The organism is Parasedimentitalea denitrificans (assembly GCF_011813015.1).
In the GTDB taxonomy this organism is placed as follows: Bacteria; Pseudomonadota; Alphaproteobacteria; order Rhodobacterales; family Rhodobacteraceae; genus Parasedimentitalea; species Parasedimentitalea denitrificans.
Window position 1 is genome coordinate 1 of record NZ_QHLQ01000015.1, and the last position, 57671, is coordinate 57671.

A 57671-nucleotide genomic window follows, 5' to 3' on the forward strand; every position below is an offset into this window, starting at 1 on the left:
TCCCGTCGCCAAAGCCGTTCGATGCGTTTGTCATTCACTTGCCAGCCTGCGTCTCTTAACAGGGCAGCAACTCGACGGTAGCCATATCGACCAAACTGGCGCGTCAGCTCGATCATATCCTCGACCAAGCGTTCTTCGTCAGCGCGTCCACGTGGTAATCGGCGTTGTGTGGATCGGTGCTGGCCCAGAACGCGACAAACCCGTCGTTCAGAAACCTTGAACTGACTACGAACATGGTTGATGCAGGCCCGCCTACGCGAGGGGCTCAGAAGTTTCCCGATGCGGCTTCCTTCAGGATCAACTTATCTAATGTCAGGTCAGAAACCGCACGACGCAGACGCTCGTTCTCTTTTTGTAGTCGCTTCAGTTCCTTGAGTTGTTCTGTGCCCATTCCGCCATACTTTTTCTTCCAACGGTAATAGGTTTGTTCAGTCACGCTGATCTGTCGGATCGCATCAATCCGGGGCAAGCCTTGACCCACCAGAGCTTCAACCTGCCGTAACCTCACGACAATCTCGTCTGGCTTGGATCTCTTGATCGCCATACTTGGTCCTCCGCTTTCCTAACTATAGGGGCGGACCACTTCAAAGGGAGAGGCTCACCTTGGCAAAGTGAACCGACTGCTCCGCGAAGAGAGGGAAGTGTTAAAGAAGGCAGTTGCAGTAAAGTAGAAAACCAGAAACTAGCAACCGCATTTGTCACCGGCTCCAACGGTAGCCAACGTCGATAAATGCCAGCGTACTTCACCTCTATAGCTGCAAAGGTTAGTGGAATTCCACAACAAAAATTGTCTGACGCGCGATACACCAGCATATCAATAGCTTAAGTTTGAGAATGAAGTCGCCTGTTATTCAATTGATCCTCGGTTCGCCTCCTACCGCCGGAGCCATGAAAAGCAACTATTTCTTCCTCTCGGCTACTATAGTCACATTACAATTTCATTCCTGAATTGCCCCCACGACAGCAACTATCACAGACGAATCCATAGGCTAAAAAGCATTACCTTAGGCGGCGTGGCTTCTCAGGTCTCTCACATCAACCGTGAGGTGATACGCTTGGCAGGTCTCCCCCCCGACTTCGAAACGAGGTCCGGCCGGGGTGCTTTTCAACCCCGCCCTGCGCATGAGCAGTGCAGCTGACACTGTAGTAAGGCAAAGGAATGCATTGATCTTCCAGTCTTTCGCCAATCGCGCAAAAGTTAGCCCCATCTCTACCCTAACACGCATACGTTCACGGCTGCTCAGGGTGTCATCGATAAAGACCCTGCTCACCTCCCAGATCCTTGGATCCTGAGGCGCTGGCACGTTTAGGATATCTGCTGGCAGATCAGGGAGTAGGCCAAGCTGCGCATCGCGTAACATATAGCTTGCATTTACGCAGCTCGCTGTCGTGGGCGTAACCCGGAAGCCGCCAAAGACCTTCATGTCCTCGTGGATCACGCAATAGATGCTTTCTGGCGTGTCATATTGATCGAATTCCAATCCGCGAACGTTTGGGAGATTCCAACCGAGCGATTCGATGAAATGGTGAAACCGGGCTCTCAACAGGGCTGTGTAGAGAGTGCCCGTTTCTCCAAGGTTATCGAAGGTGATTTCTGTCGACTGCATACAGGTGCCTGACCGTTATTTCATTCCTAGAGAGAAGAGCCTCAAGAACTCTCCTAAAAATTGAAATAAATTGAGCAGGACATCGTAAACTTTGAGTTAATTTCTCAACATTCTGACGTCAGGTTTTTACGTTTCAGCGGGTTCGATGAACGGACAAATAAGAGGCCTAAGCCGTTGAACCTACATCACGTAGGTTTAGGTCCATATGGAGACATTTTCACCTAAGTCAGGCTGGTCCAAAAGATTAGCATCCTGGAGGCCTGCAACCCTGCGAATTTCGGACAGCAGCACCGACTTTTTAACCGGCTTTGCCATATAGCCCGCAACACCCAATGCAAGATAGCGCTCCCGATCTTCCGGAGCCGCGTTTGCGGTGAGCATAATTACAGGGGTGGCGCCAACCCGGCCGCCAAGTCGCGCCATTTCCGCTAAGGTTTCACGCCCGTCCATTACGGGCATTTTCATATCCAACAGAATGACATCCACTGGTTTGCGCTCTAGGCAGGCAATGGCTTCGGCTCCATTGGTAGCCTCAGTGATTTCGACATCACTTTTTTTCAGAAAGGCGCGCACGACCATACGATTTGACGAGGTATCATCTACCAGCAGGATAGATTTTATACCTAGATCCCCAGCGCTATTGTCGGCTTCCTTAACCGCCGACTGTGTCACAGTGGAGTGAACTTTTGGCTCCTCCAGAACTCTGATCTGACTGGTGAACGTGAAACAGCTTCCTCGCCCGGGACTGGATGACACCGTGATATCGCCATCCATCATACATGCAAATCGACGCGCTATCGCGAGACCTAAACCTGTACCCGGAACCGCTGGAGCATCCTTGCTCTCGACACGGTAGAATTCAGTGAACAATTGGGAAACCTGACTATCGGTCATACCGCGGCCGCTATCAGAAACAGCGACGGTAAGCGTCGAATGACTGCCATTCGGCTCGCAATGGACCTCGACTGATACACGCCCGGCTTCGGTATACTTTACCGCATTCGAAACCAGGTTTCCAATCACCTGGCGCAACCGTAATGCATCGAATTCGGCATAGTTCGGAACGCCTTCGCCAAGGCTCATGTCAAGACGAAGCCCTTTTTCTTCTGCTGACGGCCTAAACACCTCTACTGCGCTTGCGATTTCCGCCTTGGGCGTGGCGGCCGCTAGGCTGAGCTCAATATGCCCAGCCTCAACCTTGGCGTGATCGAGAATACCGTCCAAGATACCGGTGAGCGCCTGCGCGGACTGTCGAAGCAACAAAGTTCGCTCTCGCAATGTCTCGGGGTCGGCACCTTCCTCATCAATCAATTCCGACATGCCGCAAATAGCATTTAGAGGCGTTCGGATTTCGTGGCTCATCGCGGCGAGGAAACGGCTCTTGGCGCGGCTTCCAGCCTCGGCTTCACTTAGGGCCTCACGCAACCGGTTGGTTAGCCGATTGAGCGTCCACATACCATAAGCCACATAGGCTGCTCCGATGACCATAATCGCAACGGCTATGAAAATCTCGATAGAGCTAGCGAATGTGAAAAGAAAACTGACCATCATGTACCCGACGGCACAAATGATCGGTACCACTGTAATGATTCCAAAGATCATCCAGTCAGAACGCCCCACTACGCTCTGATTAAGCGCGATTAGTAGCAGCATCGCCCCCGCAAGTTTTGGAAATGGTTCTGACTGCATAAAAAGCAGCAATGGAATGGAATTAAAGACCCAAACCCCAATGAAGGCAGAGCCAGTAAAGAGAATAAGTCCAGTCCACGTGACGCTTTGCTTGAGATTCCTGTATACAAATATCCCTAAGATCTCGACCAACGCATAGGCTAGGTAGACGATCCCCAACGTCTGTATCGGCAGATAGTAAAGCGATAGGATCGCTACGAGCGTAATCGATGCGAAACGATAAGGAAGATCCGCACGGACCAGCACATTCTGTGCAGCCACAGAGTTTGTGAGGTTTGGCGGTAAATCAGACATGCACATCTTCCTTGCAGCAACTATCACGTCGTTCCCTTTTTAAGCGAACGCGCGCAGAAGGTAACCACTCATCACCTTTCAATACAGGCGACTTACCTTCTCCATTGAAATTGCGGCCTAAAAATGACCAGTGGGCATGTCCGACTGCGTTGGATAGCGGGGAGTACATCTAATTTTTCACATATTTTAGTTTAGTATTGGTTGTTAGTTTTTGACAAACATTGCTGCCACTTGAAGATCGCAATCAAGATCTGTTGGTCGTAGCAAGTAACTAAAGGGAATTGACGACCCATACTTTTGCCTGCGGGCAAACACCTAAATCTTTCTCTGTACAAACCGTAGCATGATTGCTATGAGGCAAATTCCTGCAAATCCTTGCAACATCAGACTAGAAAGGTGGTGAAAACCACATGCAGGTTAGTGTTCGCGACAACAATGTTGATCAGGCCCTTCGGGTTCTTAAGAAGAAGCTCCAGAAGGAAGGCGTTTTTCGTGAAATGAAGCTTAAGCAACATTTCGAAAAACCGTCTGAGAAAAATGCGCGTCAAAAAGCCGAAGCGATCCGTCGTGCCCGTAAATTGGCACGTAAGAAGCTGGAACGCGAAGGGTAAATTTATTTACTCGTCGGTAGAAAAACAGAGCCCCCGTTGCCTAATGGTAGCGGGGGTTTCATTTTGTGGGCCCCTGCCCTGATCTTAACGAGAAACACATTTCAACTATCAGCTAGACAACTGCACAAATCGAAGGATCTTACGGAACTCTTGAAAATCTGGAACATACGTAAGAGTTCCGAAATGAACTACGTCACGCACCCATAGATGCAACGAGAACTCTGTTCAACTTCAATTGGTTGGATGGTGGGTCGTGAGAGGCTCGAACTCCCGACATCTTCGGTGTAAACGAAGCGCTCTACCAACTGAGCTAACGACCCGTTGAGGCCGGATTTAGACAATGCGCGCGGCCGACGCAAGAGCTCAAAACATTTTTTTTCAGTTATTTCATTTCCAGCCAATGGCCCCCTGTAACACTTGGGCGAAACCAACGTCATGACGGTCGGTTTTAGCTTCGAATTCAGTCCGGGGCTATATTTTCTCAATACTAGAGGAATGGGGTGTCCAGCCGAACTTCATCTCAACTTTGCACTGGGGCACTAGCTGTACCCCGGCACGGCAAGAGCAAAACGTCTGCACGATCCGTTAAGCACTCCTATGGCATCCTGCTTCACTAAATCTTCAGATTTTGGGCAACTTTGGATCGTAAATGGGTTCATAAATGCCGCCCTATGATACGCCGAGATCACCACCCGCATTCAGGTCACGTTAGACACCACGCCCCGCAAGCGGTTGAAATTATTGGAAACCTCTTCTTCGACATACCATTAGCGTGTGAACTTTGAGCATGCCGGATCAAAAAAATCTATTAAAATTCCGGATCTTTCGACAGGTTTTTGCCACATTTAGACCGCCCCAGCGCTGCATTCATTGACCAAAACTTAACGCAATCCCGGGCTTGAGTATTCGCTTGGGAACGTAAGGTATGTGCTCAATGCTTTGCCAGAATGGCTATCGGTTCATCACCGCAATCGTGATGAATTTGCATGTTGCACTGATTTCTCAAGATAAGGGCAACCCAATATGACAAGTATAAATACCAACTCAGGTGCAATGGTCGCGCTGCAGATGCTTGGGGGTACCGTCGAGCAAAGAGAGACCGTCCAGGAAGACGTCGCTACCGGTAAAGAGGTAAACACCGCCAAAGATAACGCGGCATTGTGGGCAATTTCTCAGGTCATGGACGTCGATGTCGCTGGACTGTCTGCCGTGTCCGGTTCTCTTTCACTGGGCGAGGCGACCGCATCTGTGGCCGCTGTTGGCGCAGAACGGATGACTGAAGTACTGCAAGATATGAAGCAGCTCACAGTCTTGGCCAGCAGTGGATCCGTTGATTACAGCAAAGTAGAAGCGCAAATGGCGCACAAGACAGAACAGCTGAATTCAATCATCTCTTCGACTCAATTCAACGGTGTGAACCTGCTAAAGACAGACATTGACGGAACCGGTACCAGTTCACTGACAGTTGCCGCATCACTTGATCGTCAGGGCTCAGGAACACCTAATCTGGAAACCATTTCGGTCGACAGTGTGGATTTTGAAGGAAGCGCCAGTTTCGACATCAACAATCGCACTGCAATCACTGACCAGGCCAGCGCCCAAACGGCGCTAGGTGAAATTGAAGGGTTCCTGCGATTTGCGATTGAGGGTGCAGCCGCGCTTGGCGCCAGTGCCACTCAGATTGCGGATCAGAATGATTTTGTCGGCAGAATGGCTGACAGCATGAAGATGGGCATCAGCGCGATGACCGACACCAACATGGAGCAAGCCTCGGCCAAACTAGCTGCGCTTAACGTTCAACAACAACTCGGTAGTCTATCGCTCACGATTGCGAATGCCTCGCCGAATAGTTTGCTGACACTTACTTAATATAAGCGTTGGGCCGGGTTTTCATCCGGCCCAATATCACCACAGGATTATGCGTGACTTTGGCTACGCAACTGGCGTGGTGTTTGACCATATTCCGCTTTAAAGGCTCGGGTCATTGCGCTTGCATTTTCATAGCCACATCGGGCCGCAATTTCCGTCACTTTCAGGTCTGTATCACTCACCAGTTTTCGAACCAAAATCAACCGAAGCCGCCGATAGACGGCTTGTGGCGTCGCATTCATTTCCACCCGCATTCGCTGTTCCAGAGTTCTTTGGGTGCATCCAACCTGCTGGGCGATGTCTCTGACTGTCAGTGGGTGTTCAAGGTGTTCCTGCATAACTGAAATGGCTCGGTCGACTGTTCTACCGGTGGTCCGCGAGAACGACGAATGGGACCGCGCAGAGTCTCGTGTCATAAACAATTGCGCAACCGCTACTGACAACAACGGGTCGTGCGTTTCACTAATCAAGTGCATGATCAAATCAAACGCGGCCATCGCGCCCGAGCAGGTTATCCGGTCCCGATCAATCACAAACCGCTCACGCTGTGCATCTACATTGGGAAAAGCCTCGGCAAAACCGACGAGCTCTTCCCAGTGGATTGTGGCGCGGTAGCCATCTAATAATCCGGCACTAGCCAACAACCAACTGCCTGTGTCGAGACCGGCCAGATAAGTATACCGGCTGGCAGCAGCTCTAAGGCCTCGGGTGATGTCCCAACCTCCAAGTCCCCGAAATCCGTAGGATGGCATGATCATGAGGGCTGTCCCCTGCCCTTCGCTTAATGGTCCATGCGGGGCCACTTGCATGCCACTGGAACTGGCAACGGCTGCGCCGTCCATGGTTAGGAACCGCCAACGATACAAAGGCGCGCGCGACAATGTATTTGCAGCTCGCAGGGGCTCGACGGTGTTTGCAAGGCAGTGATTTGAGAAGTTGTCAAAAAGCAGAATATCAAAATTCTGTGTTTCAGCATCAATTTTGGGGGAACTCTGCATGGTATGCATCTAACTCTGCACGTCAGCCTCGAGCAAGCCGTTATTTCATCTTGGGAAACACGACTGCAGAGGAACCTGAGAAATGAATTTTGGCCTGTCCGAAGAGCAAGAGATGATTGTCTCGACTGTTCGTAGTTTCGTGGAGAAGGAAATCTATCCGCATGAGGCCGAGGTCGAGCGCACTGGTCAGGTGCCTCATGAGCTAGGAGAGGCGATCAAACAAAAATGCATCGATCTGGGATTTTACGCCTGCAACTTCCCCGAAGAAGTTGGCGGCGCGGGGCTGAGCCACGTTGACTTCACCCTGGTCGAACGCGAGCTGGGCCGCGGTTCTATGGCACTGACCCATTTCTTTGGCCGCCCGCAGAATATCCTGATGGCCTGTAACGAAGAACAGCGAGAGCGCTATTTGCTGCCTGCGGTGCGCGGTGAACGGATGGATGCGCTGGCAATGACCGAGCCAGATGCAGGTTCGGATGTGCGCGGCATGAAGTGTCAGGCGGTACGTGACGGTGGCGATTGGGTCATCAACGGCTCCAAACACTTCATTTCCGGCGCAGAACACGCCGATTTCTTTATCGTGTTCATTGCCACGGGTGTTGATGAAACACCTAAGGGCCCGAAGAAGCGGATCACCACTTTCCTTGTGGATCGCGGCACACCGGGGTTCGAGGTGCGCGATGGCTACAACTCGGTCAGCCACAAGGGATACAAGAATTGTATCCTGACATTTGACGACTGCCGCCTGCCGGATGCGCAGGTGCTGGGCGAGGTTGACGGCGGCTTTGCTGTGATGAACGAATGGCTTTATGCCACCCGTATAACTGTCGCGGCCTTTTCGGTCGGTCGGGCGCGTCGCTGTTTTGACTATGCACTGAATTACGCCGCCGAGCGCAAACAGTTCGGCCAACCGATTGGCAAATTTCAGGGCATTGGCTTTCAAATCGCGGATATGATCACTGAAATCGACGCCGCCGATTGGCTAACACTAGCCGCCGCCTGGCGTCTGGATCAGGGGCTGCCCTCCAACCGCGAGATTGCCTCAGCCAAGCTCTATGCATCAGAAACACTGGCCCGGGTCACCGACACTACATTGCAAATTTTTGGCGGTATGGGCCTGATGGATGACTTCCCAATCGAACGGTTTTGGCGCGATGCCCGCGTTGAGCGGATCTGGGACGGCACTTCGGAAATTCAGCGCCACATCATTTCCCGCGATCTGTTGCGCCCACTTGGCGCGTAGGGTTCCTGACCATGACCAAAACGCTTAGCCGCTTGTTCCAGCCAAAGACCATTGCCGTCATTGGTGGTGGGGCCTGGTGCGAACAGGTGGTCAAACAATCTCAGGCCATGGGCTATGTCGGTGACATCTGGCCGGTTCATCCCAAGGCTGATGAAATTGCAGGGTGTCAGACTTACCCAAGCCTGGCAGATCTGCCCAGTGCACCCGACGCAGTCTTCATTGGCGTCAATCGCCACGCCACAATCGAGCTTGTTGGCGGGCTAGCCAAAATGGGGTCTGGTGGTGCGGTCTGCTTTGCCTCCGGTTTTTCCGAGTCTGTGGCCGAGGATGCAGCCGGTGATGACCTACAGGCGCAACTGGTCGCGGCCGCAGGTAATATGCCGATCCTAGGTCCCAATTGCTATGGCTTCATCAATGTCTTGGATGGGGCCCTGTTGTGGCCGGATCAGCATGGCTGCGAAAGGGTGGACCGAGGTGTCGCGATCCTGACGCAAAGCTCGAACATTGCAATCAATCTGACGATGCAGAAGCGCGCTCTGCCGGTCGCCTATGTGGTGACCTGCGGGAACATGGCGCAGACCTCACAGGCACAGATTGCCTCGGCCCTGCTGGATGATCCTCGTGTCACAGCCATTGGTCTGCATATTGAAGGGTTTGGAAATCTGCGTGATTGGGAAGCGCTGGCCGCCAAGGCGCATGACAAAGGCGTACCGCTAGTCGCTCTCAAAGTCGGCACATCCGAGCAGGCGCAACAGGCCACGGTTTCGCATACCGCTTCGCTGGCCGGCAGTGATGCTGGGGCGCAGGCTTTTCTTGATCGGTTGGGTATTCCCCGGCTAGGTGCCCTGCCCGACCTGCTGGAAACACTAAAACTGCTGCACTGCAATGGCCCGTTGCCCAACGGCAATATCGCCTCCATTAGCTGTTCTGGAGGCGAAGCCAGCCTGATCGCGGATATGGCGGTTGAGACCACGTTGAACTTCCCCCCACTGACAGAACGGCAACATTCAAAATTGCGCAGTGCGCTTGGTCCCATGGTGGCTCTGAGCAACCCACTGGACTACCACACCTATATCTGGCGCGATCAACACGCGATGGCGCAAGCCTGGTCCGGTATGACAGGCGATGACATCGCAATGACGTTCTCGATCGTGGATTACCCTACAACCAACGCGGCGGACTGGGTCTGTGCCACCCAAGCAGCACTCGCCGTGCGTGCCGAGACCCAATCACGGTTTTCCGTTGTGTCGTCGCTGCCTGAACTTATGCCAACTGATGTTGCTTCTGAATTGATGGCAGGCGGCGTCGTGCCATTTCTGGGCCTGCGTGAGGCGCTGGCAGCAACCGAAGCGGCAGCTAACCTGGGTGCTCCTTACCCAGACCCGGTGTGTCTGCCGGGAACCGCCCCGCCAACCCAGACGTTGACCGAGGCACAGTCAAAACAGGCACTGGCGGATCACGGGGTTCAAGTCCCACAGAACCGCTCAGTCAAAGGGCTCGCAGCAATAACCACTGCCGTCACCGAACTGCGCCCTCCCTTTGCCATCAAGGGCGTCGGCTTGGCGCACAAATCAGAGCATGCAGCGGTTCATCTGGGTGTAACGCCCAAGGACGTCAACGACGTCGCCACAAGAATTGGCACCGACGAAATACTGATCGAAGAGATGATCACAAGCTCCGTCGCCGAACTGTTGGTGGGCGTTACCCGCGATGCGGCACACGGGTATGTTCTGACACTGGGCGCTGGGGGGGTGTTGACCGAAATGCTACGCGACACCATATCAATGTTGCTGCCAGTTCAGGCCCAGGACATCAAAGCCGCCTTGAACACACTGAAATGCGCGCCGCTGCTATCCGGCTATCGGGGAAAACCCGCCGCCAATACTGCTGCGATTGTTGAGGCTGTTCTGAGTGTTCAATCCTACGTTCTTGCTAATGCCGAAACAGTTAGCGAAGTTGAAATTAACCCCTTACTCTGCGCGCCTGAACGGGCCGTGGCAGTTGACGCCCTTATTCGAAAGGCCTGACGACATGTCTCCGATAAAAACCAAACGCGACGGCGCCATTCTAGAGGTCACGCTGGACCGGCCCAAAGCCAACGCGATTGATCTGGCAACCAGCCAAGTCATGGGCGAGGTGTTTCGCGATTTTCGTGATGATCCTGAACTGCGGGTGGCTATCATTACCGGCGGTGGGGAAAAGTTCTTTTGCCCCGGTTGGGATCTAAAAGCCGCAGCTGATGGTGATGCAGTTGATGGCGACTATGGTGTCGGCGGTTTTGGCGGTTTGCAGGAACTGCGCGACATGAACAAGCCGGTGATTGCCGCTGTGAATGGCATTGCCTGTGGGGGCGGGTTGGAACTGGCTCTGTCCGCAGACATTATCCTGGCTGCTGATCACGCATCATTTGCCCTGCCGGAAATACGTTCAGGCACCGTCGCAGATGCTGCCAGTATCAAATTGCCCAAACGCATTCCCTATCACATCGCGATGGAACTGCTGCTGACCGGGCGTTGGTTTGATGTGGACGACGCCCATCGTTGGGGCCTGGTGAACGAGATTGTTGCTGCCGATCAATTGATGACCCGAGCGTGGGATCTTGCCCACCTATTGGCCAGTGGTCCGCCGTTGGTCTACGCCGCAATCAAGGAAATTGTCCGTGATGCCGAAGACAGCAAATTTCAGGATGCCATGAACCGTATCACCAAAAGCCAATTGGCCACGGTTGATACACTTTATCGTTCGGATGATCAGTTAGAGGGCGCTCGCGCCTTTGCGGAAAAGCGTGATCCGGTTTGGACTGGGAAATAATCACAACCACACAAAGTGGCCTCGCGCAGATCGAGGCCACTTTTATGTTTGCAGGTTACCGTGGAACCATATTTTCAAACCGGCGGAATGCCAGTGTGATAAGACCGGCGATGACCATGTAAACCACCGCCAGCAACAAAAGCGGCTCATAGACAATAAATGTGTCCGATCGGACCCGCGACGACACAGCATAAATGTCGATCACAGTTATAGTCGCTACCAATGGTGTTGCCTTCAACTGCAGAATGGTTTCGCCGCCCAAGGTCGGCAGCACGTTGCGAATGGCCTGCGGCAGCCAGATCCGTCGAAACATTGTGAATCGGCGCATTCCAAATGATTTAGCGGCCTCTAGCTGGCCCTTTACCACACCGGAAAAAGCTCCGCGCATTACCTCGCCTTCGTATCCTGCATAAGACAGGGTCAATGCCAGCACCGCGTAGGGCCAAGCCTGACGCAGATAGGGCCACAATTCACTGCCTCGTATCCATGGGAATTGCGGGAATAGCGACCCGAGACCATAGTAAAGCAGCCATATTTGCAGCAACAGCGGCGTACCGCGAATGATTGTACAGAATACGCGTGCAGGCATTGCCAGGTACCAAGGTCCAATCGCTTGAGCCAATCCAATCGGCACAGCAAGTACAAACCCCAGAACTGTTGTCACCACCATAATCCAAATCGTGGTCCATAAGCCTTCCAACGCCAATGGCGCGTATTTCGGAAGCCAGTCCCAACGCAGAGACAGCGCACACCACAGGACCACCGCCCCAAACAGCGCCATCATCACAATACGATGGGGCTGTAGAAAAGATTTGAACGTGATCATCCCCTGCCCCCCCTTAGCGAAGGCTGGCCCCGGCGAGCCCACTTTTCTATCCAGCCAAACACCACGCCAGAACAAAGAGTTACCATCAAGTACAATCCGCCAGCGGCCAAGAAGAAGGTGAAATAAGCCCGGGTGCTGCTGGCCGCCTGACGGGTTTCAAGTGTTAGTTCCGAAAATCCGACGATAGCCAATAGCGCTGTGTCCTTGGTGGCGATCAGCCACAGGTTCGCCAGCCCCGGCGTGGCAAAGGACATCATTGCGGGAATAGTGACGCGCCACATGATCATTATCGGTGGCATACCAAAGGCACGTGCGGCCTCGATCTGACCCGGGGGCACAGCTTTGATCGCGCCGCGCAGTACTTCGGTTGAATAAGCGCCCTGCACAATGCCCAGCACCCAAATACCGGCCACAACACCACTAATCTCAATCCGGCCGTAGCCCATCGCGCCAGCCGCCTTATTGATAAGATCTGTGCCGACATAGTACAGGATCAGGATTAGAACCAGTTCAGGCACTGCCCTGATCACCGTAGTGTATATGGCCAGCAGGTCGCGAATGACCGGCCCGCCATATAGTTTTCCATAGGCCCCGAAAAGCCCGATCAAAACTCCAAAGCCAAAAGCTCCGAATGCTATCTTTAATGAGTTTGCCAAGCCGCGTAGCAGATTGGCCCCCCACCCCGGAGCAGAGAGCGACAACAACTGTGCGCTCTCAGCGAGGCCGAGCGTTTCGAGGGTCAGCTCCAAGGTCTGACCTTATTCGCTGTAGATGCTGGCGTTAAAGTAGCGCGCTGTGATCTTTTCGTGCGTGCCATCAGCCAGAATGGCTGCAATACCAGCGTTCAATGCAGCTTGCAGTGCCTCATCCCCTTGACGGGTGCCTGCGCCTACACCTTTGCCGAGGATAGCCTCGTCATTTGCCACTGCGCCTTTTATTTCACAGCAAGAACCTGTGTCGGAACCGACAAAATCGGCCATGGCGATGCTATCAGCCTGCGTAGCGTCAATACGTCCAGCATACAGGTCCTGGTTGGCTTCGTCCTGCGTCTGGTACACTCGAATTTCAGAGTCCTTGAAGTACGCCTGCGCATAGGCCTGGTGGATGGTCGATGCCTGAATGCCGATAATTTTGCCCGCCAGCGATTCTGGTGTTGGCTCGATGTTCATGGACTTATCAGCAACGATCACAGCTGGTGTGTTGTAATACGCATTCGAGAAGTCGATGGTTTTTGAACGTTCCTCGGTAATCGACATCGAGGCCATGATGGCGTCGATTTGCTGCCCTGTTAGCGACGGGATGATGCCATCCCAAGCTACCGGGGTAATCACACAATCCAGTTTGGCCGCCGCGCAAACGGCATCGATGACTTCAATTTCCCAGCCAACCCAAGTGCCAGAAGAATCAACCGACGCAAACGGCGGATAGGCTTCGGCAGCAATGCCGATCTTGACCTGTTCGGCAGTCGCAGCACCGGCGACAAGTGTGGCCGCAGCAACTGTGGCAGCAAGTATGGTCTTCAGTTTCATGACGTTCTCCCTGAAATGTCATCTATTGAGTCTTTTGGATTGGTTAGGCGACCGAGCTGAGGAACTGTTTCAGCCGTGCCGACTGTGGGTTGCCGAAAACCTCGGCAGGTGGGCCCTGCTCTTCGATGCGGCCTTCGAACAGATAAACGACGTGGTTTGCCACCTCGCGTGCAAATTTCATCTCGTGGGTAACCAACAGCATGGTTCGGCCTTCCGCGGCTAGGTCGCGGATCACCGTCAACACTTCTCCCACAAGCTCTGGATCCAGCGCCGATGTAGGCTCGTCGAACAACATGACGTTGGGATCAACAGCCAGGGCCCGGGCAATGGCAGCGCGCTGTTGCTGTCCACCCGACATAAATGCCGGAAACGCATCGGCTTTATCACTTAGCCCTACGCGCTCCAGCAACTCCTTTGCGCGTGCGATAGCCTTGGCTCGCGGCACTTTGAGTACATGTACCGGCACCTCAATCACGTTCTCCAGCAATGTCCGGTGCGTCCAAAGGTTGAATTGCTGGAACACCATCGCGAGCCGGGTGCGGATACGCTCGATCTGCCGCCTGTTGGCCGGGCTGCCATCGGCGTTCATTTCGACCTCTTCACCGTCAATAACAATCTTGCCCGAGGACGGGGTCTCAAGAAAATTAATACATCGTAGCATTGTCGACTTGCCAGACCCTGAGCCGCCGATAATTGCAACCACATCACCCTTTTTAGCGTTCAGCGACACGCCTTTTAGCACCTCGAGGGTGCCAAAGGATTTATGCAAATCCTCAACTTGAATGGCTTCAGCCCGCGTATCGGACACAGGTAACGGGTCTGCAGATGCAGCTGTCGGCATTTTCCGGCTTCCTAACATTTGTGCTTGTAGTAAGGCTGAAGCTTCGTAATTATGCAAGTGTATAATTACTGACGCCGCGAGAGGAAACCCTGTGAGTGACGAACGCCGCAAATTCAAACGCGAGAGTCCCGAACAGCGCAAAGAGGCGCTAATCGAGGCGACGCTTTCTCTTGTGGCTGAAATGGGCGTACGCGGAGCAACGGTGCGGGCCATCGCAAAACGGGCGGACGTGACCCAAGGTTTAATCCGGCACTACTTCACGTCCAAAGAGGATCTGATCATCGCGGCCTATGAACACCACATGACCACAATGACGGATCAGACATTTTCGCTCGCAGCTGCAGTTGACAGCTCAGCGCGGGATCAATTGGCGGCTCTGGTCAATGCATCATTGCGGCCACCGGTAGCTGATCCCCGCTCTGTCGCTTTGTGGGCCAGCTTCCTGAACAAAGTGCAGCAGGATGCTCAGATGATGGCCACTCACGAGCGCACCTACGCTTACTTTCGCGACCAGCTGCAAGACCTTATTCGCGCTGCCCTTGAGGAAGCAGGACAGGTGGCATCACCCGCTCGCCTGCGCCATCTGGCAACTGCCTGCAACGGCGTGATTGACGGGTTATGGATGGAAGGTGGCGCACTGCCGGACGCCTTTGCACCGGATGAACTGCCGGGCATTGGGTTGGAATCTGTTGGCGCAATTATTGGACTAAACCTGGAACAAAAGGCGGAACAGCCATGAAAACAACTGCAATCACCAGTCGATTGGATGGTTTGGGCGGCGCAAAATGGGAATTGCATCTAAAGGCGCGGGATATGATCGCTGCTGGCGCAGACATCGTCGAGATGACTATTGGTGAACCGGATGTTCCAGCACCGGCTACACTGATGGACACCGCTGTTTCCTCGATGAGGGATGGACGTACCGGGTATTCAGACGGACGCGGCGAGAACAACCTACGCACGGCTTTGGCTGAACGCTACACAGCCACCATCGGCCGAGATTTCAAGCCAGACAACTTCCTGTGCTTTCCAGGGACACAGACTGCATTGTTCACTGTAATGATGGGCGTTGCCGAAGCCGGAGACGAAGTTTTGGTCGGCGATCCGATGTATGCCACCTATGAGGGCGTGGTTCGAGCCTCGGGCGCCAACATGATCCCGGTGCCGCTGCGTCCCGAACATGGGTTTCGCATGCAAGCGGCCGATCTGGAAAAACGGATAACTCCGCGCAGCCGAGCTATCCTACTGACCTCTCCGCATAACCCGACAGGGGCAATCCTGACCGCAACCGATATCGAGGAAATTGGTGTGCTGGCGGTCAAACACGATCTTTGGATCATATCAGACGAGGTCTATGAGCAGTTGGTGTTTGACGGCTCTACCTTTGTGTCGCCGCTGGCCAATTCGGCCTTTGCAGATCGAGTGATTGCCGTGTCGTCAATCTCAAAATCCCACGCTGCTCCGGGGTTCCGCAGTGGTTGGTGTGTGGCCTCAACAGAGTTTTGTGACACGCTGCTGCCGGTTTCGGAAACCATGCTGTTTGGCAATCAACCCTTTATCGCAGACATGACCGAACAAGCCGTACGCGAGGGCTCTCCGGTAGCCGAGGGCATGCGGACACGATACGCGGCCCGTGCTGTCAAACTGCATGATCGGCTATCGCAAGAGACCAGCTTGACGGTTCACCAGCCCGAGGCCGGAATGTTCGCAATGATCAATGTTGCAAGCACCGGACTGGATGGACAGGCCTATGCCGAAAACCTGCTGGAAAACGGTGGTGTTGCAGTGATGCCGGGAACCTCTTTTGGGGCCACGATGTCAGATTGGGTACGCGTCGCCCTAACGATTGACGATTCCGATTTTGACCGGGCTATCGAGCGTATCGTCACACATGCCAACTCTTTGCAAAGGAATGTCGCATGACCACAGTCGGAGAGGCGCTGGTTGCGCAACTGGCTGAACGCGGCGTCGAGACAGTGTTTGGCATTCCCGGCGTCCACACAGTCGAACTGTATCGCGGGCTCGCGACTTCGGGTATTCGACATGTGACACCTCGCCACGAACAGGGTGCCGGTTTTATGGCGGACGGATATGCACGAGTGTCCGGCAAACCCGGCGTCGCTTTTGTCATAACTGGCCCTGGCTTGACCAATACGCTGACCCCTATGGCACAGGCTCGGGCTGACAGTGTTCCAATGCTGGTTGTATCCGGGGTGAACAGTGTTGCGTCCTTGGGTAAGGGGTTGGGCCATTTGCATGAGCTCCCAGATCAACACAAGTTGATGTCGACAGTGGCACTGGTGTCCGAGCAGGTTCGCACAACAAACCAGCTTGCCTCTTCACTCGATAAGGCTTTCGGGCCGTTTTCTACGGGCAGACCCGGGCCAACCCATATCGAAATACCGCTAGACGTGGCTGGTCAGGAATATGCAGCCCCTGCTGAAAACTTCGCCCCAATGGAGCCAGCCGACGACGATGCCGAAACAATCACGCAGGCCGTGCAGTTACTAGAAAAGGCTCAGGACCCGGTTATTTTAGCCGGCGGTGGCGCGGTTATTGGTGCGGCTGCGCTACGCGAACTGGCCGAGAAACTGGATGCCCCCGTGGTGCAGACAGTAAATGCGCGCGGGGTAATGTTCGATCACCCTCTGGGAGTTCCAGCCAGCCCTAGCCTTGCGGCCGTTCGTGATCTTATCGAGAGTGCAGACGTGGTGCTGGCCGTTGGCACAGAATTGGGTCCAACCGACTACGACATGTATGCCACCGGAGCTATGGCTCAGATGCGCAACCTGATCCGGATCGATCGCTGCGAACAACAGTTGGGGCGTCATGACACTAAGATCAGTTTACTCGGCGACGCGAAGACCAAACTGACGGAATTAATCCGAGATATTCGCCACAAAGCTCAACCCTCCGGTGCAGGTGCTGACCGGGCCGCGCAGGCACGGAGCATGGCCTTTGAGGCGCTCAGCACTGAATATCAGGCTCAGGTGCGGATACTTGATGCGATGCGGGACGCAGTTCCCAGCGCGATCTTGGTCGGCGATTCAACACAGCCAATCTATGCCGGTAACCTGTACTACGACTCCGACCGCCCGCACGGCTGGTTCAATGCGGCCACTGGGTACGGCGCATTGGGTTATGGTATCCCAGCTGCTATCGGCGCCTCGATTGCAGAACCAGGTACACGGGTCATCTGCATCACCGGCGATGGTGGCGCCCAGTTTAGCCTGCCCGAGATCATGGCGGCTGTGGATGAAAACCTGCCCATCACATTCGTTATCTGGAACAACCAAGGCTACCACGAAATCGCATCATCTATGCAAGATGTTGGCGTCACTGTGGTGGGCTGTGATCCAACCCCACCGGATTTCGAATCCACGGCAAAGTCCTTTGGCATTCCCCATCAACACTGCACTGCCGATCCAACTGCCGTAGCAGATGCATTGGCCGCCACTGCCCGTATGCCAGGGCCTAGTATGATTGAAATTGAGGCACCGGCTTTTCGGCCCTCCTAAACTGATGAGACTGCAATGAGTAATCCTACATTTGAGTTCAGCCGCGCGATCACCCGGCGCCCCTCTGCCTGCATTGTCGATGGGCTGCGTGCCAAAGACATCGGCACCCCGGATCTGGACCGGATGCAACAGGCCCACACTGCCTATGTGGCAGCACTAAAAAGCACTGGGGCCGAAGTAACTGAGTTGGAACCGTTAGAAGGGTTTCCAGATGCAGTGTTTGTCGAAGACACTACCCTGTGCCTGCCACAGGGCGCGATCATGATGCACCCCGGTGCCCCATCCCGCGTCGGCGAAGTCGCCGAAATGGCGACAACTGTGCGAAGCCTATACTCCGATGTCCGCCAGATTAAGGGGCCAGGCCACATCGAAGGCGGCGACATCCTGGTCACAGCACGGGAAATTCTAGTTGGTCGATCAGACCGAACAGATGCGGCAGGCGTTGCCGAACTGGCCGAAATCACCGCCGAATGGGGCCACAGTCTGCGTGAAGTCTTCACACCACCTGGTGTGCTGCATTTCAAAACCGATTGTTCGCTGATGGATGGAGAAACCATTCTATCCACCAAACGTCTGAATGCCTCGGGATGTTTTGAAGGATACAGGGTGCTACACGTTGCTGAGGGAGAGGAAGCCGCCGCCAATGCGATCCGCTTTAACAACTTGGTGCTGATGGCTGCCGGTTTCCCTCGGACCGCTGAAATACTGGACAAAGCCGGGTTTGAGGTCGTAGAAATCGACAACACTGAGTGCGCCAAGCTTGACGGTGGGATGTCCTGTCTGTCCCTAAGGTTCTAAGCCTTAGTGCTATTCTGCCAGCCCTTGGTCCAATGTTATAACCGTTGGTCTAAGGGCTGATCTTATGGCGGACGTCCAAAAACAGCAGTCCGCAGATGTAACATTGCCTGTCACCGTTTTTTCTGGAAATGTCGTGCAAAACAGGAGCAAGACAGATGCAGCAGGCAGAAGATTTTCGAGCAGAGAGCTCAGCTCTGGCCAATATTCTTGAGGACCTGCCAGTGTCCGTGTTTCACCAGCCGACCCTGTTTAAAGACTGGACCATCGACCATGTCTTGGGTCATCTGCACCTGTTCAATGTGGCTGCACTAACTTCGATCAAGGGGCCAGAAGCCTTTGCGGAGTTCATTGATCCTGTTGTTACAGACATGCAAATGGGCAAGTCCATTTTGGAATGCCAATTTCCCTGGTTAAACGGACTGACTGGGCCGGACTTGTTTAAGGCCTGGCGCAAAGGTGCCGACGAATGCGCTGACGCCTTTGCTCTGGCCGATCCAAAAGAACGGGTAAAATGGATCGGGCCGGACATGAGTACCCTCAGCTCTATCACCGCCCGACAAATGGAGACTTGGGCCCATGGCCAAGCGGTATTTGATCTGCTGGGTCTTGACCGCCAAGAACAGGACCGCATCCGCAACATTGCCCATCTCGGTAACGCTACGTTTGGCTGGACCTTCCTTAATCGCAAAGAAGAGGTTCCCGCCCCTGCCCCATACTTAGAATTAACTGGGCCGTCGGGTGCTGTTTGGCATTGGAACGAACCGCAAGATGACAACGTTGTGCGCGGTCAGGCTGTCGAGTTTGCCCAAGTTGTTACTCAGACCCGTAACATTGCCGATACTTCGCTGAGTGTAACCGGTGATACAGCACGCTGCTGGATGGAAAACGCTCAGTGCTTTGCTGGTCCACCGATTTCGCCACCTGCCAAAGGGCAACGTTACAAGGCAACCTAGCCTAGCCACATCATCGGTACAGGCCATAAAAAAGGGCGCAGGTTTTATCTTGCGCCCCTTATCTATTAGACTTGATAGCTCAACTTAACGTGCAGGCAGCGGCATCCAGTCAGGAACCGACACATCCGCATGGGCGAACTGAGGCAGTTTGGCCGAAAGGTCTGCCATGTTTTTGATATCACCCGTCATCAGCATTTCCTGAGTGATCAATGTCGGTGGTACAATCACGTTGTGAGCAACCTCTTCGCCTGCCAACAGCATGGCAAGTGTACGTACAGAGACTTCACCAACCACTGCAGGGTTGGTTGCTGCGGTCGCTGCCCAAGCACTGTTGTCTTCCAACATTGCCGAAATGTCAGCCGTGGACACATCTGCCGAGTAAATTTTGATCTGTTCGCTCATACCAGCTTCGTCGACTGCAATTTTGACGCCCTTGGCGAATTCATCATAGGGCGCGAACATCACGGTGATATCCGGGTTGGCCTGCAATACCGAGCGCGCCTGGTTAGCTACAGAGTTCGCGATCGGATTGTCCAGCGTGCCAAAAACAGCGGCTTCGTCAATGCCTGCGTATTTCTCGCGAAAGATCTTCCAGGTTTCGTCGCGACGGTCCAGTGGCGCGATACCAGGTACATAAACATACCCAGCCTTCCAGGCTTCACCATTATCGATGACCGCCTGTTCCAACGCTAAGCGGGCCAGATCCCGGTCTGACTGTTCGACCTGTGGCACCGCTGGGTTTTCGACATTAACGTCAAATGCCACGACTTTAATGCCAGCATCCAGTGCCCGCTGAACAGCGTCTTGCATAGACTCAGTCAGGCCGTGCTGCACGATAATCCCATCGACTCCCAAGGCGATTGCTTGATCTACCATGTCAGCCTGAAGAGCGGCATCCTGACGGCTGTCGAAAATACGAAGGTCTACACCAATAGCTGCGGCCTGGCTCTCGACGCCTGACAAATAGGCCTGAAAGAAATCACCAGTAGAAAGGTAACGCACCAAGGCGATTTTAACGTCGCCAGCGTTATCAAACGGCGCTGGCATGTCTGCCGCAAGTGCCGGTGAAAACCCTGCGGCGAGTGCCACCGCACTGCTCGCCAGTTTCATGAATACTCGACGTGAAAAGTCCATTTCCATTCTCCCTTTTGATATTTTTGTTAGTGGCCCTAATGAGCCCCTCCGCGTTTTGACAAAGCGAAGGTGAAGACAAGTGCTACGACTAAAACCGCGCCCTTGACGAAATCTTGGGTGTAGTAAGGGGCGTTCATCATCGTCAGCCCTTGCAGAAGAATGCCGATGAACAAAGCGCCGATGATGGTGCCAAATGCGTTGGGCTTTGCTGCGCCCAGAACCGCGAACCCGATGAGCGCGGCCGCAACTGAATCCAGCAACAGATTGTTGCCCGAAGCGATATCCCCACGCCCCAATCGGGCCGCCAGCAATATGCCACCAACAGAGGCCAGCACACCCGATATCATATAGGCAAGAACCTTGTACCGATTGACATTGGCCCCAGCCAGGCTTGCGGCGCGTTGGTTCGAGCCAATGGCGTACATGACACGTCCATGCCGGGTCAGCTCCATGAATCCCCATACCAACAGACCAACGACCAGCAATATAATCACAGAGACAGGTATGAGGTTGTCGATGAAGAAGTCGAACCGGTGTCGACCAAGCGCCAGAAATGCCTTTGAAAAGGTTCCCTCGGCCACACGCCCGTCCGGCAAGGTCATACCTGTAGCGATTGAGCGCCCCTGGGTGGGAATTCGTTGAAGGCCTACCAGTAGGAACATCATACCCAAGGTTGCCAAGAGGTCAGGCACCCGCATTTTCACGATGAGGAGCCCGTTGATCAGCCCAACTACAGCGCCCATGGCGAGACACATCCCAACCGCAGTTACGGCGCTTAATTCCCAGACGACCAAAACATAAGATGACAACATCAGAGAAGTGGTCGCCACCGAACCGATGGAAAGATCGAAACCATCAACCACCAGTGTCACGGTCACACCAAGGGCCAGAATGCCGGTGATTGCCACTGACTGGAAAATGAACACCGCGCTATAGGGCCCCATAAAGCCTTCGGCAAAAATACTGAAGAACAGAACTAACCCAAGGGTCAGCGCAATAAAGCCGTACCGGATTGCAAATTCAGTCACTGTTAGTTTGGGTTTCACGTGTAGCGCGGTGTCGGACAGCGTGTCGTTTGAGGTTTCAGATTGCATGTTCTGTCTTGTCCGTTGTTTCACTTTGTTGCCCAGCGACCTGAGTCAGCACGCGCGCCAGATCAACATTGTCGTTTCGGTGATCTCCAACAATTGTATGATCGGCCATCACAATAATTCGGTCAGAAATTTCCAGTGCCTCGTCCATTTCAGCCACTAAAACGACAGTGGCGCGGGTATCGGCGGTCTCTCGAATTTTGTGGCCAATATCGCGGCGGGCTTTGATGTCAACGCCTTGAAAAGGCTCGTCCAGCACCAGAAGGTTTGAGGCTTCGGATAGCCAGCGCCCCACCATGACTTTTTGCTGGTTGCCACCTGACAGGCTACCAATCTCATCCCCGTCGCTCTGGCACACAATTCCCAGATCAGTAATTGTGCACTGCGCCTTAGTCCGCTCGCTTCGGCGGTTCAGAAAGGAAAAGGCAGAGTGCCTATCAAGAAACGGTATGGTGATGTTCCGGGAAATATCAAAATCCTGCACCACCGCGTTGCTGGCCCGATCCTTGGGGCACAAAAAAACGCCTGCATTGATGGCCTGCCGCTGCGTGATGGGGTGATACGGTTTTCCATGCAGGCTCATGCTGCCGGTTATTGGCTGTCCTAAACCGAACAATATATTGGCAAAATCCGTCTTTCCGCTTCCTACAAGGCCGGTAATAGCCACGACCTCATTTGCATGCAGGTCAAGCGAGAAGGGTTTGGATCCGGGGCGCAGAGAGATATCACTCAGTCGTATAACTGGCGCGCCAGCCTCCGGGATGTGAACATCCACATCCGTCATGGCATGCCCTAGCATGGCTTTTACAGCGCCCTCATAATCCAGTGGAGCTGTCTCGAACACACCCGAGATTATTCCGTCGCGCATACTAACGATACGGTCGGCAATGCGGCGAATATCAGACATGCGATGTGAAATATAAAGAATGGCCGCACCGGCGTCGCGCAAACGGTCTAGCAACCTGAACAGTCTCTGGGCCTCAACAGCGGACAACGACGACGTTGGCTCGTCAAGAATAAGAAGCTTGGGCTTATGGGCCATGGCCCGGGCAATGGCTACCAATTGCCGGTCTGCCAAGCCCAGTTCGCTAACCGTTTGTGTCACGTCAACGTTCAACTCCATGGCAGCGGCTATTTTACGCGCCTCAGCGCGATGCTTTCGTTTATTTAGGAAAAAGCCACTTCCCGGTGCTGTCAAATGGTCAAGCATCAGGTTTGAGGCGATGTCCAAGTCAGGAATAACGCCGTCATTAATACTTTGATGAACCGTTACCACACCTGCACGAATAGCTTCAGACGGGCTGGATGGACTGAACGGCTCGCCACCCAAAGTGATCGTGCCAGCGTTCGCTGTGTGAACTCCACATAGGATTTTTACCAGTGTTGATTTCCCAGCCCCATTGGCCCCCATCAGAACGGTGATCTCACCAGGGTTCAGCACTAGATCAACACCCCGCAAGACATCGTTGGCACCAAACACCTTGGTGATCCCCGCCAGTTTCACAGCATCATTCCGCACCGGTTTCCCTCCCTGATACGGAAGCCTAATGGCCACTTCTGTCATATGTCAACAACTATTGACTTTTGAATGAGGCTCTAGAAGATTGCTGTTAACACTACGGGAATTAACTGTTGCAAGGGGGCAAAATGAACAAAGTGGATCCAAGTTACCAACCGCTGACCACCGATATGCTGGCAATTCGGCTTGGGAAAATCGATGCCCTTACCACCCTATTAGGCACGGACACATCCACTTGGACATCCAAGGAAGTTGGTGACGGGAACCTGAATTTGGTTTTCATTGTCCAAAGCGATCAAGGCAGTGTGATCGTCAAACAGGCGCTTCCTTATGTTCGGCTTGTGGGCGACAGTTGGCCGCTGCCACTAAGACGATCTTATTTTGAGTACCATGCTCTAATTCGTCAGGACAAACGGGCGCCTGATACCGTGCCCGAAGTCTATTACTTTGACGAAACTCAAGCCATTATTGTAATGGAGTACTTTAACTCCCACGTCATTCTGCGGCAAAGCATGATGGCTGGAAAAACACATAGCGGACTGGCCGAGACTTTAGGTTTATACTGTGCACGCACTTTATTTCGTGGCTCAGACCTAAGTATGAACACAGCGAATCGCAAAGCAGACATGGCCTTGTTCGCCAATAGTGTAGAGCTGTGCGACATCACCGAAACGCTGGTATTTTCCGACCCGTATTTTAACGCTGAACGAAACCACCATACACCGCAGCTAGATGCCCTAGTGGCCACACTGCGAAGTGACGTGGATTTAAAAGTCGAAGCCCACCACTTAAAAGCCAAATTCTGCAATAACGCAGAAACTATGCTGCATGGCGATCTGCACACGGGCTCGGTCATGGTCAGCGACACCGAGACAAAGGTAATCGACCCAGAGTTTGCGCTCTATGGGCCTATGGGCTTTGATATTGGTATGCTTCTGGCCAATTTTTGGATGGCCTATTTCGCTCAACCCGGCCACGCCGAGGCACCGGGTGCACGTGTAGCGTACCAAGAATGGATCTTAGGTGTCGTCGACGAGATTTGGACAATTTTCAGCACAGAGTTCTCACGACTGTGGCGTGAAGAGAGAACAGGAATTCTATACGAGAAAACGCTATTCGAAGATCAAGGGCATGCACTGGCCAGCGAACAGGCACTTAGCCACCGTCTGAATGACATCTGGCAGGACACGCTTGGCTTTGCGGGCGTCGAAATCATTCGACGCACGTTGAGCCTGGCCCATATCGCCGAGAACGAAACTATAGAAAATGATGAACTGAGAGCGGATTGCGAAGCGCGTGGGCTCAAACTAGGCCGGGCGCTTGTTGTTAATCGAACCCGGATGAATTCCATGGCGTCGGTCCATGATCTGGCTCGTGTAATTGCTGTGGAGGCAAAAGAATGAAAGTTGGCGCTAAGCACTATCGCTCAATTTGGTATGATGATGCAGAGCAGGTGGTGAAAATTATCGACCAACGCTGGCTGCCCCATGAATTCCGCGTCGTCAATTTGAAGAGCCGCAATGACTTCGCCGTCGCTATCCGTGACATGTGGGTGCGCGGTGCCCCTCTGATCGGCGCTACGGCGGCCTTTGCTGTGTCTGAAGAAATGAAGCGTGATGCTTCTGACGCTTCGTTGAATGAAACATGGGAGATTTTGCATGAAACCCGCCCGACAGCGATCAACCTACGTTGGGCGCTAAACGAAATGCGCGCGCGGCTTAAAGATCTTCCCGAAGCCGACCGTGCAGCAGCAGCACATATCCTTGCACAACAGATTTGCGAAGAAGATGTCGAGTGCAACCGCCAAATCGGACTTAATGGTCTGGAAATAATTAAAAAAATTGCCGCAGCAAAGAAACCTGGCGAAGCCGTGAACATCCTAACTCACTGCAATGCTGGCTGGCTGGCGACGGTGGATTGGGGTACTGCTACCTCGCCAATGTACCATGCTGCCGAGGCTGGTATTCCCGTCCATATATGGGTTGATGAGACTCGCCCCCGCAATCAGGGCGCGCAGTTGACCGCTTGGGAAATGGACAGCCATGGGATGTCGCACAAACTGATCGTCGACAATGCTGGTGGCCACTTGATGCAGCACGGTGACGTCGACCTAGTGATTGTTGGGACAGATCGCACCACCTCGCACGGGGATGTCTGCAACAAGATCGGCACTTATCTAAAGGCGCTGGCGGCACGGGATAACAATATCCCGTTCTATGTGGCCCTGCCATCTCCGACCATTGACTGGACCCTAAAGGACGGTGTCGCGGAAATTCCGATTGAAGAACGCGATGGCGATGAAGTGACCAAAGTCTGGGGTAAGATGGAAGATGGTCGCGTCGGCCAGATTCAAATTTGCCCCGATGGCACACCAGGTGGTAATCCGGCCTTTGATGTTACACCAGCGCGCTTGGTAACAGGCCTGATCACGGAACGGGGAATATGTGATGCCTCTGCCGAAGGTCTTGCTGAATTGTTCCCTGAGCGGGTTCTGAACTAATTCGCAGTCTCTAGCATTAGCCGGGCGGTTTCGTTGCTTGTCACAACATGAGTAACGCAGCCACCCGCGATGGCGGATAGCATTGGCGCCACCTTGGACGCCCCTTCGGAGACCAGCAAGCCAACCTCTAATCCTTGGAGATTATCAAGGGTGATACCAATCATTCGATCGTCCAATTCACCAGGGATGGCTTGCCCTTCTGCGTCAATGAACCGTCCGCACAGCACACCTGTCGCCCCCTGTTTGACATACCAATCCAAATCGGAGCGACTGGCTAAACCACTGCTGACAATATGGCTATCCGGCTCACATGAACCAGCGGCAAACAGGGCTTTATTACAATGACCTAAGGCATCAAGCTGACTCTTGATAATAGGTTCATCCCTTAATCGCGCCGCAAGGTCCGGATCGCTAAGCACCGCTGGGGCATGCAGGTTGATACATTTTGCCCCTAAATTCTGTGCCATATGCGCTGAACAGACCTCGGCGGCAAACCCATATGGCGTTGCCATGGATCCGACCAGTTGAGATACCGTAACGTCACTAATTTTCGTCTGTTCAATGGCTTCAGCAACTTCAAAAATTGTCCGTCCCCATGCAACACCCAGCCGGTCACCGGGGGCTAATAGACTGGGCAGCCAATCGGCGGCACCCCGCGCCACTCGCATCAGCGCCTCTTCCTCGGTTCCTTTTCCTCGGGGTAAAACAAATGCCGCCTGAAGACCAAATTTCTCACGCAGATCCTCAGCCAACTGATGACTTGTAAAAACCTCCGGTGCCAAACTGATACGAATGTACCCTCGTTCTCGGGCTTCCTGAAGGTAATTCACCACAGTCGCTCGTGAGACTTGAAGCAATTTTGCAATCTCAGTCTGGTTCAACCCATCATGATAGTACATCCACGCTGCTTCGATCACGATGCTCTCACCGCTCACCTGCCCGGCTGTCCGTCTGCGTTGTGAAGTAGCCATAGAATACCCTCCTTTAGTTATTTGACACCACATGCTGACATTTGTCAAAAAGTATGCTCTAACGCGAGAAACGCACACTTGAAAGGGTATATTGGCCATGGTCCTTAACAGATGGAATGACAACGAAGCAAAGAATTTCATGGACGAGGCCGGGGACGACCCTGCAGATCGCGAACTGGCGTTACGAGTGTACACGTCTCAGATCATAGGGCAGGATTCCAACCTTGTGCTGCACGGCGGCGGGAACACCTCGTGCAAGGTGAAACGCAAGGATATCTTTGGCAACGAGATGAACGTTTTACACGTTAAAGGTAGTGGCTGGGATCTGGGTGTCATCGAGGCCGCAGGCCTACCCGGTGTGCGCCTGGACCCTCTACTCGAATTGCGTCAGCTTGATGCGCTAAGCGATGAAGACATGGTCAACCTGCAACGGGCCAATTTGCTTGACTCCACGTCTCCAAACCCATCCGTCGAAACCTTACTGCATGCATTCTTACCGCACGCATATGTTGATCACACACATGCTACAGCCATGTTGTCGTTAGCTGACCTACCTAATGTTCAGAACGTGGTTGCGGAGATTTTTGGCGACAGTCTGGTTTGTGTCCCCTTTATCATGCCAGGTTTTGAGTTGGCTAAGGTCGCCGCCCAAGTCTATGATGCAAACCCGAATGTTGAAGGGCTAATCCTTGTCAACCACGGACACTTCGCCTTTGGAGACACTGCCAAGCAGTCATATAACCGTTTGATTGAACAGACCAATATGGTCGAGGCCTGGCTAGAGAAAACCAGCGGTTCGGTTCCAAAAACTGCCAGTGGCCAGTCAGAGGAAATGTCCGCAAGGGCCGCTGATATTCTGCCAATGTTGCGCGGCATCATAGGCGATGCGAATGCCAAGTTTACCGGTGATCGCGACGTTGCCATGCCTGTTATGGACATGCGCAATGGCGAAAACGTGCAGGAGTTTTTTGCCCGCGACGATCTTGCGGCCATGTCCCGACGAGGCGTTGCAACCCCAGATCATGTCATCCGCACCAAGAACTACCCGCTTCATTTGACGAAAGAAATTCTTGCAAGTGGACGCGAGAGTGTCGCCAAAGCGGTCGATGACTTCATAGTTGAATACACTGCATATTTTAAAGCAAACAATGCCCGCTCGGGTGGTAATAAGACGATGCTGTTGCCTACTCCTAATCTGGCATGGATCGAAGGTGTTGGCGTTGTTGGCCTCACGGCCAATGCTAAAGCCGCGACAGTGGCATCGGATCTGGCAGCGCAAAACATCACCGCGATGATCAATGGCGAATCCTGTGGTGGTTTCTATCCTGTGGATGCCTCAAGACTTTTTGACATGGAGTACTGGTCACTTGAGCAGGCTAAGCTTGGAAAAGGTAAGCCACCTACTATGCAGGGTCGCGTCGTAATGGTTACTGGAGGCGGTGGCTCAATCGGGTTGGCAACAGCCCACGAATTCGCCACGCTTGGCGCCGACGTATTCCTGGTCGACCAAGAATCTGAGGCGCTTCAGAACGCTCTGGCTAGCCTAGGAGGGAACCACAGTGGAATAGCATTAGACATAACTGAGACCAACTCCGCCAATTTGGCAATGGAGGCCTGTATTCAGGAGTTTGGCGGGATCGACATTCTAGTGTCAAACGCCGGTGCTGCCTGGACTGGTGAGATGGCAGAGCTAGATGATGAAACCCTGCGAAAAAGCTTCGAGTTGAACTTCTTTGCCCATCAAAATTTTTCCAAAGCTGCGGCAAATATCTTTGCTATCCAAGGGCGTGGCGGACAGATTTTGATCAATGTGTCAAAGCAGGCGGTTAATCCTGGAAAAGGCTTCGGAGCCTACGGCATTCCTAAAGCCGCCACATTTTTTCTGCTGAGGCAACTGGCGCTAGAGCTGGGACCACACGGCGTGCGGGTCAACGGTATCAATGCCGATCGCATACGCTCAGGCCTTCTCGACCAAAGCTTTGTCACGGAACGTGCCGCAGCAAGGGGCATAGATGAAGAGATGTATATGGCAGGCAACCTGTTGCGCCGGGAAGTCGAGGCTGCTCATGTCGGAAAGGCATTCGTTGCTTTGGCCCAAAGCGAACGTACGACGGCCCATGTCATGACCGTAGATGGCGGTAACATAGAGGCAGCGCTACGCTAGCCGTTTAAAGATGTCGCCAAAGTATCAAACATCGCTTGGGCACATTCGAGCAGTGCCCCTTTCCACCCCTCTGAGGAAGTATGAATAAGGTGTTTGAACGGTTAGGAAGAAATCTATCCAACAAGACCAGGACAATCTTGAGCTTAGCAATTATCCAACAAGTTATTGGGATCTGCAGTGATTTAACACAATCTCCTACGCCCTGAAATTCTTATCTGCCACTCCTTTTTACAACTGCCATACTGGACACCTGGTTCCAAACCGTATGGGCCAAAAAAGGCCACATAACTGCGGCCCAATTCATTGTCAGTCAGCCCAAGGCCCATGGTGACCGGCACCACCATCAAACCTTTCAAAACCGTGCCGCCCAAAAAAGTCTCGCTGTCCCTGAATCAAATCAGCAGTCCCACTCCCCTGGGTCATGCCATCGAACCATGACAAGGCAGCGGATAGTGCTGGCACCGGGTGGCCCGCGCTTGTCGCGGCGCCAACTACGGCGCGCAAGGCGGGTAGCGCTTCTTGCAGTCGCGTTACCATGCTGGGCGCAAAACACAGTACATCGTCAGGCGGACCAGCACGAAAGGCAGCGGCAATATCGTTTAACAAAGCAGAGCGAATGATGCAGCCCGCACGCCAGATCTCGGCGCAGCGGGCCAGATCCAGCGACCAGTCATATGCGCGCGATGCCGCAACCAGCAAATCAAACCCCTGACTGTGACTGATGATCCGTGCGGCCAACAGGGCTTGCTCCAATTGGTCAGTCCCCAGCTCAACACTTTCTCGTAAAGGGGAAAATATCGCCTCTCCGGTCTGGCGGACCGGTTTTGCCGCCGACCAAACACGAGCGCTAACTGCTGCTTCGATAGTGGATACAGAAACGCCGAGCTGCAGTGCCTCTATCGCCGTCCAACGCCCCGTCCCTTTCTGGCCCGCGCGATCAAGGATCATCTCGACCAGAGGCTTTCCGGTTGTCGGGTCATCCGTGTTCAACACTGCACCGGTGATCTCGACCAAATAGCTTTGCAGTGGTCCTTTGTTCCATGCGCCGAACACATCACCGATGGCAGCGGGCATCATGCCCAACCCGTCGCGCATCACCCCATAGGTTTCCGCAATCAGCTGCATGTCAGCATATTCGATACCATTGTGAACGGTCTTCACCAGATGCCCGGCGCCATCCGGGCCAACACGGTCAACACATGGCACACCTTCGTATTTTGCTGCGATAGCCTCGACCAAAGGGCGCACGCCGTCCCAAACAGATTGGGTGCCACCAACCATCATGGCCGGGCCGGTACGAGCCCCCTCTTCGCCGCCAGACACGCCCATGCCAAGATAAGCCAGCCCCATAGCCTCAAGCGCCAGAGCATGACGACGGGTATCATGGAAATTAGCATTTCCTGCATCAATGATGACGTCTCCGGGCCGCATATGAGGCCGCGCCTCGGCAATTGAATCCTCTACCGCATCGCCCGCTGGAACCAACAGGATAATCACCCGAGGCCCCGGCATGGTCTTGGTCATTCCGGTGAGGCTTCTATGCGGGGTAAAAGATTCATTCAGCCCATCAGACTTGCTCAGAAATCTGTCTGTGTCCTCCGCATGCAGTGAAGATACATGCAGGTGAAACCCTTTTTCTGCGATATTCTGCGCAAGCGCGGATCCCATAGTGCCAAGACCATAAAGGCCAAAATGTACGGTGGTCATGAAAGGAGTCTCATCTTTCTTCTGTGGATAAGGGGCACAAAAACTATGATAAATATACTCGTACAAGCAAAGCCCCGCCCAAAATGGGCGGAGCGTAGACTATTAAGGTATCCCATGTTTGGCAATTAAGTGTGACCAGCGATACGTCCTCAATAGATTGCAATCCCAGGGAACAGGATCAACAGGATCACTGCAATAATCTGAATTGCGATGAATGGCAGAAGCGCGAGGAATATCTCGCCCAGTGATATGTCTGGTGGCGCCACGCTTTTCAGATAAAACGCGGCGGGTCCAAAAGGTGGGGAAAGGAAGCTGACCTGCATGTTCATAGCAAACAAAACGCCAAACCAGATTGGGTCAAACCCAAGATTAACGACAATCGGCACAAATATCGGCATGGTCAGCAACGCGATACCAACCCAGTCAAGGAACATGCCCAAGACAAACAGGATCAGCATCATGAATAGGATCACCACCATCGGGTTGTCAGAGATCCCAGTGATCAGGGCCTGTACAAATCGAATGCCGCCCATAAGGTTGAATACCCCAACCAACGCCGAGGCACCAATGCCAATCCAAACGATCATCCCCACCGTCGCCAGCGTTTGACGCGCCGCGCCCATCACCAATGACAGGCTGAACTCACGCCGGATCATCGTTGAAAGAGTTACCCCCAACACACCAATGGCCGAAGCTTCGGTGACGCTGGCAATGCCGCCGTAGATCGAGCCTAGAACAAAGATCACAACCATTATTGGCAGGACCAGCCCCTTGAGCAGCCGCAGCTTTTCCGCTCGTGGAATTTCGCCGGGGTCAGGGATCGGCGCGATATCAGGATTGGTATAGGCCCGGATCAGAATATAGGCAGCGTACATCGTTGCCAGCATCAACCCGGGGATAAAGGCGGCAGAGAAAAGGTCACCAATCGACACGCTGGCGGTCAGCCCATATATGATCAACACGATCGACGGTGGGATCATTGTCCCCAACGCGCCACCGGCACAGCAGACGCCGATCGCCAACTTGCGGTCATAGCCAAGGCGCAACATTTGCGGCAGTGCGATGACACCTAATAGCACCACCTCACCTCCGATAATCCCCGACATCGCAGCCAGAACCACTGCCACCAGTAAAGTCTGGATAGCCACACCACCACGCAAGCGACCACCAACCAGCCGCATCGCGTCAAACAGGTCTCGGGCAATGCCAGATCTATCCAATATCGCAGCCATCAGCACAAACATCGGCACCGAGACAAAGACAAACGAGTTCACAAAGCTAAAGATACGGCTGACAATCAGCGGAATTGCTCCGGGGCCGAACCAGCCTAATGCGAAAATTAAAGCCACCAGCAAAGTAACAAACGCCAGCGGCATTCCTGTTAGCAACAACAACAGCAGCGAACCAAACATCAGCAGCGTGGCAGTTTCGATCCCCAATGCCTTGAGGTCTGGAATAAGGGCAAGGAGGTCAATCATTTCCGTTTCGCATAATTAATGGCCAAAATGGCGAATTGCAGGCAAAGCAGGATCAAAACAAAAAGCAGGAACAGCTTGAGCAGACCAGGTGTCGGCGGATCCCAAGCGGATCCTGATGTTTCCAGGCGAAAATCCCCAGCGGGCGTCCAAATCGCTCGCTTAACCACCAGCCATCCGGCCCATGAAAACAATGCCGAGGCCAGCGCACAGGCCATTGAGATCACCACATTGAACACGCGGCGCAGACGCGGCGAGAGCGTATCATAAATGAGTACAACGCGAATATGCTTGTCGGTCGCGGCGCCAAGTAGGCCGCCATAGACAAAAGTAATAGCCGTCAGGAAGATCACGGTTTCATGCGCCCATTTTGTTGGCGCGTTAAACCCATAACGCATGGCCACTTCATAGATAAGCGCCATCGCTGACAGCACGATTGCAATCGCAAACACGTCGCCAACTCGGGTTATTACCCGACCAAGCAAGCCCGCCTCTGGGATGGGCCGATAGGTTTTTTCCTTTGGTATTTCGGTGTTTTGCATAATCTTCTTCCGACAAAGGTTCCGGTCCGCAGCTTGTAGCAACGGACCGGTGTGACAGGGTTAATGCAGCTTATTCAGCCAGCAACCCCTGCTCGGTCAGGTAGGCTGTCAGCACTTCGTATACGCGCTTTGCATTGTCCGACTTCTCGGCAACGGCCACCCACTGGGACTTGGCGATTGTGCGGAATTTCGCACGCTCTTCTGCGGACCAGTTGTGCACAGTGATGTCCGGGTTCGCAATCGCAGCAGCCACCGACACCGCATCACGCATAGCCAGTTGGCTTGTCATGTCGCGGGCAAAATCACGAACTGAGATTTCTAGGATCGACTGAACATCGGCAGGCATGCTGTCCCAAGTGCCCTTATTGATCGACACTTCTACCAAAGGCATCGAGTGGAACCCTGGGTAGACAGGGTGGTTCGCCACATCGTGCATACCCTGCTGATGGTTGGTTGAAAAAACAGTGTAATCGGCAGCATCGATCACGCCTTTGTCCAGTGACGTAAACACTTCAGAACCCGGCAAGTTTACCGGAGCGGCTCCTGCGGCCAAGAATACGTTCTGCACTAGACCTTCGGGGGCGCGCATCTTCAGACCCTTGAGGTCAGCAACACCGTTTAGCGGCACTTTGGAAATAAACGCTTCCAAACCCGGAGTTGTGGCGCCAATGAACTGCAAACCATACGGGTTCAGCAATTCGTTCATCAGCTCCTTGCCGCCACCATATTCGATAAAGTTCAGCATTTCAGCTGGCGAACCATAGGCGCCTACTGGGTTAGCGATCAGTCCAAACGCAGCGTCCTTGCCGGTGAAGTACGAAGTGTCAGTTACATGGCCGTCAATGATACCAGTCGCCACAGCGTCCTGTGTTTCGGTGTGCTGCACAATCGAGCCGACGGGAAGCATCTCAACAGTGACTCGGCCACCGGTCAGTGTTGCAACGCGTTCAGCCCAGGCCTGTTGCAATTCAAAGTTAGGGTTTCCGGCCGGATCTGACGACTGAAAGCGCAGGGCATAATCCTGCGCCAGGCCGACGGTGGCACTGCAAGCCAGTGCGGCCGCGGCGGTTAGGGTTTTAACTAGTTTCATACTCTTGGTTCCTCCCGAATTGAGTATTTGACTTTCAGATGCAGGCGCGTGTTGCGGGCAAAAGCTGCGCAACAATGGCCTTGGTAATTTCCTTGCGACTAAGGTTGATGTCGATGCTAATGTGTTTCTCATCAGGGCTAGGCCGCTCTAAGTCAGCCAATTGGCTTTCCAACAGTGACAGCGGCATAAAATGATCTTTCCTTTGCAACATGCGTTGCTGAATCAGCTGTTTTGGACCGGTCAGGAGAATAAACTGGGCGTCCGGCAAGTGACTGCGGATCAAATCACGATAAGCCCGCTTCAACGCCGAACAGGCGACTACTGCCTGCCGATCAGGGTGCTCCTGCTGCCTCGCCTTGATCTCTTGGCAGATGCCTTCCAACCATGGCCACCGCATTTCATCGGTTAACGGCTCTCCCCGCCGCATTGAAGAAATATTGCTTTCGGGGTGAAAGTCATCGGCCTCCAGATACTGAGCAGACAGGGCCTCAGCCAGATCAAGGGCGACCGAGCTTTTGCCCACTCCGCACACTCCCATGATGAACACTGGATTGCTGCAACCGTTACTCATTCTGCTCCCCCTCTACCGTTCAATGTAAATGATTGCGCAACCATTTTGCAATCCCTGTGGGAAGAAGTATATATTACCCCATAATTTTATAGGTATAGCTCATGTCAAAGCCGACTTTAGTTGATGTAGGACGAGAAGCAGGTGTTAGCGCGATCACTGTATCACGTGCTCTTCGCTCTCCTGAAAAAGTATCTGATTCGCTGCGCGCCAAGGTGGACAACGCGGTACGCAAACTAGGCTATGTCCCCAACCAATCCGCCTCCACACTGGCGGCCAGCAAGACCAATTCCATTGTGGTCATGATCCCCTCGACGTCCAATAACGTGTTCAGTGACGTGTTGCGCGGGATCGATGAGGCATTAAAGGGCAGCAGGTTCACTTTGCAGATCGGCAACACTGGCTACGACCCACTAGAAGAAGAGCGCCTACTGCGTTCATTTCTAAATCCAGCGCCCGCCGGCGTCATCCTTGCTGGTATCGAGCAAACCGATGCCACCAAACAGATGCTTCAAGCAGTTGGCGGTCCTGTCGTTCAAATCATGGACGTCTGTAGTAATCCTATCGATTGGATTATTGGTTTTTCCCATGAACAAGCCGCGCGCACTGCAACCGAGCACCTTATCACGGCTGGGTATCAAAATATTGGCTTCATCGGGGCTCAGATGGATCCACGATCCCAACAGCGTCTCACAGGGTTCAAATCAGCGTTGCAGGCGAAAGATATGCTCCACCAAGACGCGGTGGCCGTGACAAACCGCCCCTCAGATGTCGGCTTGGGTTCTGCCATGTTTTCGCGATTAGTCGGCAATTTCCCCGACTGTGACGCTGTGTTTTGCAATAATGATGATCTGGCCTTGGGTGTTCTATTTGAGTGCCAGCGCCGGGGGTTGTCGGTTCCCGACCAAATCGGAATCTGTGGGTTCAACGATTTAGGCATCACCTCGCAATCAGTGCCGACAGTCACCTCAGTTACGACCCCGCTTAAAGAAATAGGCAGATTGGCCGGGGAAATACTTACCAAAGACCGTCCAGTGTCATACCAACCAGTCGTTGACCTTGGATCCATTTTGGCCATTCGAGACAGCACACGCCGGTACCAATTCGACAATCAGGACATCAACAGAAGGCTTTCTAAATTACGAGCTAACTAGTGGCATGCTCTCGGGAAAAGGCTACTCATGAACCGATGAAAATAGCAGCCTGACATCAAGCCCTGATCCATCTTAACAGGGCTGGAAACCGGTCAACAAACTAGGAACACCTCTACTTGCCTATAATATGTTGGGAAATTCTCAGGTGAATCGCGACCTTGCCTTATTTGCGAATACAACTAGCGATAACATCACTGGAACCTCAGCTAGCACTCCGACGACAGTGGCCAACGCCACACCAGAGTGTAGACCCAATGAGCCGCAATAAATGCGAGTTACTTGGGTGGAATGTTGTCCATGAAGACCCTTTGCTGGAACGGTGACAGAATGAGAAACCGCGGCTGATCATTTTTCGGCACTGATTACCTAACTGTGTGAATCAACGAAGCAAGTTGCTTTACATGCCGAAACCACGAAAGATGGCAAGCCGGTGACCGCAGCCTGCGGGCAGGCCTGCTCCAGCCCGAATGAGCGCGTGAGGGCAAAAAAAGCGGGATCGGCTGGTCTCTCAATGGGCCACTTGTTAGGGCGAAGGCAAGCCCATGTTCGTGCCTGAATTCCCAACACCTCACGATTGCGCCGCTATGCTTCAACAACCATTTGCCAAGTCGAAATGGTGGGTTTTCTCTTTACAACTGGTGTTCCTTCTGAAGCGTGGATATGCAGGAAGACAAAGCCCGAACTGAGTTGTTACAATTGTACCCCTTTGCTAACAACGGCAAGGGTATGGCGAGCGATTACTAGCTCCTCATCCGTTGGAATGACGTACAGCGCAACGCTGCTTGCAGGGGTCGAAAAGCAGGTTGCCCCAGCCTTGTTCGCCGCATGGTCGATTTCAACCCCAAGCCAGCCCAGCTTTTCAGTAATCAGCGCCCGGATCTTTGGTGAATTCTCACCGACCCCTGCCGTGAAGACGAAAGCGTCCAGACCACCAAGAGCCGCGGCGAGCATTCCTGCCATCATTCCGGACCGGTAGACGAAATGATCGACCGCAAATGCTGCGCGTGGGTTGTTGCTGGCCAGCAGGTCGCGCATGTCGCTTGACTGGCCTGATAGTCCCTTGAGGCCGGACTCATTGTACAGCAAATCCGACACAGCATCCACACTCATACCCTTTGCGGTGATCAAGTGCAGCACGACGCCCGGATCAAGCTGCCCTGATCGGGTGCCCATCGGTAGTCCGTCGAGCGCCGTAAACCCCATGGTGCTTTCAATACTACAACCGTCAGAAACAGCGCACATTGATGCACCGCTACCTAGATGAGCGACAATCACCTTGCCCGCAGCCGCGTCGGGTGCAATCTCGCCGAGGCGCCCGGTAATGTATTCATAGGACAGTCCGTGAAATCCATAGCGCCGCACACCTTCTTCATAGAACGCGCTTGGCAAGGCATAGCTGCTGGCAATCTCGTCGTGGCATCGATGAAATGCTGTGTCGAAGCATACGACCTGAGGCACGTCAGGGGCAATCTCTATTGCTAGTTGGATCGGCGCGAGGTTGTTGGGCTGATGCAACGGCGCGAGATCCTGATAAGAGGCAAGCAACTTCAGAACACTAGGGTCAATCAGGACAGGTTCGTCATAGTCTGGTCCGCCATGCACCACACGATGGCCGATAGCGCGAATCCGAAATCTCTTCAAACCGTTCAACCACGTGCGAGTTTCGGTGATCGCAGAGGGTAGATCCGGAACATCCTCGGGCGCGAACCTTTGGTCGATTAGTGCTTCACCATTCGCCCCGGTAGCGCGCAGCCTAGGGCGCACGCCGATACCATCGATTTGTCCGCGAATCTGACGAAAGAGGTCGTAGCCCGCGACCGAGAAAATCTGAAACTTTAGACTGGAAGAGCCTGCATTGATGACAAGGATTGCGTCCATTCCCGGGTTACTGCCTCGGTCCGAAATTTCTAACCCTAGGCCACCTCATCTTGGTTCGTGTCCGTTTCATGATTATATCCTTGCCAATAGATTTGCCTGACGCAGGCGCATAGGATGTCTGCACCACCTGCTTCGACTAGAGCATGTTATAGTTATTCTGGGTACCAATCTGAGGCGGCGCTGCAAGGCCAAAGATCGTTTTGGCCCCCTCGCCAAGTACAACGCTCTTCCGGTGTGGCGAAAAATGTTCCTGGCTTGAGCCAAAAACTGAGTTTTTCAACATGACGCAATCCTCATCTCACCGTTTGAAGTCAGGGTAAGTTCGGGATCATATGTCAGTTTGAATAGCCGAGAGTGTGCGTCGGCAGAGTTTTTGGGTCCAAAGGCTGAGGACACGTTTTCCTTCAACACAAAATTTATCGTGAGAGTTGGCAAAGTAGGGATCAAGACGCGACATCTGCACGCCGGTTAGCCAAATCAGATCTGACATATTCACCGCGCGTTTTTCGAACCGTGGCTCACTGCGACCGCGGGAAATCATTAGGTTGTAACCCTAACCTGCAATCCAAAATGGCGGTTATGTCACCAGCAAATCAATCGCCTCAATTGCATAAAATTCTCTTGCAACAAACCATTGGCCGCAATGCTTTTGACTTGTCTTTTTGACACCCGCGACAAGAGCGGACATTGGCGCAATGCACAGCACAGGGACGCTATAGACTTGGGGTGGGCAAAACACTTTGCACAAATAAGGCAATTGAAGCTCGAAGCGCCCCTGTAGGCCCCTTAATCTTGACACTTTCTGCCTTTGGCCACTCTTGCCTTAGCCAAACTTCCTTGAGCTGCACTGCCTCCATCAGTTCGGCCTCCAATCTCTTAGCTCTCCTCCGTTCTGATTCCACAAAGCTCGCTTTTCGCCGCTCGGCACTCGACTGTACTAAATATGTCCGCTCAGCCCGTTGGCGTTCAGCCTCCACCAAGCTTGCCTTTATCCGTCCTGCGTTTGCCTCTCGGATATGTTCATGAGTGCAGGTGATGTCGGCCATATGGCCAGAGGTCCATTCTTTCATAATTTGCCTTGTCGGTCAGGAAGGTGGGTAATTTCATCAAATTTTACAGAAAAAGTTGAGGATTGAGTTAATGCTGCCTAACGAGGGTTCTATATTTTTAGTTCCCGCACCCGCGAACCTTTCAAGCTAGCACGCACTGAACTGTAGATATGTACGGACCTTTGGGACACTTCCTCTAGATTGCCCAGTTTTGGGTGAAGGAAGTTTTGATAACGAAAGAAGAATGCGAAACAGCTGTTTGTCGACATTGCTAGGACGATTCCAATTGACTCCGTAAGCCAGTATGCCAGACGTTGAATTACCCAAGTGCGCTAACTGCGGTGAAACGCTGATGACTGTGAGGTTGTGTTTGACCTAGCTGATACTTACCCAGAATAGGAAACTCCCGATCACGCCACATCGAAACTTTACGGTAGTAGATAACCGCAAAACTAAAGGTCTGTCATTCCTGAAGAAAGACCAGTGCGATCCTGAGCTAGGTCACTTAGGTTCTTTAATCAGAACCGCAAGGAAGTTATTTGAAATCATCCTGCCAAATCACGTTCGATGTTTTTAGGCTATACTCGCCTTGGCGCAGAGATAAACCTATTGACAAATAAAACAACACACCCGAGCTAAATACCTCGTAAATTTATAGCAATTCAGGGATTCGTGGCGGACAGACAGTCCCCATATTATCCCAAATAATCACCTATTATAATTCAATAAATTTAATATCAATAAAAATTGTACCACACAACATACCACACAAAGCGCGAGAATATGGCTATTTGCATTCAATGAATGAGGTAAAGCTAGCGGCAGTCTCAGCCAACTCTTCCGGCGTAACCCTCTTGTCTTCCAAACTCAGTTCAGGCTCAACTTGGTTCTGGGCCAAAAACATTTTAGCGATACCCCCACGGATTGCAAAATTTACGTTCTGAGGTACGTCGCCGAGGTTCTCTTCCACTATTGCCGCATCTAGCTTCGCTACCACAACACCAATCACCTCACCATCTGAAGCAAGCAAAGGGCCACCAGAATTACCGCTTTGAACAGGAGCGGTAATTTGCAGTGTATTCCCGTCACCTCCAAGACCCTTGAGAGAGGAAACTGCACCGCGTGTAACATTCAATCCACCAAGCAAGCCCGCATACGGATAGCCAATCACCGTTACATCTGAATTGAGTTTGGCCGGGGTAGCTGAAAACACTGCTACACCTTTGCCGTGCGGCAAGTTAGTCTTCAATAATGCCAAATCGAATGGCTCAGAGGCGTCGATCAATTCAGCTTTCACACCGTCTACGAGAATTGCGCCGCAATTCTCTACGACATGAGCATTGGTCAACACATAGCCATCCGCTGAAACCACAAAACCTGTCCCTGTATAGCCCCCACGCTTTGGCAGAGGTGCGGAAGGTTGCGCTGGCGCGTTTGCCTCATTTTGCTCTGTAGAATTGGCTAATGCCATCGTTCTACGAAGGACCTCTATTAACTTGCCATCAACGGTTATGTCCAATGCGCGACTTTGCCCTTTCGCGATACTGGACGTCACCGCCTGCAAAGCATTTAAGTCACGTGCCGATGCGGAGACCATAATTGTAGACCACGCTCCATTGATGAAATTCGAACGCGTATACAGGGTAGACCCATCAGACAGGACAGCCGAAGAGACGGCAAAGTTTGTCTTCCGAACCGAATAAGGCTTTTCCCGCCGTGTATGAGCATCAATTGTGAAGCGGTGCATGTTGGTCGCTGTGGCATTGTCATGCCTACCGATTGAAACAGACAAGCTACTGCCGCTGTGACGATAATTTACAAAGTGGTCACTTGGCGGGTCGGTAACAAGTGTTTTCAGAGGCATCATCACTGACATACCAAGAGCGGGGAAGTATCTCATGTCCCACCCGTCGCGCTCGTAGCGGTCAAAGAAGCTTAACGCTAATACAGCCGTATGCCATTCCTCAGAGGCTCTCCCAAACTCCTTGTAGGAATACCGCTCCATCGCTTCGCGACTCAAACGCCCCCAATCGCCATCTAGCAAACCTACATAGTGGCCCTCAAAAGCCAGCGCTGCTTGGAGGTACCTCCGTTCTGTGTAGGTAAGACCCGCTGAATTGAATCCTTTGAAGAGTTCTTGGTAGTCTTGCGCCTTGGTTATAGCCCCCACCAATGAAAATGCCGAAGACAACAGCAAGATGAAAACCCAACGCATCCTAAACACTAATTCCTCCAGAAATCGTCTCATTCTGTCACACTAGGTGCGATCGCGTTCGCAGTAATAAATAGAACCGCTCTCATCTAGAAACCTCTACCTCACAATTTTTTTGTACTTGAGTGTGCCCCAATTCCGTTTCCACATGCTAGGTTTTCCCGCGCCACCACGGATAGGAGTTAAGTCGGGAAAGCGGGTGACCCGAAGCCTTTGGGCGTTAATTACTCATGCCTCACCTACAGTTTTGGTAATCTGAAGACATGCAGGTGCGGGCAGCGTTCACGGCCTCGGAAATATCCGCTTGCGTCATAACGCCTTCAACTATCTCACGCCACTCTCGCGCCTTCTCAAGCCCATTAGCACCTGAGATGTTAAACCACATATGCGCGCTGATATTGTCCGCCAAAACGCCGACACCGTTATTGTACATGATTCCGAGGTTTGCCTGGGCATTGCGGTGGCCTTGATAGGCAGCAAGACGGTACCACCGCACCGCCTCCTTGCCATTTGCTAGAACACCTCTCCCATTTTTATACATGCCCCCGAGGCTATTCTGGGCGCTGGCGTAGCCTTGGTCGGCCGCAAGACGGTACCAGTACACTGCTTCCTTATCGTCCGCTGGGACACCTCTGTCATAGGCATAAGCGAGTCCGAGGCTATGTTGGGCGTTGGGATAACTTTGGTCGGCAGCAAGACGGTACCACCGCACCGCCTCCTTGTGGTCCATTAGAACACCTTCACCTTTGTCGTGCATAAGACCGAGGGTGTACTGGGCGCTGGCGTCACCCTGGTCGGCGGCCAGCCGGTACCACCGTACCGCTTCCTTGGCATCCTCCGTAACGCCCTTGCCGTTCGCGTACATATACCCGAGGTTATTCAGAGCGTAGGGGTAGCCTTGGTCGGCAGCAAGACGGTACCACCGCACTGCTTCCGTGGCATCCGCAGGAACACCCTTACCGTTACTGTACATATACCCGAGCCTATTCTGGGCGCTGGCGTAGCCCTGGTCAGCCGCAAGACGGTACCAATGCACCGCTTCCTTGTCGTCCTCAGGAACACCCACGCCGTCGGCGTACATGTTTCCTAGGATAAACTGAGACACGGCGTTGCCTTGGCTGGCGAGTGGCAAGAGTTCTTGCATAGCTGCCTGATAGTCACCACGGTCATAGGCATTGACGCCCTTTTCAAAGTCTTGAGCAAAAGAGCCGTTGCCCACAACACTAACGGCAACGGCCAGTGCCACGGCTCGAAATTGGCTATTGAATTTCACTGTCAAACTTTCCCCCACGCGCCTCAAGTCCATCATACGCATCATTCTTATTCATATTAAAATTCTGACACTCAACCGTTATAGGGTCTAAATGTTAGCTGTACAGACGCCACACCCCCTGTTTAATCAGGGTTTTTTTAAATTTGTTCCTTCGGCCTTAAAACACTCTAACTCACCTTTTCCGAGCAAATGCGAGTACTTGCGTACAAACGCTATGTTCGCTTGGTCCTCGCACCACTCAATCTCGAACCGCTTGCGCTGATATGTTCGGTTCCACATGCCTTTGGGCTTCCATGCAATGAAATGTGCCGTTCCAGGCTCGCCACCTAGCGCCATGCGCAGCTTGTTAGCGCGTCTCAGCATCCTGTCGTGTCGGTCCTCTGACTGGCTGCTATAGGCGATGGAATAGCAGTGACGGCAAAGGAAGTATCGTCCACCCGAAAACAGTTTGCCGACACGCCGCCCGCAGTGCTGGCCGTTGACGGCTCCAGAGCAGCAAAAATAGGGGCGCTGACCGCCGTAGTGGCAGTTGGTGTATGTCAGGGGTACGTACTGCGTTACCGGCTCCCAGTCGCCACCATACTGGCTAATGCGATAGTCAAAGATGACACGGCGTTCTTCGGCACGAAATCCAATCTTCGAAATCACCTCACCGTCACGCAACCATTGCCAATTCCCCTGCCAGCCTTCCAGAAGACAGCCTTCGCGGTGCAACCGGTTTACATCCAAGGAACGGCACCCCTCGGCTTTCTGCTTGTAGCTGGGTCGCCCAGAACCATAGCCACCCATCACAGCCACCCCAACTTTTTTCCGAAATCGTTTGGCAACTTGCCGTTTTCTCGGCGTTTTACCCCCATCTGCTTTTTCGTCTTAATTCGTATATGCACTGCGTGTTCCTTCCATGAGAGTGGTAACTAATAGTGTTCCATTCCAGAACCCAAGCACGCCGCCGAAATGGCTCTGACGGGTTCTCTAGCGGACCCACAAACAGGCCTTGGGTTTCAGGGCGGAACCACTCGGATAGCTGACGGGTCCGTTCCAGAACCGCGTTTTGTTTTTTCAGGCCTCCAATCTCGCCAATCATTTGTCGCAGCCTTGTTTCCCGTGCTGGCCTGCGTTGGCTTAGTTGTTAGCCGCCAATCATGAGCGCGCCGGGAATACCAATTGCCGGGAACTTCGAGAACAATGAACCCTTTGGCTTCCAGTTCGACAAAAGCCCGCTGAACGGTGGCTTTACCCAACCCCAAAATTTGCGCTGCCTCATTCATCGACAAATGAATGCGTCCGTTGTTGCCGCCGCTGAACCGCGCGTGAAGCTCGAACCACACCTTGATCGCAGAGCCAGACAACGAACGCCAGGCAGGCGATTTTATCATGGCGTAGGGTAGATTGATGTACTGCCCCTCGTCTGAACGCTTGCCCCTTGGCTTGTACCTGTTCCTAGCCATCCACAGCACCTTCGCCGCGATTGAGCGTGCAATGACGGAGTGGCGCAGGGGAATCCCCCCCCACGCCGTTTTCTGGTGACACTGCCACCTCCATCATTCAGACACCTCTTCATCTTTCAGCGCTCGGGCGGAATGCGGCAATTTCAACAATCGCCAATTGGTTTCTGACTGAAGACTGTAATGGGCGATATTTTCAGGCCCACGATATTCAGCACGAATTGGCCACTTGTAGTTCTTTTTGAGATTGCAAATGATAGCCCCTAAGCGCCAACCTGCGGTTTCGCCAATCTCGTCCATATGGTTGATAGTGCGCCCCTCAATAAGCGCCTTGCAGGTCCAGTAAACTTGTGTGCGGTTGCTGTGCCAGTGATTAGACATAATCGATACGTCCTTTGCTTAGTGTCAGGGGCTGAACGGAATTGCTTTGTCCGCACCAGCGGAACCGACGTTCAAAATAAGTTGCATGGGAAGGGCACGATGTGGCATCAACTGGACTTGTCACGGTGGCAGATGATGTCACTCGAAAAGCCCCTGCCCCGCGTGCGGAGTTGGGGTTTTTCATTACGCGGCCTTTGTGCTGGGATCGACGCGTTGAGCGGCCAGATAGGAGTTTAAATCTGTGCCATGGTAGCCAATGCGCCGCCCGATACGGATAAAGGCAGGTCCACGATTGCGGTGCCGCCATTGGGCGAGCTTTTCCACTGTGCCCAGAACACGAAGTTCAGGGTCTTCAGGAAAGAAAATTCTGTCTTGGTCAAAGATGCCAGCCATCGGCAAACCCTTTCTTGAGGTTATTAACGATAGCTTTGAATTATGTGCAGATTCAGGTGGTTGTCATCAAGTGAGTTTGAGAGCTTAAGCAGTTCTTACATTTCTGGAAAACGCTTAAGCGTTTCCGCGAAAGATAGCGTCATATCTTCTCTTAAATGGTTGTTCTGACCTCAACGGTACAACGTACCGTTCCGCCTGACCCGGAGCTACTTTCCAGAACTTTTCTTCTCGCTTAGCTGCATTCTCAAACGCCTGCATCACAATCGCATCCTCTGACATCCTAGGAAACAGGTCCGCCAATTGCTCAATTGCAAACATGAATGCCTCGAGCCGGGCTTCGCGAGCCAAAGAAGATGATTTACCGCCTCCGCTGCCCGCTTTTTGCGATTGTTCCTTGCGACGGACAATGCTGCTCTCGTATTGGAATTTCCACCTGTAGTGCTCGACCATCCGCCCGAGCTGCATTGCTGAGACCACCAATTTCTCCAACCAATAACCGGGCAATACCGGTTTGCCTTCCGCCACTAAATCTTCCGATAGGTGCCGCTGACTGCCTCGAACTTCTTTGATAAGCGTAAATATATGACGCTCAAACCAACGCCGAGTATATGGGAATATTCGCCCCTCTACCCACTGCTCAAACGTATCTGGTTCACCAGAAAAGACACCAAAATCATAGTCATACGCTTCATCGAAATCTCCATTCGATAGATACTTTTCGTATCGGCGCTTGTATTCACCTATGACCTCATCATGCTTGGAACGAAAATACTTCTCCACCTTGTCGAGATTGAAACCGAATGCGTTTCTCCAAAGCATGTCTGTTTCCCAAGAGGTTTCTTTGAACAAATCCAATTCATCACGATTATCACGCGATGTTGCGACTCGCAGACGTTCCTCGTTCAGCCCGTCCGCGACGGGAAAATACACAGCATCGTCACCCAGCGGATTTGTCTCAAAAAGATTGCCGAGAACTAGTTTTCTCATCTCCATACCGGGGATGTAGTCGTCACGGAAGCCATCCTCTAAAGCATCAGCCAGTTGCTCTATTTCCTCGTCAGTGAGGAATTCACGCTTGTCAATTGTCATCAACACTCCGCCCTTTCAAAAGAAAACCTGACCAAGTGTTCATCATCTCGCGCCGTTTCTTCAGCAAGTCCGACCGCGCATAAGCCCGCTCCACCTCAGACCCCACTTGATGTGCAAGCGCTGCCTCAGCCACTTCTCGGGGAGCGCCAGAAACCTCCGCCGCCCAATCCCTAAACGTGCTGCGAAAGCCATGCACGGTAAAGCCATCGCACCCCATACGGCGTAAAAGCATCAGCATTGACATGTTGGACAGTGGCTTGTGTCGTTTCTGCCCCTCAAATACATAGTCAGACGCCATCGCCATGAGCGGCTTTAGTATCGCAAGCATTTCATCTGTAAGCGGAACGCGGTGTTCTTTACCGCCCTTCATGCGCGCGGCTGGCACGGTCCATAGACGGGCTTCAAAATCGACCTCAGGCCAGGTCATATCCAGAACCTCGGATGTGCGACACGCGGTCAGAATGGTGAATTGCAACGCCTTCGCTGCCGTGGCGCTGCGACCTTCCAATTCTGCATAGAATGCCGGAACGTCCTTCCAGGGCATTGCATCATGATGCTGCACCTTGGCCTTCACTTTAGGAAGAACCCCGGCCTCTTTCACAGCCGTGACCGGATTTTCCCCGTCACGGAAGCCAGAGGATTTTGCAACGTCCAAAACCGCCTTAATCCGCTGAGCCAGCCGCTTGGCCGTTTCGTGTTTGTCCGTCCAAATCGGAGACAGGCACATCAGCACCTCTGGTTGCCCAATGGCATCAACAGGCATCCGCCCAATCTTGGGGAATGCATAATCGCGCAAGGTGTTCAGCCATTGTTGCCCGTGTTTGGGGTTCTTCCATGTGGGCAATCGGTCAATGTGAACCTGACGGCTCAACTCTTCAAAGGATGGTATGTCACGTTTGGCATTGTATCGCGGGTTCAGGCCCGACTTGGCCATGCGGCGATACTCTAGCGCACGCTCACGCGCCTGATTGAGTGTTACAACATCCGCCCCACCCAAACCGAAGTCAGTACGCAGCGGGGCACCCTTAGCGTTCTTCTGTCCCTTTACGGTGACACGCACAATCCAGCGTCGCGCCCCTGAAGGGTCAACCACCAGATGTAGGCCCGCTCCGTCGCCATGACGACCTGGCCCAAGATTCTCCACCAGCTTCCTAGTTAGCTTGCCAACCAGCGCCGCCATTCAACATACCACCGTTCATACCACACAGTGAAAGCGTAGCGGTGCAACTGAATGAAATCCAGAAAAACCTCAAGGCTGATAAATGCCCATACTTTACTGAGGCTTATGACGCTAAATGTCATCTGGGAAAATCAGAGAAAAAGTGAGGGTGGCGGACAGACAGGGATTCGAACCCTGGAGACGGTCTCCCGCCTACACACTTTCCAGGCGTGCGCCTTCGACCACTCGGCCACCTGTCCACTGCGCGCGTTTTGACCGATGCACAGCCAGAATGCAATAGCGAAACTTGGAAAAAAGTGAGCACAATCGTCGATTAATTCATCCATCTAGATGCAGGTAGACACGGCGGTTCACTTTGCCCTTCTTTTCGACCTTACCGATGCGAATTTTTTCTATCTCGGAAGTCTGTTTAACATGCGTACCGCCGCAAGGTTGCAGGTCTACCTGAGCGCCACCAACACCGATACGTACCAAGCGGACCCTACCCGCGTTCTTTGGTGATGCCACCGACATCGTATTAACAAGCTGAGGATTGGCCTCCAGCTCGGCCTCGGTGATCCAGTCCCCAGTGACAGATAAATCACGGTCGATCAAAGCTTGCAGCTGCGCCTGCAAAGCCGCCTTATCCGCAGGTGCCTCCGGCATGTTGAAATCAAGGCGTCCCTTTGCAACACCAATGGACCCACCGCTAACAGGCAGCGGAATAACCACAGACAGCAAGTGAAGTGCTGTATGCACACGCATATGCCCGAACCGGCACGCCCAGTCGATCTCTTGCTTTACTTCGCTCGCAATCGGAGGCAAGCCCTGCCCGTCGGTTGGAACCAAAACTATTGCCCCCTCGCCTTTAACCGAAGTCTCAATTCAACATATACCATGGTCCCAGCTAAGCCGCCCCGCGTCGCCGGGCTGTCCTCCACCGGTTGGATAAAACTGCGAGCGATCCAACACCACGCCGTCGCCTTCAGTTTGCGCCAGAAGCTTACCAGTGCTCTCGCGCAAATAAGCATCATTTTGGAATAGATGATCAGTCATCATTGCCGCCTTCTGAGCCTGCCAGGTCACCGAAATCCGGATGTTCGGGTTTAGGAACTGTAGTCACCTGTTGGGAAGCCGACTGAGCCTTACTTAAGACCTCGGGATTGCGGATCCACAAATCACGCTGTGCAAACGGGATTTCGATATCTTCTTCGGCAAAACGGCGCGCGATTTCAAAATTGAAATCGGAACGCACCGATAGTACCCAATTCACATCCCTAAGAATGGCCCGGATTTCAAAATCCAAACTGTCTGCACCAAAGCCCTGGAACACCACGCTCGGAGCTGGGTTCATCAGCACCATTGGGTGGGCCTTAGCGATTTCAAGCAAAACTCCCTGCACCCTTCGCGGATCAGTGCCATAAGCCACTCCAACCGGCGCAATCACCCTGCCCACTGTGTTTCCGCGGGTATAGTTGGTGACGGTGCCGGTGATAAGATCCGAGTTTGGAATAATCACATCCGTACGATCGAACGTTTCGATCCGGGTTGAGCGCACAGAGATATCACGTACATACCCCATCATGCCGCCGACTTCGATCCAGTCACCTTTTGAAACTGGCCGTTCGACTAACAAAATTATGCCAGAGACGAAGTTCGACACTACTGTTTGCAAGCCAAAACCAATACCTACAGACAGTGCCCCTGCAACAATGGCCAATGACGACAGATCCAGCCCAGCCCAAGAAATGGCCACAACTGCGGCCAAGAATATCCCGATGTATCCAGTTCCGGAAACAATGGCGTTCTGTCCACCAAGATCGAGTTTGGTTTTTGGCAATAAAGAACTGCGCAGGCTGCTCTGAACAAGCCGCGTCACAGTATATCCGGCTGCAAAAACCAGCACGAACAACAAAAATGAGCTGGGCGAAATTCGCGTTTCACCAAGCTGGAACCCTTCAAGGAACCTGGACCAAAGTTCAGTCAGGGTTGCAACCCTTGCTCCCCAGATCAGCGCCAGCAGCGGCACTGAACATAGTGCAAGAACAAATCCGACAAGAACAGAGAACAGCGAGTCACGAGCCGCTTCGGGCTTGCCCGAAACCAGCGCATACACATTGCTAATAAACCCTTGCAAAAGAAGCAGAGTTGACAAAACGAACAGCGTTATGACAACCGGATATATGATCGCTTCGGCGGCTAAAATATAACCAAACGCAGCCAGTATGGGTGAGAGGACACCAAGGAAATAAGCTGCCCTTCGTATGCCACGGACCATCTTATTGGCACCAACAATCACTCCGGTTTCACCGGCCTGCGTTGCCTCACGAACGCGATTAAGACCAATACGCTGCAACCGAACCAGTAACAGTGCGGTGGTCAAAATAATCGGAAAGGCAAGCACAGCACGGGTCGGTTCAGTAAGATTTTCAACTTGCTCAACTTGGTTTAGCAAATCGCGTAAAACATGCATGACCGCGACCAACTCGATGAGCAAACGCATCTCAGCGCGTTGTCCCTTGGGAAATGGAACCAAGTCATCGCTATCCGATCCGGCGAATAGCTGTAGCCCCAACCAATTGAACGCGATCAGGATAGCTGCCCACACGGGCACAGATTCCAGCAGAATTGTTCCACGCACACCCAAAATATCTGCAATTGAAATTGCCTGGACAATCAGTGTCACGCCAAAGAAGGGCAATACTGCCTGCACAAGAGAGGCAATGAACCTCCTGACATCGCTTCCTTTTTTTCCAAAATGACCCAGATATTCTGCAACGCGTTGGGCCCATATCCTACCTCGAAACACCAACACGCCCCCGGCGAGCACTAAGCCCAGAATTAGGGGGAACTTGTTTTGCAGATTTTCACGAGTGGTATCGCTCGACATCTGCCGCAGCGTTTCGTTCCAGATTGCTATGGCTGCGTGAGATAGCTCGCTCCATGCTTCCGGCCAATACTCGGGATCTAGCGGTGAAGGCCCACGTTGGAGCAGCGCCTTGGTCTGGCGTTTGCGAATGATGCTGTCGATTTCAGCGATCAGCCCGTTAGCTCGGCTGTGGGCCTCTTCCGAAACCACACGCGGAACACGCAGCGCATTTAGCTGATCATTGAGGGAGGACCGAAGTGATGCAAGATCAGCATCCTCGACCTCTCCCTCGGCGGGCGCAGGCCCAAGAGCACTGAGCTGAGAATTAAGCGTGCCAATGCGATCAGCATTATCATCCCGTGTGTTGGCAAAGACTTCTCTGTGGTCTGCGATCTCACGTCGCAAAACTTCCAACGCAGCCGAAGACGCACGATCTTCGTCGATAACCTGTTCCGCCCGTTCTGCTGTTTTGAGCCAAACCTGGTAGTAATCTCGTTCGGTAGAGGACAGCTGAGCGTCAGCCCCCCCAGCCCCCCAAACAGCGAAACAAAGAACCGCAAGGGAGAGCCGGAAGAACTGCATAAATTGCCTCATTAGTCTTCAAATACACCCGGGATAGATGCAGGGGTGTGGGTCATCCAATCAGGCACTGGCAAGTTTTTCTCGCGCAGGAATTCAGGGTTGAACAGTTTAGACTGATACCGGGTCCCATAGTCTGCCAACACGGTAACAATGGTATGTCCCTTGCCCATTTCCTTGGCCATCCGCACCGCTCCGGCGATGTTGATCGCTGAAGATCCGCCAAGAACCAGTCCTTCGTCGTGCAGCAGATCAAAGATATACGGCATCGCTTCGTCGTCTGGCACCTGATACGTCATATCCGGTGTGAAACCTTCCAGGTTTTTGGTGATCCGAACCTGACCGATGCCTTCGGCAATGGAACCACCCTCCATAGCCATCTCACCGGTGGTGTAATAGGAATACAGTCCAGCGCCCATCGGATCAGCCAACCCCATTTTCACGCCTTTAGGCTGTAGGGCTTGGGCCACACCAACCAGTGTTCCACCAGACCCAACCGCACAGACAAAGCCATCCACAGCACCGTCGGTCTGCTCCCAGATTTCAGGTCCGGTTGTTTCAAGGTGTGCCTGCCTATTGGCAACGTTATCAAATTGATTAGCCCAGATCGCGCCATTTGGTTCTGTCTCTGCCAGTTTGGCAGCCAGACGCTCTGAATAGCGGACAAAGTTGTTGGGGTTACGATACGGCGCTGCCGGAACCTGCACCAATTGAGCACCAGACAGTCGCAACATGTCCTTTTTCTCTTCGGACTGGGTTTCCGGAATTACGATGACAGTCTTGAACCCCATCGAAGCACCAACAAGAGCAAGACCAATTCCAGTGTTGCCAGCCGTGCCCTCAACGATCGTGCCGCCGGGTTTTAGATCCCCACGGGCGATTGCATCCTTGATGATGTACAGGGCAGCGCGGTCTTTCACCGACTGGCCTGGGTTCATGAATTCGGCTTTACCCAGAATTTCACAGCCGGTCTCTTCGCTGACGCGATTAAGACGAATAAGCGGAGTGTGGCCAATGGCGTCGGCCAGATCACGTGCGATGCGCATGGTTTCCCTTTCGATCAGTTGCCTAAGATGTACCCAAGGCCCGAGGTGACCTCAAGGACAGAACATACAAGGACTATCCGTCGCGTAGTCTTGCCCGGTGTCTGGCCAGCCATAGCGCGGCAGTCACAAGTGGCATATCCAAAAAGGACTGAGCGTCAATTTCAGCCATCAGTTCGTCAAACCCTATGATCTTGCTGCGAATGTCTTCTCCCTCAGCAGCAAGCCCACCGCCTGCCCCGCACTTCGTTAGGTCGCCTACCCCCACAAAAATGTGAATAAACTCGCCAGAAGCTCCGCTCGAAGGGTAAACCTGCGCTACCGGTTCCAACGCCGATAACGTAACCCCGGCCTCTTCCATCGCTTCGCGGCGCGCAGCCTGTTCTGCCGTTTCGCCGGGATCAATTAGACCTGACACGGGTTCCCACATCCAAGGGCGTTGTTCCCCGGCGATGTATGTAGCGGCGCGAAATTGTTCGACCAGCAACACCTCGTCGCGAACCGGATCATAGGGAAGTACCACAGCAGCGTGACCAACAAGCGCAGCTGCGCGATTGATGACCGGGCTAAGGCTGCCGTCATAGCGTCGGTACTGCAGATCCATCTCTTCCATGGCAAAAAAATTAAGATGCGCACGCTTGTGGTTGTGCACCACCACATCCTTGCTCAAGTCGTGATCCGAATCCCCTGATCGCGCCTGTGCAGCCAACCAAGCCGCGGCCCGAATCCGAATGGAAGGAAAACACGTAGCGACTTCTGCCGCACTCATCCTACCTTGATACGACATCACCTCTTGTGCGGCTCGCAGCGTCAGCGCACCCCACTCAGAAATCCAGCCCTGCAAATCCCAAGCGTCTTCGGTTTTCCATAATCCGGGTTCTGGGAAATAAACCTGAGCCGCGACCTCTTGCCCGTCTAGCGTTATCACGGCCACATCTTTCAGGTCGTAATCAAACCCACCCTCATAGAAATTCAAGGCGGTGACGCCCTCTTTTGACAATCCCCGCACCAAAACGCCCTGAGCAACATGATCGCTTCGCTCTTCGATCGCCGGAAAAATTTGCCCCTGCACCGCAAAAATACCATGCCCGGCAAGGCTTGCCTCTCTTGCATCCAGGTCTGCGCCGGACCGTCCTAGCACTAGCTCCAGCAATGGCGCATAGCGTAAAGTTCCATAGAAAAACAGATCTGCCATGCGCCGTAACCTTTTATTTTAAAATGAAAATCAACGCCAACGACGCGATGCGCTTTCGGTCGCCAACCCCGACGCAAGCGCGCCAATCAGTACCATCCCGATAACCTGAGGGACAAAGATTATGATGGCGTAGTCCAGCCCGATTACGAAAATCTCCGACAGGGCTTCAAATGGCCCACCGTACCGATTGCGCATCGCCAGCCGGAACATCTCTTTGCAGCCATAGATAAACAACCCCCAGAACAGCATGACGGCGACACCACTGATACCATTGTTAATGGCTGCCGCTGTTCCCCGGCCTGCTCGCTTACCCATTACGACCCAACCGACGATCAGGCCAATCACCATATTTATTTGGGTAAAATACCCAAAATTCGTGCCCTCTGGCATCAAAGGTTTGATCTGCCCCGACAGGATGAAGGCAAGGAGGGTCAGGCAAAGGGCGGCCGTAAGTTTGGCTCCGGTGGGCATAAGGACAAAATCCGTCTAGCGATTTGATGTTAGATCACAGGTTCACGTTTTAACTGCCGCTGCGCAAGAGGTCAGGTAAAATTTCGACTTTCTTTCAAGCCTATCATCAAGGCCCCAACCTCTTAGCCGCCCAAACAGATTGGAAAGCGGGTCCCAAGGCTAGGGCCCGCGATCAAACAAACACCTGCCTAAAACGCCGTTAACTCTGCGTACAAACTGGAGACTATCAGAGAACTTCATCAAGCACTGTTAACAGTTTTTTAACCTCATTTTCAGACGTGTAATGGGTGAAGCTAAGGCGCAGCACACCTGCAGCTGGGTCAATCCCCAATGCCTTCAGCGCGCGGACTGCGTAAAAGTCTCCTCCACCAGCCATGATCCCTTTTTTCGCCAGTTCCGCTGCAATTGGCTCAGCCGGTGTCTTTAGCTGCAGCGCGACAGTCGGGGCCCTTAGATTGGCATCATCCGGACCAATCAATCGGACATCATTGCGATCCTTCACTGCTTCCAACACCGGTTGCAGTAATTTGACCTCATGTGCCCGCATCAAGTCATGTACAAAGCTAGCTCGCTCAGCAGGATCAGATTCCGGGCCTGCGTGGTGGTCACATAGCATGTCGATGTAATCCGCCATCCCCGCGCTGGCCGCAATCTGCGCATGATCAGGACCCGCCGGGGTAAATCGTTTATACCCAACATCACCGTTGAAAAAATGTGCCTGATTGGGCAGCAACTCGGCCAAGGCCCGCCTGACAACCATCACCCCCTGATGCGGACCATATGTCTTATATGCTGAAAACAGATAGATGTCGGCACCCAGATCACCGACATTTGGCAAGCCATGCGGTGCGTATGACACCCCATCCACGCAAACAAAGGCACCAGCGGTATGGGCCATCGTCGTGATATCCGCTACCGGATTAATCTCACCAACAACGTTTGAACAATGCGGGAAGCAGACCAAACGAACCTTCTCGTCCAGCAACTCCGCTAGGTCCTCCAGATTCAAATGCCCTGACTGCGGGTCAATCTGCCATTCGCGGACTTCGATCCCATGCTCAGCCAGCCTGCGCCACGGCCCCGAGTTCGCCTCGTGATCCTGGTTGGTCACAATTATGGCTTCGCCCTTTTCCATGAAACCTTTGAACGCCTGTGACAGCACGTAAGTGTTCTGGGTTGTCGAAGGGCCAAAGCTCAACTCGTCCGTCTCAACCCCCATCATAGCGGCCAGTCGCTGCCGGGCCTCATCCATTTCTTCCCCAGCAAGGCGCGAGGCCTGATACGGGGCGTAGGGCTGCACCTTTCGTTGGGTATAGAACCGCGTCAGCCGGTCAATGACCGGCTGGCAGGTGTACGACCCCCCAGCATTTTCAAAAAACGCCTGCCCATCCAAAGATGGCTCCGCAAACGCAGGAAACTGGCTGCGTACAAATTCGATATCCAACGACATAACTTCTCCCATCCTTCTCTTTCAAAATCAGTGCCGTTGTTGGCGCCAATGGTCAAGTCCACTGACTAATGACGCTAACTGTCAGCAGGCAGTGTCATCCTAGGCTGGCACAACAAAGGACACACATTATGAGCTACTCACCCAAGGATTTTCTGGTTTGGGGCGAAATACCCGTTACTGATCTGGCCAAAGCTTGCGAATTTTACGGCACAGTCACAGGCGCTGATCTGAGCATTTGCGACGGTGGACCAAACCCAATTGCGATGTTCAAGCCCGCGGACGAGAAAACCGGCGTTGCCCTGCATCTTTATCCCGGCAAGCCAGCAATTGACGGCAGCGGTCCAACCCTTCACCTGTCGGCCCAAGGCACATTGGAAGAGGTGATGGTGCGCGTCGCAAATGCAGGTGGGGAAGTCACATCAGAAGCCATTGAGATTCCCCCAGGTCGGTTCTTCCATGCCAAGGATCCAGATGGCAATTCAGTTGGTTTCTTCTTTGGTCACGACCACTGAACAAAATTGGCCCCGCTATTAACGGGGCCAATTCTTCACTCGTTAACCGCGTAAAATCAGTTATTTACGTCAACAACTACACGTCCCTTCACCTGACCATTTAGGATGTCCGCCCCTAACTGAGGTAGATCGCTCAACGTAGCTGGCTGCACCATCGCCTCTAGCTTCTCCATCGGCAGATCTGACGCGATGCGTTTCCAAGCGCGCACACGGTTGTCGTACGGCTGCATGACGCTATCGATGCCCAGCAGGTTCACACCCCGCAACAGGAACGGAATGACTGTGGCCGGCAACCCTGCCCCGCCAGCAAGCCCAACAGCCGAGACCGATGCGCCGTATTTCATCTGCCCCAACACCCGCGCCAACATCGCGCCACCGACTGCATCCACACATCCCGCCCAGTTTTCGGATTCCAGCGGTCGCTTTACTGTCTCATTCAATTCGTCACGTGCAACGATCTGGGTCGCACCCAGAGACGTTAAATATTCAGAGGTCTCAGGTCGCCCTGTAACTCCTGCCACCTCATATCCAAGGTTGGCCAAAATCGCGGTTGCAACCGAACCCACACCACCAGCGGCACCGGTCACCAGAACTGGACCATGACTGTTCTGCAAGCCGTGGTCTTCCAACGCCATTACTGCCAGCATCGCGGTAAAACCAGCCGTACCAACAGCCATCGCTTGACGAGTGTCCAACCCATCGGGCAGCGGCACCAGCCAGTCAGCTTTGACATTGGCCTTCTGCGAGTACCCGCCCCAATGGGCCTCACCCACGCGCCAGCCCGTCAATACCACCTTATCGCCCGCCTTGTAGCGATCGTCAGAACTGGTCTCGACGGTCCCGGCAAAATCAATTCCGGGCACATGAGGATACTTTCGAACCAACCCACCGCCAGGACCAATGCACAGGCCGTCTTTATAGTTCACCGTGGAATACTCCACAGCCACCGTCACTTCACCGTCGGGCAGTTGATCCAGACTGATCTGCTCTACTGCAGCTGACGTTTTACGACTTTCTTCGTCTCTATTTACAACCAATGCATTGAACATAGTTCTCTCCTTCAAATCCAAAACTTGTCGCGAACCGTCGCCGTGCGCATGCCGTCAGGCGTTTCCACTTCAAGCTTACTACCTGCGTCCCAGTGGGTCATACGAACCATGCCAATTGCCACATTCATCCGGAAATCAGGCGACCAAGCAGCTGAAGACACCCGCCCGACGCGCTTACCTGACGCGTAAAGTGGCCAATAGTCGGTACAGGCCGGTACAGGATCCCCACTGATAGAAAGTGGTCTAATCTGTTGAACCGGCCCCTCTTTTGCCACCCGCAACAACGCATCGCGGCCAATACAGCCAATCGCTGAATGAGTATCACAAAACCTGCCCAACCCACATTCGTGCGGTGTATTGTCGTCAGTCATGTCGTTTCCAAAGCTCAGCAAACCGCCTTCGATCCGTTCAATCAGATTAGGGCACCCTGCCCGCACTTCCAGATCCACACCGGCCTCAAACAGCTTAATCCAAAGCGGCATGCCGATTTCGCCATCTTCGACATAAATTTCAAAACCGCCCTGCTTTGAGTAGCCAGAGCGAGCAATGACCAGATCGCGCCCCTGGAACTGAAATACGCCAAATCGGAAGAAACGGATATCGCGGATACTGCTGCCAAACACCCGCTCCATCAGCGTCTCAGCCTTTGGGCCTTGGATTGCCAGTGGCGACACGTCCGGCTCATCCACCAGAACGTCCAAGCGCCAGCCATTGGCGATGCCTTTGACCCAATACAGTAAATCGCTATCCGCTATAGAGATCCACCATCGGTCTTCTGCCAGTTTCACTGCAACTGGATCATTCAGCATGCCACCCGTTTCATCGACGATTGGAACATAATAGCACTGCCCGGGCTGCATACCCCGCAAATCGCGTGGCGTCAGCATCTGCATCAGCCGCCCGGCATCCGGACCACGCAGCTCTACCTGACGTTCGCAGGACACGTCCCAGACCTGTACGTGTTTCTTCAGATGATGGTAATCCGCTTCAACACTCTCAAACACGGTTGGAAGCAACATGTGATTGTAAACAGTGTAAGCTTTTACATCGGCTGCTTCGACTCCTTCGGAAAAAGGGGTTCTACGCAAACGCCGCGACGGTGAAATCAATGCCATTGCTATCTCTCTGACTTGCTCAGCGACTACATTTTGAAGGAAACACGTCAGAATCCCTCGACTCAACTCTTGCTTTTTTAGTGTCAGACTTTTAAATGTCAGACAATAAAAATATTAAAAGCACTAGTTCGCACCACAGACACGAGACAACGACGTGAAGATTGACCCAAACAGCTCCGCCAACCTTTCGGCTCAAATCGCCAAGGCGATCAGGGATTCGATTGTTGCCGGCGATCTGATCATCAACGAACGATTGCCCTCAGAGGCAGAGTTGGCTGACTACTTCCAAGTCTCACGGCCGACGGTTCGCGAAGCTTTGAAAAGATTGGCGGCTCAATCTCTGATCCGAACACAGCGCGGCGCGACGGGCGGTGCATTCGTGAATCGGCTCAGCTTTCAAGAGGCCTATGCTGATCACGTAACAACCTCGACTCTGTTGCTTTCTATGAATGAGGTTAGCTTCGATACCGCTTGCGAGGCTCGGTACGCCTTGGAACGCTCCTGTGCACCACTGTCTGCGGAACGCCGCACGGCTGATCAATTGGCCACCATGCGCACAGAAATATTCCGGCAAAGCCAACCCAGCCTTACCGATGAGGCCTATTGTGCCTCTGACGTCGCATTCCACAGAGCGCTCGTTGATGGGGCTGCCAATCCTGTTTTATCCTACCAGCTGGCAGGCGCCATAGAGGCGATGCAGCCTTTGATGAACATGATCACTTTCACCATGCGGTCACGAGAGATTATGGTTTGCCTGCACAGCAGTATTACAGATGCGATCGAAAGTGGTGATGGGGATGCTGCGGTGGAATGCCTGCACAATCTGGAAGCTGAAACACGCAAAATTGCGGCTGATGCATTCGCGGCTCGCTCCGCAGCAAGACAGAGATCCGCCACCATCACGAAAATAACCGGTTGATCTGTTGTAGACTTCGGTCAGGAATAATAATCCACCCGTCTCTTTTTTCGAATTGGGTCTTCAACTTCACATCTTCCGGCTCTATATT

48 protein-coding genes, 2 tRNA genes, 1 other RNA gene and 3 pseudogenes (1 of these 54 running past the window's edge) are annotated in these 57671 nt (G+C 53.2%); 17 read left to right on the plus strand and 37 right to left on the minus strand.

Translation table 11 applies throughout. The features are described from left to right. From DL239_RS14515 to DL239_RS14525, 3 genes and pseudogenes are all read right to left on the minus strand, one after another. A pseudogene (locus DL239_RS14515) lies at positions 1-544 on the minus strand (transposase); the annotation flags it as partial. 460 nt (positions 545-1004) lie between these two features. Then, positions 1005-1607 (minus strand): acyl-homoserine-lactone synthase, encoded by a 603-nt coding sequence (locus tag DL239_RS14520; protein ID WP_167684828.1) that lies wholly within the window; start codon positions 1605-1607, stop codon positions 1005-1007. 195 nt (positions 1608-1802) lie between these two features. Then, complete coding sequence (locus DL239_RS14525) at positions 1803-3590, minus strand: ATP-binding protein (RefSeq protein WP_167684829.1); 1788 nt, start codon at positions 3588-3590, stop codon at positions 1803-1805. 410 nt (positions 3591-4000) lie between these two features. Between DL239_RS14525 and rpsU the strand changes: the two genes are divergently transcribed. Then, positions 4001-4201: a 30S ribosomal protein S21 gene (gene rpsU, locus DL239_RS14530; protein ID WP_040700433.1), complete on the plus strand. Its 201-nt coding sequence runs from the start codon at positions 4001-4003 to the stop codon at positions 4199-4201. Positions 4202-4445: 244 nt separating this feature from the next. Here rpsU and DL239_RS14535 read toward each other — a convergent pair. Next, positions 4446-4521, minus strand: a tRNA-Val gene (locus DL239_RS14535). Positions 4522-5224: 703 nt separating this feature from the next. Here DL239_RS14535 and DL239_RS14540 point away from each other — a divergent pair. Beyond that, complete coding sequence (locus tag DL239_RS14540; RefSeq protein ID WP_167684830.1) at positions 5225-6070, plus strand: flagellin N-terminal helical domain-containing protein; 846 nt, start codon at positions 5225-5227, stop codon at positions 6068-6070. A gap of 47 nt (positions 6071-6117) precedes the next feature. Here DL239_RS14540 and DL239_RS14545 read toward each other — a convergent pair whose 3' ends face one another. Next, positions 6118-7068: a GlxA family transcriptional regulator gene (locus DL239_RS14545; protein WP_167684831.1), complete on the minus strand. Its 951-nt coding sequence runs from the start codon at positions 7066-7068 to the stop codon at positions 6118-6120. Between the two features lie 82 nt (positions 7069-7150). Here DL239_RS14545 and DL239_RS14550 point away from each other — a divergent pair, with 82 nt between their 5' ends. From DL239_RS14550 to DL239_RS14560, 3 genes are read left to right on the plus strand one after another with little or no spacing between them, the layout of a single operon-like run. After that, positions 7151-8311, plus strand: coding sequence for an acyl-CoA dehydrogenase family protein (locus tag DL239_RS14550; RefSeq protein WP_167684832.1), 1161 nt, complete (start codon positions 7151-7153; stop codon positions 8309-8311). Positions 8312-8322: 11 nt separating this feature from the next. Further along, on the plus strand, positions 8323-10338 hold the full coding sequence (locus DL239_RS14555; protein WP_167684833.1) for an acetate--CoA ligase family protein: 2016 nt from the start codon (positions 8323-8325) through the stop codon (positions 10336-10338). 4 nt (positions 10339-10342) lie between these two features. Beyond that, positions 10343-11122 (plus strand): carnitinyl-CoA dehydratase, encoded by a 780-nt coding sequence (locus tag DL239_RS14560; protein ID WP_167684834.1) that lies wholly within the window; start codon positions 10343-10345, stop codon positions 11120-11122. 55 nt (positions 11123-11177) lie between these two features. Here the strand turns inward: DL239_RS14560 and DL239_RS14565 are convergent, their stop codons facing one another. From DL239_RS14565 to DL239_RS14580, 4 genes are read right to left on the minus strand one after another with little or no spacing between them, the layout of a single operon-like run. Continuing rightward, the gene (locus tag DL239_RS14565) at positions 11178-11948 is read right to left on the minus strand and encodes an ABC transporter permease (RefSeq protein WP_167684835.1); all 771 of its coding nucleotides are present in this window, start codon (positions 11946-11948) and stop codon (positions 11178-11180) included. Continuing rightward, positions 11945-12697 carry an ABC transporter permease gene (locus DL239_RS14570; protein ID WP_167684836.1) on the minus strand — a complete coding sequence of 251 codons (753 nt, stop codon included), beginning with the start codon at positions 12695-12697 and terminating at the stop codon, positions 11945-11947. Before DL239_RS14570 ends, DL239_RS14565 begins: the two co-directional genes overlap by 4 nt. Before the next feature lie 9 nt (positions 12698-12706). Beyond that, positions 12707-13477 (minus strand): transporter substrate-binding domain-containing protein, encoded by a 771-nt coding sequence (locus DL239_RS14575; RefSeq protein WP_167684837.1) that lies wholly within the window; start codon positions 13475-13477, stop codon positions 12707-12709. 43 nt (positions 13478-13520) lie between these two features. Beyond that, positions 13521-14318, minus strand: coding sequence for an ABC transporter ATP-binding protein (locus tag DL239_RS14580; RefSeq protein WP_167684838.1), 798 nt, complete (start codon positions 14316-14318; stop codon positions 13521-13523). Positions 14319-14409: 91 nt separating this feature from the next. Between DL239_RS14580 and DL239_RS14585 the strand changes: the two genes are divergently transcribed. From DL239_RS14585 to DL239_RS14605, 5 genes are all read left to right on the plus strand, one after another. Further along, a complete protein-coding gene (locus DL239_RS14585; protein ID WP_167684839.1) occupies positions 14410-15057 on the plus strand; it encodes a TetR/AcrR family transcriptional regulator in 648 nt (215 codons plus the stop codon). Continuing rightward, a complete protein-coding gene (locus DL239_RS14590; RefSeq protein ID WP_167684840.1) occupies positions 15054-16241 on the plus strand; it encodes a pyridoxal phosphate-dependent aminotransferase in 1188 nt (395 codons plus the stop codon). Before DL239_RS14585 ends, DL239_RS14590 begins: the two co-directional genes overlap by 4 nt. Next, positions 16238-17836, plus strand: a complete 1599-nt coding sequence (locus tag DL239_RS14595; protein WP_167684841.1) for a 5-guanidino-2-oxopentanoate decarboxylase — start codon at positions 16238-16240, stop codon at positions 17834-17836. The genes DL239_RS14590 and DL239_RS14595 overlap by 4 nt, the downstream gene beginning before the upstream one ends. Before the next feature lie 15 nt (positions 17837-17851). Then, positions 17852-18634 carry a dimethylarginine dimethylaminohydrolase family protein gene (locus DL239_RS14600; RefSeq protein WP_167684842.1) on the plus strand — a complete coding sequence of 261 codons (783 nt, stop codon included), beginning with the start codon at positions 17852-17854 and terminating at the stop codon, positions 18632-18634. Positions 18635-18789: 155 nt separating this feature from the next. After that, positions 18790-19587, plus strand: coding sequence for a TIGR03084 family metal-binding protein (locus DL239_RS14605; protein ID WP_167684843.1), 798 nt, complete (start codon positions 18790-18792; stop codon positions 19585-19587). An 84-nt stretch (positions 19588-19671) separates the two neighbouring features. Here the strand turns inward: DL239_RS14605 and DL239_RS14610 are convergent, their stop codons facing one another. Genes DL239_RS14610 through DL239_RS14620 form a run of 3 tightly spaced genes read right to left on the minus strand, consistent with a single transcriptional unit; the run spans position 19672 to position 23331 of the window. Continuing rightward, positions 19672-20721: a substrate-binding domain-containing protein gene (locus tag DL239_RS14610; protein ID WP_167684844.1), complete on the minus strand. Its 1050-nt coding sequence runs from the start codon at positions 20719-20721 to the stop codon at positions 19672-19674. 35 nt (positions 20722-20756) lie between these two features. After that, positions 20757-21815: an ABC transporter permease gene (locus tag DL239_RS14615; RefSeq protein ID WP_167684845.1), complete on the minus strand. Its 1059-nt coding sequence runs from the start codon at positions 21813-21815 to the stop codon at positions 20757-20759. Further along, a complete protein-coding gene (locus tag DL239_RS14620; RefSeq protein WP_369410574.1) occupies positions 21805-23331 on the minus strand; it encodes a sugar ABC transporter ATP-binding protein in 1527 nt (508 codons plus the stop codon). Before DL239_RS14620 ends, DL239_RS14615 begins: the two co-directional genes overlap by 11 nt. 128 nt (positions 23332-23459) lie before the next feature. On the opposite strand from DL239_RS14620, the gene mtnK reads away from it, so the two are divergent. Both mtnK and mtnA read left to right on the plus strand, forming a co-directional pair. Then, positions 23460-24734 carry an S-methyl-5-thioribose kinase gene (gene mtnK / locus DL239_RS14625; protein ID WP_167684847.1) on the plus strand — a complete coding sequence of 425 codons (1275 nt, stop codon included), beginning with the start codon at positions 23460-23462 and terminating at the stop codon, positions 24732-24734. After that, positions 24731-25831: an S-methyl-5-thioribose-1-phosphate isomerase gene (gene mtnA / locus DL239_RS14630; RefSeq protein WP_167684848.1), complete on the plus strand. Its 1101-nt coding sequence runs from the start codon at positions 24731-24733 to the stop codon at positions 25829-25831. The genes mtnK and mtnA overlap by 4 nt, the downstream gene beginning before the upstream one ends. On the opposite strand, the gene DL239_RS14635 is transcribed toward mtnA, so the two are convergent. Continuing rightward, a complete protein-coding gene (locus DL239_RS14635) occupies positions 25828-26802 on the minus strand; it encodes a sugar-binding transcriptional regulator (RefSeq protein WP_167684849.1) in 975 nt (324 codons plus the stop codon). The genes mtnA and DL239_RS14635 overlap by 4 nt on opposite strands. A 97-nt stretch (positions 26803-26899) precedes the next feature. Here DL239_RS14635 and DL239_RS14640 point away from each other — a divergent pair, with 97 nt between their 5' ends. Then, positions 26900-28966, plus strand: a complete 2067-nt coding sequence (locus tag DL239_RS14640) for a bifunctional aldolase/short-chain dehydrogenase (RefSeq protein ID WP_167684850.1) — start codon at positions 26900-26902, stop codon at positions 28964-28966. Between the two features lie 306 nt (positions 28967-29272). Here the strand turns inward: DL239_RS14640 and gnd are convergent, their stop codons facing one another. From gnd to DL239_RS14665, 5 genes are all read right to left on the minus strand, one after another. Beyond that, a complete protein-coding gene (gene gnd, locus DL239_RS14645) occupies positions 29273-30673 on the minus strand; it encodes an NADP-dependent phosphogluconate dehydrogenase (protein WP_167684851.1) in 1401 nt (466 codons plus the stop codon). 149 nt (positions 30674-30822) lie between these two features. Continuing rightward, the gene (locus DL239_RS14650; RefSeq protein WP_167684852.1) at positions 30823-32151 is read right to left on the minus strand and encodes a TRAP transporter large permease; all 1329 of its coding nucleotides are present in this window, start codon (positions 32149-32151) and stop codon (positions 30823-30825) included. Beyond that, positions 32148-32690, minus strand: a complete 543-nt coding sequence (locus DL239_RS14655; protein WP_167684853.1) for a TRAP transporter small permease subunit — start codon at positions 32688-32690, stop codon at positions 32148-32150. The genes DL239_RS14650 and DL239_RS14655 overlap by 4 nt, the downstream gene beginning before the upstream one ends. A 70-nt stretch (positions 32691-32760) precedes the next feature. Next, positions 32761-33780: a TRAP transporter substrate-binding protein gene (locus DL239_RS14660; protein WP_167684854.1), complete on the minus strand. Its 1020-nt coding sequence runs from the start codon at positions 33778-33780 to the stop codon at positions 32761-32763. Between the two features lie 34 nt (positions 33781-33814). Next, on the minus strand, positions 33815-34351 hold the full coding sequence (locus DL239_RS14665) for a gluconokinase (protein ID WP_206188467.1): 537 nt from the start codon (positions 34349-34351) through the stop codon (positions 33815-33817). A gap of 101 nt (positions 34352-34452) precedes the next feature. Between DL239_RS14665 and DL239_RS14670 the strand changes: the two genes are divergently transcribed. Continuing rightward, a complete protein-coding gene (locus tag DL239_RS14670; RefSeq protein ID WP_167684855.1) occupies positions 34453-35502 on the plus strand; it encodes a LacI family DNA-binding transcriptional regulator in 1050 nt (349 codons plus the stop codon). Between the two features lie 141 nt (positions 35503-35643). On the opposite strand, the pseudogene DL239_RS14675 reads toward DL239_RS14670, so the two are convergent. The 17 genes and pseudogenes from DL239_RS14675 to DL239_RS14755 form a co-directional block, all read right to left on the minus strand. Then, positions 35644-35760 (minus strand): annotated as a pseudogene (locus DL239_RS14675) (arsenical-resistance protein); the annotation flags it as partial. Positions 35761-36192: 432 nt separating this feature from the next. Beyond that, positions 36193-37380, minus strand: coding sequence for an acetate/propionate family kinase (locus DL239_RS14680; RefSeq protein ID WP_167684856.1), 1188 nt, complete (start codon positions 37378-37380; stop codon positions 36193-36195). Positions 37381-39216: 1836 nt separating this feature from the next. Beyond that, positions 39217-40677, minus strand: coding sequence for a S1C family serine protease (locus DL239_RS14685; RefSeq protein ID WP_240931877.1), 1461 nt, complete (start codon positions 40675-40677; stop codon positions 39217-39219). 199 nt (positions 40678-40876) lie between these two features. Next, positions 40877-41959, minus strand: a complete 1083-nt coding sequence (locus DL239_RS21865) for an SEL1-like repeat protein (RefSeq protein WP_304621510.1) — start codon at positions 41957-41959, stop codon at positions 40877-40879. An 81-nt stretch (positions 41960-42040) separates the two neighbouring features. Beyond that, positions 42041-42703: a hypothetical protein gene (locus tag DL239_RS14695; protein ID WP_167684857.1), complete on the minus strand. Its 663-nt coding sequence runs from the start codon at positions 42701-42703 to the stop codon at positions 42041-42043. Between the two features lie 212 nt (positions 42704-42915). After that, a complete protein-coding gene (locus tag DL239_RS14700) occupies positions 42916-43362 on the minus strand; it encodes a helix-turn-helix domain-containing protein (protein WP_167684858.1) in 447 nt (148 codons plus the stop codon). Between the two features lie 93 nt (positions 43363-43455). Beyond that, positions 43456-43740, minus strand: coding sequence for a hypothetical protein (locus DL239_RS14705; RefSeq protein ID WP_167684859.1), 285 nt, complete (start codon positions 43738-43740; stop codon positions 43456-43458). 233 nt (positions 43741-43973) lie between these two features. Further along, positions 43974-44120 (minus strand): hypothetical protein, encoded by a 147-nt coding sequence (locus DL239_RS14710; protein ID WP_167684860.1) that lies wholly within the window; start codon positions 44118-44120, stop codon positions 43974-43976. 127 nt (positions 44121-44247) lie between these two features. Beyond that, positions 44248-45222, minus strand: a complete 975-nt coding sequence (locus DL239_RS14715) for a hypothetical protein (RefSeq protein ID WP_167684861.1) — start codon at positions 45220-45222, stop codon at positions 44248-44250. After that, complete coding sequence (locus DL239_RS14720; protein ID WP_167684862.1) at positions 45212-46402, minus strand: tyrosine-type recombinase/integrase; 1191 nt, start codon at positions 46400-46402, stop codon at positions 45212-45214. Before DL239_RS14720 ends, DL239_RS14715 begins: the two co-directional genes overlap by 11 nt. Positions 46403-46551: 149 nt before the next feature. Next, positions 46552-46641: transfer RNA gene (locus DL239_RS14725), tRNA-Ser, on the minus strand. A 79-nt stretch (positions 46642-46720) separates the two neighbouring features. Further along, positions 46721-47437: pseudogene (locus DL239_RS14730) on the minus strand (alanyl-tRNA editing protein). Next, positions 47430-49844, minus strand: coding sequence for a DUF3772 domain-containing protein (locus tag DL239_RS14735; RefSeq protein WP_167684863.1), 2415 nt, complete (start codon positions 49842-49844; stop codon positions 47430-47432). The pseudogene DL239_RS14730 and the gene DL239_RS14735 overlap by 8 nt, the downstream one beginning before the upstream one ends. Beyond that, on the minus strand, positions 49844-50875 hold the full coding sequence (locus tag DL239_RS14740; RefSeq protein ID WP_167684864.1) for a cysteine synthase A: 1032 nt from the start codon (positions 50873-50875) through the stop codon (positions 49844-49846). Before DL239_RS14740 ends, DL239_RS14735 begins: the two co-directional genes overlap by 1 nt. A 73-nt stretch (positions 50876-50948) precedes the next feature. After that, positions 50949-52067 (minus strand): NUDIX domain-containing protein, encoded by a 1119-nt coding sequence (locus tag DL239_RS14745; RefSeq protein ID WP_167684865.1) that lies wholly within the window; start codon positions 52065-52067, stop codon positions 50949-50951. Between the two features lie 30 nt (positions 52068-52097). Next, entirely contained in the window at positions 52098-52538 is a 441-nt protein-coding gene (locus DL239_RS14750) for a TrgA family protein (protein WP_167684866.1), read from the minus strand. A gap of 226 nt (positions 52539-52764) precedes the next feature. Next, entirely contained in the window at positions 52765-53988 is a 1224-nt protein-coding gene (locus DL239_RS14755; protein WP_167684867.1) for an aminotransferase class V-fold PLP-dependent enzyme, read from the minus strand. 128 nt (positions 53989-54116) lie between these two features. Here DL239_RS14755 and DL239_RS14760 point away from each other — a divergent pair, with 128 nt between their 5' ends. Next, positions 54117-54500 carry a VOC family protein gene (locus DL239_RS14760; RefSeq protein ID WP_167684868.1) on the plus strand — a complete coding sequence of 128 codons (384 nt, stop codon included), beginning with the start codon at positions 54117-54119 and terminating at the stop codon, positions 54498-54500. Between the two features lie 56 nt (positions 54501-54556). Here DL239_RS14760 and acuI read toward each other — a convergent pair whose 3' ends face one another. Next, complete coding sequence (gene acuI / locus DL239_RS14765) at positions 54557-55549, minus strand: acryloyl-CoA reductase (RefSeq protein WP_167684869.1); 993 nt, start codon at positions 55547-55549, stop codon at positions 54557-54559. Positions 55550-55560: 11 nt separating this feature from the next. Further along, complete coding sequence (locus DL239_RS14770; protein ID WP_167684870.1) at positions 55561-56664, minus strand: dimethylsulfoniopropionate demethylase; 1104 nt, start codon at positions 56662-56664, stop codon at positions 55561-55563. A gap of 154 nt (positions 56665-56818) precedes the next feature. Here DL239_RS14770 and DL239_RS14775 point away from each other — a divergent pair, with 154 nt between their 5' ends. Further along, complete coding sequence (locus DL239_RS14775) at positions 56819-57583, plus strand: FadR/GntR family transcriptional regulator (RefSeq protein WP_167684871.1); 765 nt, start codon at positions 56819-56821, stop codon at positions 57581-57583. Positions 57584-57638: 55 nt separating this feature from the next. Next, positions 57639-57671, plus strand: a transfer-messenger RNA (tmRNA) gene (ssrA, locus tag DL239_RS14780) (it continues 320 nt past the right edge of the window).

Coding starts and splice junctions, on each gene's coding strand:
- DL239_RS14680 (WP_167684856.1), bottom strand. CDS start 37,380: ATGGACGCAATCCTTGTCATCAATGCAGGCTCTTCCAGTCTAAAGTTT.
- DL239_RS14770 (WP_167684870.1), bottom strand. CDS start 56,664: ATGGCATTGATTTCACCGTCGCGGCGTTTGCGTAGAACCCCTTTTTCC.
- gnd (WP_167684851.1), bottom strand. CDS start 30,673: ATGACCACCGTACATTTTGGCCTTTATGGTCTTGGCACTATGGGATCC.
- DL239_RS14705 (WP_167684859.1), bottom strand. CDS start 43,740: ATGTCTAATCACTGGCACAGCAACCGCACACAAGTTTACTGGACCTGC.
- DL239_RS14735 (WP_167684863.1), bottom strand. CDS start 49,844: ATGAGGCAATTTATGCAGTTCTTCCGGCTCTCCCTTGCGGTTCTTTGT.
- DL239_RS14550 (WP_167684832.1), top strand. CDS start 7,151: ATGAATTTTGGCCTGTCCGAAGAGCAAGAGATGATTGTCTCGACTGTT.
- DL239_RS14715 (WP_167684861.1), bottom strand. CDS start 45,222: ATGACAATTGACAAGCGTGAATTCCTCACTGACGAGGAAATAGAGCAA.
- DL239_RS14595 (WP_167684841.1), top strand. CDS start 16,238: ATGACCACAGTCGGAGAGGCGCTGGTTGCGCAACTGGCTGAACGCGGC.
- DL239_RS14665 (WP_206188467.1), bottom strand. CDS start 34,351: ATGAGTAACGGTTGCAGCAATCCAGTGTTCATCATGGGAGTGTGCGGA.
- DL239_RS14580 (WP_167684838.1), bottom strand. CDS start 14,318: ATGCCGACAGCTGCATCTGCAGACCCGTTACCTGTGTCCGATACGCGG.
- DL239_RS14670 (WP_167684855.1), top strand. CDS start 34,453: ATGTCAAAGCCGACTTTAGTTGATGTAGGACGAGAAGCAGGTGTTAGC.
- DL239_RS14700 (WP_167684858.1), bottom strand. CDS start 43,362: ATGGCTAGGAACAGGTACAAGCCAAGGGGCAAGCGTTCAGACGAGGGG.
- DL239_RS14575 (WP_167684837.1), bottom strand. CDS start 13,477: ATGAAACTGAAGACCATACTTGCTGCCACAGTTGCTGCGGCCACACTT.
- DL239_RS14640 (WP_167684850.1), top strand. CDS start 26,900: ATGGTCCTTAACAGATGGAATGACAACGAAGCAAAGAATTTCATGGAC.
- DL239_RS14560 (WP_167684834.1), top strand. CDS start 10,343: ATGTCTCCGATAAAAACCAAACGCGACGGCGCCATTCTAGAGGTCACG.
- DL239_RS14745 (WP_167684865.1), bottom strand. CDS start 52,067: ATGGCAGATCTGTTTTTCTATGGAACTTTACGCTATGCGCCATTGCTG.
- DL239_RS14740 (WP_167684864.1), bottom strand. CDS start 50,875: ATGCGCATCGCACGTGATCTGGCCGACGCCATTGGCCACACTCCGCTT.
- rpsU (WP_040700433.1), top strand. CDS start 4,001: ATGCAGGTTAGTGTTCGCGACAACAATGTTGATCAGGCCCTTCGGGTT.
- DL239_RS14520 (WP_167684828.1), bottom strand. CDS start 1,607: ATGCAGTCGACAGAAATCACCTTCGATAACCTTGGAGAAACGGGCACT.
- DL239_RS14605 (WP_167684843.1), top strand. CDS start 18,790: ATGCAGCAGGCAGAAGATTTTCGAGCAGAGAGCTCAGCTCTGGCCAAT.
- DL239_RS14590 (WP_167684840.1), top strand. CDS start 15,054: ATGAAAACAACTGCAATCACCAGTCGATTGGATGGTTTGGGCGGCGCA.
- DL239_RS14650 (WP_167684852.1), bottom strand. CDS start 32,151: ATGATTGACCTCCTTGCCCTTATTCCAGACCTCAAGGCATTGGGGATC.
- DL239_RS14660 (WP_167684854.1), bottom strand. CDS start 33,780: ATGAAACTAGTTAAAACCCTAACCGCCGCGGCCGCACTGGCTTGCAGT.
- DL239_RS14755 (WP_167684867.1), bottom strand. CDS start 53,988: ATGTCGTTGGATATCGAATTTGTACGCAGCCAGTTTCCTGCGTTTGCG.
- DL239_RS14610 (WP_167684844.1), bottom strand. CDS start 20,721: ATGGACTTTTCACGTCGAGTATTCATGAAACTGGCGAGCAGTGCGGTG.
- mtnA (WP_167684848.1), top strand. CDS start 24,731: ATGAAAGTTGGCGCTAAGCACTATCGCTCAATTTGGTATGATGATGCA.
- DL239_RS14555 (WP_167684833.1), top strand. CDS start 8,323: ATGACCAAAACGCTTAGCCGCTTGTTCCAGCCAAAGACCATTGCCGTC.
- DL239_RS14695 (WP_167684857.1), bottom strand. CDS start 42,703: ATGGGTGGCTATGGTTCTGGGCGACCCAGCTACAAGCAGAAAGCCGAG.
- DL239_RS21865 (WP_304621510.1), bottom strand. CDS start 41,959: ATGATGCGTATGATGGACTTGAGGCGCGTGGGGGAAAGTTTGACAGTG.
- DL239_RS14545 (WP_167684831.1), bottom strand. CDS start 7,068: ATGCAGAGTTCCCCCAAAATTGATGCTGAAACACAGAATTTTGATATT.
- DL239_RS14600 (WP_167684842.1), top strand. CDS start 17,852: ATGAGTAATCCTACATTTGAGTTCAGCCGCGCGATCACCCGGCGCCCC.
- DL239_RS14615 (WP_167684845.1), bottom strand. CDS start 21,815: ATGCAATCTGAAACCTCAAACGACACGCTGTCCGACACCGCGCTACAC.
- DL239_RS14565 (WP_167684835.1), bottom strand. CDS start 11,948: ATGATCACGTTCAAATCTTTTCTACAGCCCCATCGTATTGTGATGATG.
- acuI (WP_167684869.1), bottom strand. CDS start 55,549: ATGTTCAATGCATTGGTTGTAAATAGAGACGAAGAAAGTCGTAAAACG.
- DL239_RS14760 (WP_167684868.1), top strand. CDS start 54,117: ATGAGCTACTCACCCAAGGATTTTCTGGTTTGGGGCGAAATACCCGTT.
- mtnK (WP_167684847.1), top strand. CDS start 23,460: ATGAACAAAGTGGATCCAAGTTACCAACCGCTGACCACCGATATGCTG.
- DL239_RS14540 (WP_167684830.1), top strand. CDS start 5,225: ATGACAAGTATAAATACCAACTCAGGTGCAATGGTCGCGCTGCAGATG.
- DL239_RS14525 (WP_167684829.1), bottom strand. CDS start 3,590: ATGTCTGATTTACCGCCAAACCTCACAAACTCTGTGGCTGCACAGAAT.
- DL239_RS14720 (WP_167684862.1), bottom strand. CDS start 46,402: ATGGCGGCGCTGGTTGGCAAGCTAACTAGGAAGCTGGTGGAGAATCTT.
- DL239_RS14685 (WP_240931877.1), bottom strand. CDS start 40,677: ATGAGACGATTTCTGGAGGAATTAGTGTTTAGGATGCGTTGGGTTTTC.
- DL239_RS14635 (WP_167684849.1), bottom strand. CDS start 26,802: ATGGCTACTTCACAACGCAGACGGACAGCCGGGCAGGTGAGCGGTGAG.
- DL239_RS14655 (WP_167684853.1), bottom strand. CDS start 32,690: ATGCAAAACACCGAAATACCAAAGGAAAAAACCTATCGGCCCATCCCA.
- DL239_RS14750 (WP_167684866.1), bottom strand. CDS start 52,538: ATGCCCACCGGAGCCAAACTTACGGCCGCCCTTTGCCTGACCCTCCTT.